The organism is Streptomyces sp. NPDC058289 (assembly GCF_042880975.1).
In the GTDB taxonomy this organism is placed as follows: Bacteria; Actinomycetota; Actinomycetes; order Streptomycetales; family Streptomycetaceae; genus Streptomyces; species Streptomyces stoeckheimensis.
In genome coordinates this window covers 17,254-60,437 of the sequence record NZ_JBHVYI010000010.1, presented here as the reverse complement: position 1 = coordinate 60,437, position 43,184 = coordinate 17,254, and the positions used below count along the sequence as shown (strand labels likewise).

45 protein-coding genes, 2 pseudogenes and 1 riboswitch are annotated in these 43,184 nt (G+C 72.1%); of the genes and pseudogenes, 18 read left to right on the top strand and 29 right to left on the bottom strand.

The annotated features are described in order from the left end of the window. Nucleotides 1-103: 103 nt before the first annotated feature. From ACFVX6_RS07295 to ACFVX6_RS07280, 4 genes are all read right to left on the bottom strand, one after another. Nucleotides 104-1,360, bottom strand: a complete 1,257-nt coding sequence (locus tag ACFVX6_RS07295; protein ID WP_389688886.1) for a sensor histidine kinase — start codon at nucleotides 1,358-1,360, stop codon at nucleotides 104-106. A 16-nt stretch (nucleotides 1,361-1,376) separates the two neighbouring features. Beyond that, nucleotides 1,377-2,096, bottom strand: a complete 720-nt coding sequence (locus ACFVX6_RS07290; protein ID WP_389688884.1) for a hypothetical protein — start codon at nucleotides 2,094-2,096, stop codon at nucleotides 1,377-1,379. 188 nt (nucleotides 2,097-2,284) lie between these two features. Beyond that, the gene (locus ACFVX6_RS07285; protein WP_389688882.1) at nucleotides 2,285-4,336 is read right to left on the bottom strand and encodes an FUSC family protein; all 2,052 of its coding nucleotides are present in this window, start codon (nucleotides 4,334-4,336) and stop codon (nucleotides 2,285-2,287) included. 93 nt (nucleotides 4,337-4,429) lie between these two features. Further along, nucleotides 4,430-5,257, bottom strand: coding sequence for a hypothetical protein (locus tag ACFVX6_RS07280; protein ID WP_389688880.1), 828 nt, complete (start codon nucleotides 5,255-5,257; stop codon nucleotides 4,430-4,432). Between the two features lie 121 nt (nucleotides 5,258-5,378). Here ACFVX6_RS07280 and ACFVX6_RS07275 point away from each other — a divergent pair, with 121 nt between their 5' ends. The 3 genes from ACFVX6_RS07275 to ACFVX6_RS07265 all read left to right on the top strand — a co-directional run bounded on the left by ACFVX6_RS07275 (nucleotide 5,379) and on the right by ACFVX6_RS07265 (nucleotide 6,806). Continuing rightward, nucleotides 5,379-5,852: an RrF2 family transcriptional regulator gene (locus tag ACFVX6_RS07275; RefSeq protein WP_389689005.1), complete on the top strand. Its 474-nt coding sequence runs from the start codon at nucleotides 5,379-5,381 to the stop codon at nucleotides 5,850-5,852. A gap of 62 nt (nucleotides 5,853-5,914) precedes the next feature. Beyond that, on the top strand, nucleotides 5,915-6,322 hold the full coding sequence (locus tag ACFVX6_RS07270; protein WP_389688878.1) for a RidA family protein: 408 nt from the start codon (nucleotides 5,915-5,917) through the stop codon (nucleotides 6,320-6,322). 70 nt (nucleotides 6,323-6,392) lie between these two features. Then, a complete protein-coding gene (locus ACFVX6_RS07265) occupies nucleotides 6,393-6,806 on the top strand; it encodes a hypothetical protein (protein WP_389688876.1) in 414 nt (137 codons plus the stop codon). 81 nt (nucleotides 6,807-6,887) lie between these two features. Here ACFVX6_RS07265 and ACFVX6_RS07260 read toward each other — a convergent pair whose 3' ends face one another. The 7 genes from ACFVX6_RS07260 to ACFVX6_RS07230 all read right to left on the bottom strand — a co-directional run bounded on the left by ACFVX6_RS07260 (nucleotide 6,888) and on the right by ACFVX6_RS07230 (nucleotide 14,104). Further along, nucleotides 6,888-9,644 carry a PKD domain-containing protein gene (locus ACFVX6_RS07260; RefSeq protein ID WP_389688874.1) on the bottom strand — a complete coding sequence of 919 codons (2,757 nt, stop codon included), beginning with the start codon at nucleotides 9,642-9,644 and terminating at the stop codon, nucleotides 6,888-6,890. A 274-nt stretch (nucleotides 9,645-9,918) separates the two neighbouring features. Beyond that, the gene (locus tag ACFVX6_RS07255) at nucleotides 9,919-10,077 is read right to left on the bottom strand and encodes a hypothetical protein (protein WP_389688872.1); all 159 of its coding nucleotides are present in this window, start codon (nucleotides 10,075-10,077) and stop codon (nucleotides 9,919-9,921) included. Between the two features lie 135 nt (nucleotides 10,078-10,212). Beyond that, nucleotides 10,213-10,548 carry a hypothetical protein gene (locus ACFVX6_RS07250; protein ID WP_389688870.1) on the bottom strand — a complete coding sequence of 112 codons (336 nt, stop codon included), beginning with the start codon at nucleotides 10,546-10,548 and terminating at the stop codon, nucleotides 10,213-10,215. Between the two features lie 187 nt (nucleotides 10,549-10,735). Continuing rightward, the gene (locus ACFVX6_RS07245; RefSeq protein ID WP_389688868.1) at nucleotides 10,736-11,413 is read right to left on the bottom strand and encodes a hypothetical protein; all 678 of its coding nucleotides are present in this window, start codon (nucleotides 11,411-11,413) and stop codon (nucleotides 10,736-10,738) included. Nucleotides 11,414-11,786: 373 nt separating this feature from the next. After that, on the bottom strand, nucleotides 11,787-11,960 hold the full coding sequence (locus ACFVX6_RS07240) for a hypothetical protein (RefSeq protein ID WP_389688866.1): 174 nt from the start codon (nucleotides 11,958-11,960) through the stop codon (nucleotides 11,787-11,789). Then, complete coding sequence (locus ACFVX6_RS07235) at nucleotides 11,957-12,844, bottom strand: hypothetical protein (RefSeq protein WP_389688864.1); 888 nt, start codon at nucleotides 12,842-12,844, stop codon at nucleotides 11,957-11,959. Before ACFVX6_RS07235 ends, ACFVX6_RS07240 begins: the two co-directional genes overlap by 4 nt. 36 nt (nucleotides 12,845-12,880) lie before the next feature. Beyond that, nucleotides 12,881-14,104: a 3-oxoacyl-[acyl-carrier-protein] synthase III C-terminal domain-containing protein gene (locus ACFVX6_RS07230; RefSeq protein ID WP_389688862.1), complete on the bottom strand. Its 1,224-nt coding sequence runs from the start codon at nucleotides 14,102-14,104 to the stop codon at nucleotides 12,881-12,883. A 133-nt stretch (nucleotides 14,105-14,237) separates the two neighbouring features. Between ACFVX6_RS07230 and ACFVX6_RS07225 the strand changes: the two genes are divergently transcribed. Further along, the gene (locus ACFVX6_RS07225; protein ID WP_389688860.1) at nucleotides 14,238-15,719 is read left to right on the top strand and encodes a hypothetical protein; all 1,482 of its coding nucleotides are present in this window, start codon (nucleotides 14,238-14,240) and stop codon (nucleotides 15,717-15,719) included. A gap of 204 nt (nucleotides 15,720-15,923) precedes the next feature. On the opposite strand, the gene ACFVX6_RS07220 is transcribed toward ACFVX6_RS07225, so the two are convergent. The 7 genes from ACFVX6_RS07220 to ACFVX6_RS07190 form a co-directional block, all read right to left on the bottom strand. Continuing rightward, nucleotides 15,924-16,478, bottom strand: a complete 555-nt coding sequence (locus tag ACFVX6_RS07220; protein WP_389688858.1) for a GNAT family N-acetyltransferase — start codon at nucleotides 16,476-16,478, stop codon at nucleotides 15,924-15,926. 43 nt (nucleotides 16,479-16,521) lie between these two features. After that, nucleotides 16,522-17,463, bottom strand: coding sequence for an SMP-30/gluconolactonase/LRE family protein (locus ACFVX6_RS07215; protein WP_389688856.1), 942 nt, complete (start codon nucleotides 17,461-17,463; stop codon nucleotides 16,522-16,524). A gap of 157 nt (nucleotides 17,464-17,620) precedes the next feature. Next, the gene (gene kdpC / locus ACFVX6_RS07210) at nucleotides 17,621-18,253 is read right to left on the bottom strand and encodes a potassium-transporting ATPase subunit KdpC (RefSeq protein WP_389688854.1); all 633 of its coding nucleotides are present in this window, start codon (nucleotides 18,251-18,253) and stop codon (nucleotides 17,621-17,623) included. Nucleotides 18,254-18,304: 51 nt separating this feature from the next. Then, entirely contained in the window at nucleotides 18,305-20,404 is a 2,100-nt protein-coding gene (kdpB, locus tag ACFVX6_RS07205; RefSeq protein ID WP_389688852.1) for a potassium-transporting ATPase subunit KdpB, read from the bottom strand. Continuing rightward, on the bottom strand, nucleotides 20,401-22,080 hold the full coding sequence (kdpA, locus tag ACFVX6_RS07200) for a potassium-transporting ATPase subunit KdpA (protein WP_389688850.1): 1,680 nt from the start codon (nucleotides 22,078-22,080) through the stop codon (nucleotides 20,401-20,403). Before kdpA ends, kdpB begins: the two co-directional genes overlap by 4 nt. 5 nt (nucleotides 22,081-22,085) lie before the next feature. Continuing rightward, nucleotides 22,086-22,175 carry a K(+)-transporting ATPase subunit F gene (gene kdpF, locus ACFVX6_RS07195; protein WP_215024204.1) on the bottom strand — a complete coding sequence of 30 codons (90 nt, stop codon included), beginning with the start codon at nucleotides 22,173-22,175 and terminating at the stop codon, nucleotides 22,086-22,088. Beyond that, nucleotides 22,172-22,351, bottom strand: coding sequence for a hypothetical protein (locus ACFVX6_RS07190; RefSeq protein ID WP_389688847.1), 180 nt, complete (start codon nucleotides 22,349-22,351; stop codon nucleotides 22,172-22,174). The genes kdpF and ACFVX6_RS07190 overlap by 4 nt, the downstream gene beginning before the upstream one ends. 143 nt (nucleotides 22,352-22,494) lie before the next feature. Here ACFVX6_RS07190 and ACFVX6_RS07185 point away from each other — a divergent pair, with 143 nt between their 5' ends. From ACFVX6_RS07185 to pucL, 3 genes are all read left to right on the top strand, one after another. Beyond that, nucleotides 22,495-23,259 (top strand): SDR family NAD(P)-dependent oxidoreductase, encoded by a 765-nt coding sequence (locus ACFVX6_RS07185; protein ID WP_389688845.1) that lies wholly within the window; start codon nucleotides 22,495-22,497, stop codon nucleotides 23,257-23,259. Nucleotides 23,260-23,323: 64 nt separating this feature from the next. Next, the gene (locus ACFVX6_RS07180; protein WP_389688843.1) at nucleotides 23,324-24,703 is read left to right on the top strand and encodes an aspartate aminotransferase family protein; all 1,380 of its coding nucleotides are present in this window, start codon (nucleotides 23,324-23,326) and stop codon (nucleotides 24,701-24,703) included. 255 nt (nucleotides 24,704-24,958) lie between these two features. Further along, the gene (gene pucL, locus ACFVX6_RS07175; protein ID WP_389688841.1) at nucleotides 24,959-25,876 is read left to right on the top strand and encodes a factor-independent urate hydroxylase; all 918 of its coding nucleotides are present in this window, start codon (nucleotides 24,959-24,961) and stop codon (nucleotides 25,874-25,876) included. A gap of 91 nt (nucleotides 25,877-25,967) precedes the next feature. On the opposite strand, the gene ACFVX6_RS07170 is transcribed toward pucL, so the two are convergent. Continuing rightward, a complete protein-coding gene (locus ACFVX6_RS07170) occupies nucleotides 25,968-26,426 on the bottom strand; it encodes a histidine phosphatase family protein (protein ID WP_389688839.1) in 459 nt (152 codons plus the stop codon). 121 nt (nucleotides 26,427-26,547) lie between these two features. Here ACFVX6_RS07170 and ACFVX6_RS07165 point away from each other — a divergent pair, with 121 nt between their 5' ends. From ACFVX6_RS07165 to ACFVX6_RS07145, 5 genes are all read left to right on the top strand, one after another. Continuing rightward, nucleotides 26,548-27,834, top strand: coding sequence for a phytase (locus ACFVX6_RS07165; protein WP_389688837.1), 1,287 nt, complete (start codon nucleotides 26,548-26,550; stop codon nucleotides 27,832-27,834). Between the two features lie 50 nt (nucleotides 27,835-27,884). Next, nucleotides 27,885-28,021: riboswitch (cobalamin riboswitch) on the top strand. Nucleotides 28,022-28,059: 38 nt separating this feature from the next. Next, nucleotides 28,060-28,278: a CbtB-domain containing protein gene (locus ACFVX6_RS07160; RefSeq protein WP_389688835.1), complete on the top strand. Its 219-nt coding sequence runs from the start codon at nucleotides 28,060-28,062 to the stop codon at nucleotides 28,276-28,278. A gap of 30 nt (nucleotides 28,279-28,308) precedes the next feature. After that, a complete protein-coding gene (locus tag ACFVX6_RS07155; RefSeq protein WP_389688833.1) occupies nucleotides 28,309-29,061 on the top strand; it encodes a CbtA family protein in 753 nt (250 codons plus the stop codon). A 115-nt stretch (nucleotides 29,062-29,176) separates the two neighbouring features. Further along, nucleotides 29,177-29,446 (top strand): hypothetical protein, encoded by a 270-nt coding sequence (locus ACFVX6_RS07150; RefSeq protein WP_389688831.1) that lies wholly within the window; start codon nucleotides 29,177-29,179, stop codon nucleotides 29,444-29,446. Nucleotides 29,447-29,533: 87 nt separating this feature from the next. Further along, nucleotides 29,534-31,057 carry an alpha/beta hydrolase gene (locus ACFVX6_RS07145; RefSeq protein ID WP_389688829.1) on the top strand — a complete coding sequence of 508 codons (1,524 nt, stop codon included), beginning with the start codon at nucleotides 29,534-29,536 and terminating at the stop codon, nucleotides 31,055-31,057. Here ACFVX6_RS07145 and ACFVX6_RS07140 read toward each other — a convergent pair. Next, entirely contained in the window at nucleotides 31,011-31,649 is a 639-nt protein-coding gene (locus tag ACFVX6_RS07140; protein ID WP_389688827.1) for a TetR/AcrR family transcriptional regulator, read from the bottom strand. The genes ACFVX6_RS07145 and ACFVX6_RS07140 overlap by 47 nt on opposite strands. Nucleotides 31,650-31,801: 152 nt before the next feature. On the opposite strand from ACFVX6_RS07140, the gene ACFVX6_RS07135 reads away from it, so the two are divergent. After that, the gene (locus tag ACFVX6_RS07135; RefSeq protein ID WP_389688825.1) at nucleotides 31,802-32,731 is read left to right on the top strand and encodes an alpha/beta fold hydrolase; all 930 of its coding nucleotides are present in this window, start codon (nucleotides 31,802-31,804) and stop codon (nucleotides 32,729-32,731) included. Between the two features lie 30 nt (nucleotides 32,732-32,761). On the opposite strand, the gene ACFVX6_RS07130 is transcribed toward ACFVX6_RS07135, so the two are convergent. Next, nucleotides 32,762-33,748 (bottom strand): GlxA family transcriptional regulator, encoded by a 987-nt coding sequence (locus ACFVX6_RS07130; protein ID WP_389689003.1) that lies wholly within the window; start codon nucleotides 33,746-33,748, stop codon nucleotides 32,762-32,764. 214 nt (nucleotides 33,749-33,962) lie between these two features. Here ACFVX6_RS07130 and ACFVX6_RS07125 point away from each other — a divergent pair, with 214 nt between their 5' ends. From ACFVX6_RS07125 to ACFVX6_RS07105, 5 genes and pseudogenes are all read left to right on the top strand, one after another. Continuing rightward, the gene (locus tag ACFVX6_RS07125) at nucleotides 33,963-34,610 is read left to right on the top strand and encodes a TetR/AcrR family transcriptional regulator (RefSeq protein WP_389688823.1); all 648 of its coding nucleotides are present in this window, start codon (nucleotides 33,963-33,965) and stop codon (nucleotides 34,608-34,610) included. Nucleotides 34,611-34,721: 111 nt separating this feature from the next. Continuing rightward, nucleotides 34,722-35,117 carry a hypothetical protein gene (locus tag ACFVX6_RS07120; protein ID WP_389688821.1) on the top strand — a complete coding sequence of 132 codons (396 nt, stop codon included), beginning with the start codon at nucleotides 34,722-34,724 and terminating at the stop codon, nucleotides 35,115-35,117. Between the two features lie 42 nt (nucleotides 35,118-35,159). After that, nucleotides 35,160-35,432, top strand: a pseudogene (locus ACFVX6_RS07115) (MBL fold metallo-hydrolase); the annotation flags it as partial. Nucleotides 35,433-35,588: 156 nt separating this feature from the next. Further along, nucleotides 35,589-36,818, top strand: a complete 1,230-nt coding sequence (locus ACFVX6_RS07110; RefSeq protein ID WP_389688819.1) for an NAD(P)/FAD-dependent oxidoreductase — start codon at nucleotides 35,589-35,591, stop codon at nucleotides 36,816-36,818. Between the two features lie 11 nt (nucleotides 36,819-36,829). Further along, nucleotides 36,830-37,786 (top strand): annotated as a pseudogene (locus ACFVX6_RS07105) (sigma-70 family RNA polymerase sigma factor); the annotation flags it as partial. 358 nt (nucleotides 37,787-38,144) lie between these two features. Here ACFVX6_RS07105 and ACFVX6_RS07100 read toward each other — a convergent pair. The 8 genes from ACFVX6_RS07100 to ACFVX6_RS07065 form a co-directional block, all read right to left on the bottom strand. Beyond that, entirely contained in the window at nucleotides 38,145-38,801 is a 657-nt protein-coding gene (locus ACFVX6_RS07100; protein ID WP_389688817.1) for a contact-dependent growth inhibition system immunity protein, read from the bottom strand. 13 nt (nucleotides 38,802-38,814) lie between these two features. Beyond that, nucleotides 38,815-39,114 carry an RNase A-like domain-containing protein gene (locus ACFVX6_RS07095; protein WP_389688815.1) on the bottom strand — a complete coding sequence of 100 codons (300 nt, stop codon included), beginning with the start codon at nucleotides 39,112-39,114 and terminating at the stop codon, nucleotides 38,815-38,817. 48 nt (nucleotides 39,115-39,162) lie between these two features. Further along, complete coding sequence (locus tag ACFVX6_RS07090; RefSeq protein ID WP_389688813.1) at nucleotides 39,163-39,726, bottom strand: hypothetical protein; 564 nt, start codon at nucleotides 39,724-39,726, stop codon at nucleotides 39,163-39,165. 27 nt (nucleotides 39,727-39,753) lie between these two features. Beyond that, nucleotides 39,754-41,532, bottom strand: coding sequence for an RNase A-like domain-containing protein (locus ACFVX6_RS07085; RefSeq protein WP_389688811.1), 1,779 nt, complete (start codon nucleotides 41,530-41,532; stop codon nucleotides 39,754-39,756). Continuing rightward, complete coding sequence (locus ACFVX6_RS07080; RefSeq protein WP_389688809.1) at nucleotides 41,532-41,837, bottom strand: WXG100 family type VII secretion target; 306 nt, start codon at nucleotides 41,835-41,837, stop codon at nucleotides 41,532-41,534. The genes ACFVX6_RS07085 and ACFVX6_RS07080 overlap by 1 nt, the downstream gene beginning before the upstream one ends. A gap of 19 nt (nucleotides 41,838-41,856) precedes the next feature. Further along, nucleotides 41,857-42,258, bottom strand: coding sequence for a WXG100 family type VII secretion target (locus ACFVX6_RS07075; protein ID WP_389688807.1), 402 nt, complete (start codon nucleotides 42,256-42,258; stop codon nucleotides 41,857-41,859). Nucleotides 42,259-42,453: 195 nt separating this feature from the next. Beyond that, entirely contained in the window at nucleotides 42,454-42,726 is a 273-nt protein-coding gene (locus tag ACFVX6_RS07070; protein WP_389688805.1) for a hypothetical protein, read from the bottom strand. 45 nt (nucleotides 42,727-42,771) lie between these two features. Next, nucleotides 42,772-43,038, bottom strand: coding sequence for a hypothetical protein (locus tag ACFVX6_RS07065; protein ID WP_389688803.1), 267 nt, complete (start codon nucleotides 43,036-43,038; stop codon nucleotides 42,772-42,774). Nucleotides 43,039-43,184: the final 146 nt, after the last annotated feature.

The window sequence follows — 43,184 nt, the reverse complement described above, 5'->3', positions numbered from 1 at the left end:
AAACCGTGGTGCCGCCTCCTGCGCTCCCTCGCCCCCCCGGTGGTGTGTTTCCGGGGGGGGGGGGGGGTGGTTTTCCACCCCCAAAACCCCCCCCCGCCCCCGCTCAACTGCCGTCCGGCAGGCGCCCGACCGGCAGCAGGAGCGTGGTCACCGCGCCCCCGTCGGGGGCGTTGGAGAAACGCAGTTCGATCTCCAGCACCTCCGCGTGCCCGGCCGCGATGGTCAGGCCGAGCCCGTGGCCCCGTCCGCGGCCCGGATCCCCGGTGCGGAAGCGCCGCGGCCCCTGCTCGATCAGCTCGGCCGGATAGCCGGGCCCGTGGTCGCGTACGGTCACCAGCGGGCCGGTGACGGTCACTTCGACCGGTGGCCGCCCGTGCTTGTGGGCGTTGACCAGCAGGTTGGCCAGGATCCGGTCCAGTCGGCGCCGGTCGGTGAGCACCACCGCGTCGCGCTCGATCCGTACCGCGACGGGCAGTCGGGTGCTCGCCGCCGCCCGCTCCACCGCGCGGCCGAGCTCCACCCGCGCCAGGTCGGCCCGTTCGACGCCCGAGTCCAGCCGGGAGATCTCCAGCAGGTCCTCGGTGAGCAGGTGCAGGGCCTTGAGCCGGTCGTTGATCATCTCTTTGGGCCGGCCCTCGGGCAGCAGCGCGGCCGCGGCCAGGGATCCCGTGAGCGGGGTGCGCAGCTCGTGCGCGACGTCCGCCGTGAACCGCTTCTCCGCCTCCAGCCGGGCCTGGAGCGAGGCCGCCATCGAGTCGAGGGCCTGGGCCACGTCCCGTACCTCGTCGCGGGAGCGCGGGCGCGGCCCCTCCCCGTCGGCCGGGAAGCCGACGCGTGCGTCGAGGTCCCCGGCGCTGATCCGGCGGGCCACGGCGGCCGTGGTGGCGAGCCGGCGGCTGATGCGGTTGGCGAGGAAGATGCCGGCGAGTGCGACCACCCCGGCGGCGAGGACGGCGGAGACCAGGATGGCGGTGTCGATCTCCCGGAGCCGGGTGCGGGTGCTGTCGTAGGGGACCCAGACGGCGAGGGGCTTGCCGTCGGCGGGTCCGGCCGCCCACATGACCGGTTTTCCGTCCTGTTCGCCGGTCATGCTGCCGGTCAGTCCGCGCGCGACCAGTGCGCGCAGCGGGGCCGGGAGTTCGGGCGGGTCGAGTGCGCTGTTCCCGTCGCCGCGCGCGGTGCCGTACTCGTACTGGCCCAGGGCGTAGTCCAGCTCCCGGTCCACGTCCTTGCGGACCTCGCCGACGAGCTGGCGGGCGACCACGTTGTGCACGAGGATCCCGAGCGCGGCCGCGACGGCGCAGCACACCGCCGTGGTGGTCATGGCGATCTTCCAGCGCAGGCTGCTCGTCCGACGCATCGGGGACCCGGCCTCCTCAGCCGCCGCCGGTGCCCGCGGCCGGGCAGGGGGAGGCGTCGCCCTGGTTCGGGCACTCGTCGAGGGTGAGCTGGTCGAGGTTCATGATCCCGGCCTCCGGGTCCCACACGTAGTCGGAGATGGAGACCTTCTTCGGGTTCGAGGTCGGCTCGCGCACGGCCAGGTGCTCGGCGGCCACCTCCACGCCCTCCAGGACACCGCGCCGGGACAGGACGCGGGCGATCGTCCCGTCGTCCTGGACGGTGTAGACGCGCAGTTCGCTGAGCCGGCCGTCGATGTCCAGGGCGGTGATCAGCTCCGCCCTGCCGTTGCCCGTCACGTCGGCGAGCACCGCGGGCCGCACGGGGCAGTCGGGGCCGCCGTCCACAGCCTGTGTACAGAGCGCGATGCGCTGGATCGCGCGGGGGTCGACGAGCCGGCCGGTGCCGGCGTCCGCGGCGTTGGCGGCGGTGATGTCGGCCCGTACGACGTCCACGGCGTTCACGCCCCGCATGGACAGCTCGGGGACCTTGGCGAGACCGGGGACGGCGGTGGCCGTACCGGACTGCTGGCCGGGGGCCGGGGGGTCGGGACGGATGTCCTTCCACAGGGTGCGGGGGGCGTGCGCCGTGCCGAGGTCGCCGTCGTCCTGGAGGCCATCCACGTCGGCGCAGCCCGTCGCTGCCGACAGGGCGGCCGCCAGGAGGAGGACCCGGCTGCGCCGGAGGAAGGGCCTCATGTGCTGATGCTCCCCCGGCGGGAGCGGGGCGGCCCGGGGGCGGGGCCATTGGGGGGACGGCGCGGCGCCGCTGCCAGGGCTCCGCCCCCGGACCCCCGCGCCTCGAACGCCGGCGGGGCTGGAGAGACCGAACCTCCGCGGGGTTGAAGGGACCAAACGTCCCCGAGGCCGAAGCGTCCGAACGCCCGCTAGTCGCGGGTGGGGTCCGCGATGGCTCGGGCTGCTGCGAGTTCCTGGCGGACCGGGGAGAGGACGGAGGTTTCGTCGACCTCGGGGGGTGGGGCGGGGCGGAGCTCGGTGGGGGTCCGGACCCGGCGGACGCCCAGGGCCAGGGCGCGGAGGTCTTCGGCGATCGCCTCGACCTCGTGGGCGCCCGGGGGCTGCGCGCCGTGGTTGACGCGGACCCGTGCGGCCGTCGTCGCGTCGACGATCCGCTCGACGGCGACCACCAGCGGCCACCACACGGCGGCCCGTTCCCCGGTCGGCGGCGGCTCGGTCAGCGCCCGCTGGAACTCGCTGCGCACGCCCGACAGCTCCCGGTAGATGCGGCGGCGGGCCTGGAGCCGGGCGGTGCGGGCCGCCCGTTGGCCCGCTTCGGTGTCGGGGGTGGAGCCGAAGGCGCGCTCCACGTACCGGGCGGCGTCGTCGACCGCGTCGGCGAGCCGGTCGCCGAGCCGGGTGTGCCAGCTCTCGGGCCAGAGCAGGTACCCGGCGATCAGGGTGATGGCGCAGCCGATCAGGCTGTCGAGCAGCCGGGGCCGGACCAGGTCGAAGCCCTGGTGGTTGAGCAGGTCGGACAGGAGCAGGATGACCGGGGTGATCGCCGCGGTCTGGAAGGCGTAGCCCTTGACCGAGAAGACGGGGATGAGGGCCGCCAGGACCACCATGACGGGCACGTCCCACCACCCCCGCGGCACCTCCGAGAGCACGGCGGCCGCGATGACGAGCCCGCCGGCGGTGCCGAGCGCGCGCAGCACGGCCCGGGAGAACACCGAACCGAAGTCGGGCTTGAGGACGAAGGTGACGGTCAGCGCGACCCAGTAGGAGCGCTCGATCTCCACCACCGATACGAGGGACTGCGCCAGCCCGATGCACAGCGCGAGCCGCAACCCGTAGCGCCAGGAGGCCTCGGAGAACATCATGTCGCGCACCGCCCGGCGGGCCCGGACCCGCAGCGCGGCGGGCCGGCCGAGCCGGTCGTCGACGTCTGGCATGTCCGGCTCGGCCAGCGGAACGATCGTCGCGGCGTGCCGCAGGGCCGCGTCGATGGCCCGCTCGGACTGGCCGTCGGGCGCGGGCAGGTCCAGTACGGGGGTGTGCGTGCGGCCCTCCTCGACGGCCGTCGCCAGTTCCCGTACGGCCGCCGGGATCGCGGGGGAGAGGGGCCTGCGGCGCAGGTGCGCGGCGGGCGCGGCCTCGACGAGCGGGATCACCACGTTCAGCTGGGCCAGCATCCGCACGAGCGAGGGACTGTGGCCGTGCACCCGGGCCCGGCGGCCCAGCACCAGGTCGTAGGCGTGGTTCAGGGCCTGGGTGAGCTGCTGGCGGCGCTCCTCGTACGCGGGTCCCGGTCCGCCCGCGGCCTCCAGGATGTCGGCCAGGGCCCGGTAGGCGGCGGCGACGGCGGCCCGCTCCGGCTGCCGGCCGCGCAGGGGCCAGCCCAGCAGGGTCAGCAGGAGGACGAACAGTCCGCCGGCGCTCAGCAGCAGCGGAGCCGTCCACCAGGGACTGGGCATGGGCAGGCCGGCGCCGACCACGGCGTTCAGCAGGAGCAGCAGCCCGGAGACGGAGGCGACCGTGCCGATGGAGGAGATCATCCCGGAGACCAGGGCGATCAGGGTGAGGACGCCGACCGCGACCCAGCCGTGCCCGAAGACCAGGGTGCCCAGTGCGACGCCCACGGCCCCGAAGAACTGGGGCACGGCGATGTTCAGGATCCGCATCCGGTAGGCGTCCGCGGTGTCGCCGATGACCCCGGACAGGGCGCCCATCGAGACGAGCGCGCCGTACTCGGGTTCGTCGAGGGCGAAGCCGACGGCCAGCGGCAGGGCCATGGCGACGGCCGCGCGCAGCGCTGCGGCCCAGGGGATCGGCGCGGAACTCGGCCGCAGCCCCTTCAGCAGCCAGGGGGGCGGGGCCAGCGGTCCGAACCGTCCGGCCGCCGTCGCCCCGGCCCGTCCGGTCGGCCCGCGCCGTCCGGCCCGCCCGGGCGGTATGTCTTCGGTGCGTTCGGTGCTCATTCCCGCTTCCGTGCTGCCGCTCGTGAATCGGTTCTTCTGTGCTGCTCTAAGGATTCTTCTACGGATTTGCGTGCCAATCCGCCCGTTCCGAGCTTATGGGGTGCGGCGCAGTCGGCCCGTCAGCCAGGCGGCCAGCGCGGCGGCCAGTCCGACGGCCAGCACCACCCACACGGTGGTGCGAAGGAACGCGGTGAGTGCGTCGTACACCGCTTCGGCGGCCGCCCGGTCGATGTCGGCCGGCAGGTCGTCCAGGGTGAGGCGGCGACACAGGACCACGGCCACCCACAGCAGGACGGCTCCGACGGCCAGCCCCAGCCCGGTGGCCAGGACGGCCCGGCGGCGCCGGACGGCGACGGCGATGGCGACCGCGGCGAGCACCACGGTGAGCACGGGGAGCCAGACCCCGGCGATCTGCAGCATGCGGAAGCCCTTCCGGAGCGCGCCGAGGTTGTCGTACTCCATGACCTTCACCGAGAGGTGGGTTTCGGGGATGCGGTCGGCGAACGGCACCCCGTTGTCGATGAGATCGCCCTTGACCCGGGCGATCACGGGAGCGAGATCGATGGTCACGGCGTTGCCGTCACCGGTGGTGAGTGCGTGGAAGAAGGCTCCGTGGGCGGCGCGGTTCGCCGCGTCCCAGGCGGTTCGGTAGGCCGGGGTGCCGACGAAGGAGCGCAGGGCCTCGCCGAGCAGGGCGTCGACCCCGCCTTGGAAGGGGCCGGCGTCGATCTGCCCGGAGAGGGCCCGGCCGGCCTGGGTGACGACGAGGTTCTGCACGGCGGGATCCGAGGCGAGCGGGGACATCGCCGCGGTGTAGCGGTCGGCGCTGCCGAGCTCGTGATCGGCCCAGTACGCGACGGCGCTCGCGGGCACCAGCAGGGCCACGAGCGCGATGAGTACCGCCGAGAGGAAGGTCCGCACGTCACCAGGGAAAGGGGGCCGGGCGCGCGGCGCGAGCCGGATTGCTGCGGGCGGGTGGTGCGGCCCGGGCGTGTTCCTCTTGCGAGCAGTAATCTGGACATCTAATATCCAGATTATGAAGATGAGTGAGGGCGTCGAATGGGCCCTGCACAGCTGCCTCAACCTGGCCTGGAGCGGTGACGGCCGGGCGGTCTCGGCGGCCCGGCTGGCGGCCTGGCACGAGCTGCCCGCCGCCTACCTCAACAAGCAGCTCCAGGCCCTGGCGCGGGCGGGCATCGTCAGCTCCACCCCCGGCCCGCGGGGCGGCTTCCGCCTCGCGCGCCCGCTCGATTCCATCTCGCTCATGGACGTGGTCGCCGCGGTCGAAGGGCCGGACGAGGCCTTCCGGTGCGCGGAGATCCGGCAGCAGGGCCCCGGCGCCGGCGAGGAGCCGCCCGCGGCCGACTGCGCCATCGCGCACGCGATGGGCCGGGCCGAGCTGGCCTGGCGCCGAGCGCTGGCCGCGCAGACCCTCGACGAGATCCGCCAGCAGGCCGAACGGCAGGCACCCGAGGCCCCCGAGCGGCTCCGCGCCTGGCTCGCCGAAGCCCGCTAGACCTGCGTGCCGCCCTCCTTTTTGGACATCGCACATCGGGACAACCGACCCTGGAGCTTGGAATGACGCGCAGCATCACCAACCCGGCAGAACTCCACGACCCCACCGGCTACGGCTACAGCCACGTCGTCTCCGCGCCCGGAGAGCAGGTCTTCATAGCCGGCCAGTACGGATCCGACCCGACCGGCCACGTGGTCTCCGACGCGTTCGACGCCCAGGTCGGGCAGGCCTTCGCGAACCTCCGCACGGCACTGGAGGCCGTGGGCCTGGGCCTCGGCGACGTGGTCCGCATCGGGACGTACGTCGTCGGGCACGACCAGCAGAAGCTGGAGGTGCTGCTGAAGCACCTGCACGCCGCCTGGGGCACCGAACTGCCCGCCCAGACGCTGATCGGCGTGGCCGCGCTCGCCCTGCCGGACATGCTCTTCGAGATCGACGCGGTGGCGGTACGGGCGGCCCCCGGCGCGTAGGCACGGACTGCTCCGGTTGCCGGTCCCGGGTTGCGGGTGTGCCCTGGAGGATGGGAGAGAGGAGCCCGTCATGGCACATGCGGCACCCACCGCCCCCCGGGGGCACCGGCAGCCGGCGTCCGGTACGGCGGCCCACACGAGCAGGTCGGCCCTCGCGCGACCGCTGCTCATGGGACTGGTCTACGGCGTCTACGCCGCCTTCATGAAACGTCAGATGGGGCCCGTCGACGCGGGCAACGTCTTCTACGGGATCCTGTGCGGCGCGATCTTCGCCGCCTGCCTGGTGGCCCTGGCCCGGATCGGCCCGCGGCTGGCGCAGGAGCCGCACGCGGCGGCGTACGGGATCTTCGCGGGCATCTCCTTCGGCTACCTGTACAGCCTGGCCGGCGAGTCCATCCTGAAGAGCTCGGGCCTGGGCCTGCTCGTCGGTGCGGCCGTCGGCGCGGCGGCCTTCTACCGCTACCACAGCCGTAGCGCGACCTAGGTAGACCGAAGAACGTACGCCGAAGCCCCGGCTCCCGCGCATCGCGGGGGCCGGGGCTTCGGTGTGCGTGCGGCGGGGGCGTCAGCCGGTCGTGAAGTAGCCGAGGAGGTCGGTGATCACGTGGTTGGGGCCGCCGTAGCTGTTGAAGATGTTCACCTTGCCGCCGGTCCCGACGGGGGTGGTGACGTGGTTCGGGACCGTGAGGCCCGGGAGGGTGTTCAGGCTGCTGGCTCCGGGGAGCTTGCCGCCGTAGCCGTACGCGGTCAGGAAGCCCGGGGCGGTGGTGTCGGTGGCGGTGATGTTGAGGACCGCGCCGAGGGCGTTGGCCGGGAGGCCGGAGACCGTGGTGGTGGCGCCCGGGGCGACCTTGCCGGTCGTACGGGTGTCGGCCAGGCGCTTGGGGATGACGGGGGTGAAGAGGGCCTTGCCGTCCTTGCCGTAGTAGCCCACCGCGTCCAGGATCAGGTGGGTCGAGCCGCTGTTCGTGAACAGGGTGATGGTGCCGTCGGGGCCGACCGGGACGATGGCCTGGTTGGACTTGTCCTTGCCCGGCTGCACGTTCAGGTTGGAGGTCGCCGGACGCTTCGCCGGGTCCGGGTAGGCGATGACGTGGGCCGGCTGCGTCGCACCCGTGCCCGTCAGGTTCAGCGCGACCGCTTTGGCGTCGGCCGGGATGCCGTTGACGCCCGCGACCTTCACCGTGCGGGTCTTGGCGCCGGGCAGCGCGCCGCCGGTCGTACGGGTATCCAGGACGCGGGTCGGGGCCAGCGGGGAGAAGCGGTCGCCGGCGTTGGGCTGGTAGTAGCCGACGAAGTCCACGATCAGGGAGGCACTGCCGGAGTTCAGCTGTGCCTGGATCTTGCCGTCCGCGCCCACCGGCACGGTGACCGTGTTGGACGAGGTGCCGCCGGTGCGGACGTTCACGTTCGAGGTCTCCGGCCGGGCCTGGCCCGAGGGCCAGATCGAGAGGTGGGTGTCCTGGGTGGCACCGGTGACGGTCACGTTCAGGACGACGGCAGCCATGCCCCCGGCCGGGAACTGCCTCGGCACGGTGGCGCCCCTCAGCAGCTCCACGGAACGGGGCGCCCCGTGTAGGACGGGGTTGCCGGAGTAACGGGTGTCCAGCAGCCGGAACGGCGTGGTGGCCACGTACCCGGACGCGGCATAGCCGACCTGTGCGGTCCGGGAGGCCGTGGACTGCGCGCCCTTGACGTCGTACACGGTGACCTTCACCTCGTACGTGCCGGGCTGCTTGTAGCTGTACGTGGCGGTCTGAAGGCCCGGACGGGACAGATGGGTGCCGTCACCGAAGTCCACGTCCACTCGCGAGACCCCCCACGGGGCGACGGTCGTGGTGGTGTCGACCCGGAGGGTCAGCGGTCGGACGACCCGGTTCGGGTCGTGGTCCGGAGCCGGCAGGACCGGCGTGGCGGTGAAGGCGGTGGCCAGTTCGCCGGGGGCGGTCGCCCGGACCGTCTCTTCCTTGGAGATCTTCTTGCCGATGCCGTTGGTCGCCGTCGTCTTGACCACACACGCGCACGGTGAGCCGTAGACGTGCGTGACGTCGGCCGCGTCGCCCGGCCGGACGACGGCGGGTGCCGTCCCGTCACCGAAGTCCACCGTGTAGGTCATCGTGGTGGGCCATGTGCTGTCCGAACCGGGATTGAACGTCACCTTGGTGCCGGCAGGCGCCCAGGGATGGTCGATCTTCAGCCGGACGTAGTGGAATCCGTCGTTGGTCTCGGTGGCGCCGCGGTCCAGGTAGGCGCCGTCCTTGCCGGTGTTGGGCACGCGCGGGTCGTCCGTGGTGGGATGCCCGTTCTTGTCGACGGGCAGGACGCCCGGCGCCGTCGCGTCGGCGGAGTCGATGAGCGGCGAGTCGGCCTCGGCGAGGCCTGCGACCGTGGGGAGCAGGACGTCGCGCGCGCCTTGCCCACTGGCGGCCAGGAATGCCGCCGCGGTCGGATATGTGGTGCCGGCCCACTGATAGGCGACCGTGGGGTAATCCTTCGCGCCCACGATCACGTTGTAGTCGGCGCGGGTCCCGGACGTTGCGCTCTGCGCCACGGAGAGCTGGGGGGTCGTGCAGGTGGTGTTGCCGGCGGCCATGAGCAGGTTGTTGAACACCGAGGATCCGCTCGAGGCGCCACGGACCTCGACGGTCTTGTCGCAGCTCTCCACGCCCTCGTCCGCGTCGGTGAAATTGTTGATGTCGTTGTTGGTGATGACGGTGCCGGGCGCGTCCACCACGGAGAGCGGCCCCGTACCCGCCAGGGCGTTGCGGCTGAGGACGGTGCGCTGGGCGCCTGCGATCACGGCCCTGTCGAGCGAGCTGCGGCTGACGCGCACGTCCGTGCTTCCCTCGCCGACGCCGAGCGAAGCGCCGCCCACTACCTCCGTACTGCGGACCTCCACCTCCTCCAGCACGACGTCGTGGGAGCTGCTGATGCTCACACCCGTGCGCGCCCTCAGCCCCTGGACCACCACGTGAGAGGCTCCGCTGATGGCCAGCGTCTGGATGCCGGGATCGTGGAACTCGTTCTCGGGGGTGAAGGCGAAGGTGATCGGCTTGCCCGGCGCGCCCGAACGGTCGACCGTGAGGGCCGGCTGCTCCAGGAAGCGCGCGTTGACGTGCACGGTCTGCCCGGGCTTCGCCGCCTTGGCCGCCGCGGCGAACGTGCAGAACGGGGAGGTCGGCGTGCCGCTCCCGCTGTCCGTGCAGGCGAGGCCGTTTTCGACGTACAGGTCGGTCGGGAGCTCGGCGGCGGTGGCGGCCGGCATGCCGATGAAGGTGACCAGGCCTGCGGTGAGCAGGACCATCGCACGGCTAGGACGCAATGGGGTGACTTCCTTCAACGAGATGCGTACATCGGTCACTGCTGGGACCGCTCATGCCGTCGCAAGGTTGTACGAAGTCCGGGTGCTCTCGAGGATCGGTACTTTCGGTCGGAAATATCAGGACAAAAGGTCGAGGTGGTGGGGTGGGCCGGTGGCTGAGACTGAATGAGGCGCCGGTTCCCGTGCTCCGTGGTCGAACCTCACGTGACCACTCTCCGTTGCCGAGAGCGCGGGAACCGGTGCCTCCTCATGTCCTGATGCCCCTACGCGAGTCCTACGCGGCCGTGTCGTCTCCGGCCGGGGCCTCGGCGGTGGTCTGGGCGGTCTTGGGGGACTCGGGTTCCGGCTGGCGTGCGGGCGGGGCCGGCGGGGAGAAGCGGGAAGCCTCGGCGCGGAGCATGGCGTTCAGGGCGAGGTACGGGTCGAAGGGCATGGCGGAACCTCACGGTGTTTCGGGGGTGTGGGGGGACGCGCGCCCAGGGCACTCGGGGGCCAGGGGGCAGCGTGAGCTGCCGGGTGTACCCGTTGTGTCGGGTGCGCGGTGCTGCTGCTCGGACGCTCGGCCCGGTCAGCAGCGCAGGACCACACTCCGTACCGCCCGCAGGGATGCCGCCGGTGCGGCGGCCCCCGCCGGGTGCGCGAGCGCCTTCGGGGGACCGGACCGGGGAGGTTTCACGTGAAACACCGGCCGTTGCAGGCCCCGTACGCCGGGGACACCGCGCGCGGGCACCCGTACGGCCACCCGTACTTCGGGATCGCCGGCCGGATCGGCCGGTGCCTCGGTGGGCTCGGCCGGGGCGGTGGGGGCGGAGCGGGAGCCTTCGGCCGTCGCGGTGGACGGGCCGGCTCCGCCGACGCCGAACAGGCACAGCAGCAGGGCGCAGAGCACCGTCAGGGCCGTCATCAGGGCCCTGTTCGGTGCCGTCGGCGCATGCCGAGCATGCGGCGTACTGCTCATGCGGAGGGTGTGCCCCGACATGCGGGCCGACTCTCCGCCGGGGCCGCAGCATCCCTCGACCGGGGGACGAAGACACCCCCCACGGCTGTCAGGTGGCCGCAGGGGGTGTCCGTCTTCCGGGGGCCGCGGCCGGTCAGCGCAGGGTGCGGCGGTGGCCGGTGAGGCGGGCCAGGACGGCCGTTTCGCCGCTGATCAGCCGGAGTTGGGCCCGGCCGGACGGTCCGCCCCGCCCGGAGATCCCGGGGGAGACCCGGGTCACGGTGAACACGGCCGTACGCCGGTCGGCGCGCGCCACCTCGATCGTCTGCCCGCGCCGCAGTTCGCCGAGCCGCGGCAGGTCTCCGGAGACCACGGCGGTGCCGGCCGCGCCCGGGGCCGGGCCCGCGGAGTCCCACACCGCGCTGTCCTGGACGGGGGGCTTGGCGTCGGCGGCGCCGACTTCGAGGTCCGCGGCGTAAGGCCCGCGCAGCTCGCCCGGCCCCGCGTCCGTCCCGCCGGGCGGGGTGCCGACCGTCAGCGGTACGTCCGTTCCGAGCGCCGGGATCACCAGGCGCAGCGGCAGCGAGGCCGGAAGGGCCGTGGCCCCCGACCGCCCGGGCCTACGGGCGCCCTTGCCGGTGGTGTGACCGCCGGAGTGCTCCAGCTGCCGGGCCAGCCGGCGCGGTCCGGACAGGCCCAGGACCCGCGAGGGCAGGGCGTCGCCCGCGGTCGGGGCGGCCGGACGGCCGCCTTCGGTGGTGCGCAACACCCCTAGGCCGGTGCACAGCAGAGTCACCGTCAGTACGCCGACCACCCACTTGGCGCGGGGCATGGGAATCCCTCCTGGTCCGGCTCGGGCGGCCGGTCCCGAGAGCAGTGGACCCTTCCCTGCCCTCCGGCGGCGCGCGAAACACGGAGAACTGACGTCACGTCATCGCTGTGACGGGCTCTCGCCGACACGTCTTCGCAGATGGAGGCCGGTGGGCCGGGGCCGGACCGGGTGTGGGGGGCGTGCGCCCGAACGGGTGAGAACGTCAAGGGCGAACCTTGGGCGTGTCGGATCGAGGGCACGTTCTGCCACATGCGAAAACCTGTCAAACAGGACGATATGACGGGCCGTCGGCCGGAGTTGCGGGGTGAGGTCGGGCGGCTTGTCCTTGGATCATGAATGATCCATACGCATATGCCCTGGCCATGGGGCCCCATTACTTTCCGACCTTCCCGACCCGGCCCGCCCCGGATTCCCCCGCGGGTGTGGAGGCCGCCTTCATCGGCGTCCGGCCGTTGCCCAGGAAGCGCTCCGAGGCGGCCTCCCGCAGCGCGTCCGCCAGACCGTCCACCACGCGCCGCTCCCGCCAGGGGCGCTCCGCCGCGCTCACACCCGCTCCGGGGTCCGGGCGGGGCGCCGGACGGGAGGCAGGACGGGCGCTGCAGCCCGGGTGAGGTACCCGGCGCCGAGCGGCGGGCCGTCCAGCTCGGTCGTGGCGACCGCGGGCTGGAGCCCCGACAGGCGCCGCAGCAGTCCGGGGGCCAGCTCCGGGCCGACCGCCCGGGCCAGTACCGAGGCCTCGGTGGGGTGCGCATGCACCCAGCCGATGCGGCGCAGCCCCGACCAGCCCGGTTCCTCGGCGGCCTCCGCCAGGGCGCGGGCGGCGGGGGCCAGGGGTAGCAGCCTGACCGTCGCGGGGGCCCCGGGCTCCGGGGCGCCCGCCGGATCCGGCCGGACGGACTCGGCGACCGCGAGCCGGGTGAAGGCCGGCCGGGGCAGCTCCGCGTGGTCGGCCAGGTCGCTGACGGTCGGGGCCAGGCAGTGCACCCCGGCCGGGAACCCGTCCCGCAGGGCCGCGGCGGCGACCGCACGCCCGGCCGGACCCGCGTCGCCGACGGTGACCAGGTGGAACGCCGTACGCCTCCCCCCTCCGGAGGCGAGGGGCAGCAGCGCGGCCGCGGTGGCGGCGGGCTGCTCCACGCACCAGACGGCGTCGAAGCGGCCGGCGGGCGGGGCGGGCGGGGTGGCAGAAGCCGGCGGGACGGGTGCGGCGCCGGCCAGGACCTCGGCGCCCCGGCGCGCGTCGAGCCGGGCCGCGAGGAGGTCCACGTACTCGGGATACAGCCCGATCAGCGCGAGCTGACGGGCCAGCAGGAGCCTGCTCTGCCGTACGTCGCCGGCGGTGAGCAGGGTCAGGTGGTGGCCGCGGCCGAGCAGCTCGGCGGCGATCCGGATGCCGGTGGGGCTGGCCGCCCCGGCGAGGGCGATGTGCACGGCGGACTCGTTTCGAAGGAGGTGGGGCGCGTGCGTCTACGCGGTGGCGGTGCTTCCGGGGGCTCCGGGTGCCAGGGCGGCCTCGGCGGCGGCCGGGACGGGCGGCAGTGGCGTGGTGACGGTGACCTCGCCGGGGATGCCCACCCGTACGAGGAAGGCGCCGCGCTCCGGACCGGCGCCGATGACGGAGAAGCAGACGGAGTCGCCCGTCCCGATCAGGCCGTTCACCACGTCGGTGTAGAAGAGCACCGGGGTCGCCGAGGTGACGAGGTTGCCGAGCTCGCGGGCGTGCGCGGGAGCCTTGCGGGTGTCCAGGCCGGCGAGCTGGTGGTAGTTCTCGACCAGGGCCGGGCCGGCCTGGTGCGTGTAGATCCGCCGGACCTCGTCCACGAAACCGGGGCGGTGGGCGTCCATGGTCTCCTGGTTCAGCATCATGCCGCGCGAGTAATAGCGGGCCAGCTCCGGTCCGTTGAGTCCGAATGCGGACAGCTCGGCGGAGCCGGGAAAGCCCGGCGGGTGGGCGGCGCCGCCTCCGGGGTAATGGATGAGCGGATCGCTGAATCCGGGCTCGCCCCCGAAATCGAGGGAATCGCGCGAATAGAAACCGAGGCCGGCCTCGAAGCTTTCGTCCCGCTCGAATACCAGGGCGGTCGCGGCATCGGAGAACAGCGCCCCGGAGCACCACAGGGTGTGCGCGAAGGGATGCTCCCCGTCCGCACCGCTGTACTGGGAAATGACGCCGTTCTCGTCGATTCCGATGGGGCTCGCCGCGTTGTACGAGATCACCAGCACGCGGCGGGCCCCCGTCCGCGCCAGGTGCGCGGCGACGCGGGAGAGCCCGCCGCAGCCGGCGCCGAGCTGGAAGGGGGGCACGCTGTCCGGGATGCGCAGGCGTCGCAGCAGGTTGAAGGCGTCCTGGTCGAGCATGATCTCGTACGGGGTGCACGTGGCGACGAAGACGGCGTCGATGTCCCCGGGCTCGGCGTGGGCGGACCGCAGCGCGGCGCGGGCGACGTCGACGACGGTGTCGAGCGAGGCGAAGCGCTCCCGGTCCCAGCTCTTGGAGGTGACCCCGAGTATGCGCTCGATATCGGCGCCGCTGATTTCCTTGCCGGCCCGCTTGCGGTGCGGAATGTGCGCGAGCCGGGCCCATTCCTCGACGGAGATGACCTCGCCGATGTGGGCGCCGACACCGGAAATCCGATAGGGGAACGGGTACGCGTACGCGGCGGGGGGATTGGCCGTTTCCGAGGCAGACATGCTTCTCCGGTCCGTGGAATCCGATGGGGACGGCTCCAGCGAACACCAGCAGGTGGACGGGGAGAAGGGAATGCGGGGGTGCAGTGGTGAAAGCGTTGAATACGGGATCCGGGTCCCTCCCGGGGCGGGCGTCGTGAGCGGGCGGCGGGTGGCCAACGCCTGGCTCGGGGACCTGCTGGCCGAGGCCGGCTGGAGCGGGGCGGAACTGGCACGGGCCGTCAACGGCCTCGGGACCCTGCACGGGCTGGCCCTGCGCTACGACCGGACCGCCGTCGCGCACTGGCTGTCGGGCACCCGGCCGCGCCGGCCCGTGCCCGAGCTGATAGCCGCGGCGCTGACGGAGCGGTGCGGGCGGCTGGTCACCGTCGCGGAGGCGGGCCTCGGTGCGAGCTCGACGGGACCCGGCGTACGGACCGGCCCGGGCGCGGCGGCGGCCGAAGGCGGCGGCGAGGGGCTGCTGCGGCTCGCGCTGCAGGCCCGGGCGGACATGGACCCGCACAGCAGGCCGCCGCTGCTGCGCAGCCCGTACCAGCCGGTGCCGGTGCCCGCCGCGGTGTGGGATCCGGATCCGTATCCGGCGCAGGGCGGCCCCGGCGGCGCGGGCCCGACGGGTGCGGGCGGTGTCGTGCGTCCGGGCACCGGCCTCCCCGAGCTCGCCGCCCGGCGGCATCTCGCGGCGCACGCCGAGCAGTTGAGGGCCCTCGCGGCGAGCTTCTCGGGCCTCTACCTCACCCATGGCGGCGTCCACACCCGCGCGGCCCTGGCGGCCTGGCTGGCCCAGGACGCGGGTGCCTTCGCCGCCCGCCACACGGACGGCCGGGGGCCTGCCGCGCACGGCCGGGGGGCGGCCGGACAGGGGTGCGGGGTGCCGGACGTGTGGCGTGGTTACGCCCAACTCGCGCACCTGCTAGCGGAGATGACGGCGGACGCCGGGTTCCACGGGCTTGCGCAGGAGTACCACGGCATCGCCCTCGGACTGGCCCGGCAGGCCGGGGACCGGCGGATGTACGCAATCACCCTGCGCGCGATGAGCGCGCACGCCGGCCGGCTCGGGCAGTCCGCGCACGCGGTACGGCTCGCCCGGGCGGCGGTGGAGACCGCGCCCGCCGACGGGGAGCCCGGCACGCTGGCGTTCCTCCTGGTCCAGCGCGCGGCCGCGCACGCCCATGCCGGACAACGGGCCGCCGCCGCAGCGGATTTGGTCACGGCCGGCCGGTTGCACGGGCGGCACGCGCTGAACCCGCCCGACGGCCCTTTCGACTCGTACGCCCGGGCCGACCTCGACTTCGCCCGGGCCCGCACCCACCTCGCCCTCGGCGAGTTCCCGGCCGCGGCCGACGCACTGGAACGGTCCCTGCGCGGGCGCGCGGCCGGCCAGCACCGGGCCACCGCGCTCACGCACGCCGCGCTCGCCGAGACCCTGCTGCGCCTCGGGCACCTCACCCGGGCGTGCGAGCACTGGCGGGCGTTCCTCACGGCGGCCCCGGCGGTGCAGTCGCGTGCGGTGCGCGAGGCGCTCGGCCGACTGCTGCGCGACCTGACCCCGTACCGGCGGACGCGGGAGGCGGTCCCGACCGTCGCGATGGCCCGGGCGCTGGCGGAACGGCTGCCGTGAGCGCGGCGGGGGCCGTCGCGGAGCCAAGGGGCGCAAGGCGAAGGGCCCGGCGGGCCGGGTCACGACGGATCGGGCCGCGACGGGCCGGGTCGCGACGGGCCCGGTCACGATGGATCGCGCCGGACCGGATCGCGCCGGATCGGGTCGCGCCGGAGCGGATCGCGCCGGACCTGGTCGCGGCGGCCCGGATCATGGCGGCCCCGCTCAGCGCGCGGCAGCGGCCGCCCGCCGGTAGCGGAGCTCGGGGACCGGGGAGCCGTCCGCGTACTCGACGAGGACACCGCCGTCGGGGCGGAAGCCCGCGCGCTCGTAGAACCGGCGTGCCCGGGCGTTGCCTTCGATCACCCAGAGCCGTACCGCGGGGTAGGGCGCCCGGCGCAGCACCTCGGTCATCAGGGCGCGGCCGACGCCGGTGCCCATGGCGTCGGGCCGCGCGTACAGGGCGTACAGCTCGCCCTCGTCCGGGGCGGTGCCCTCGGGGCCCGTGGTCGTGGCGGGGCCGAAGGCGGCCCATCCGAGCACCGCACCGTCGGGGCCGTCGGCCACGAGGTTGGTCACGGCGCCGGCCGGATCGGCGAAGGCCGCGCGCCGCTGCTCGGCGTACGCGGCGACGCTGAGCCCGTCCAGGTAGGACTGCGGCATCAGCCCGGCGTAGGCGTGGCGCCACGCGCCCACGCGCACGGCGGCGACGGCGTCGATGTCGGACTCGGTCATCTCGCGTACGAAGGGGCGGGCTTGCCCCGCGGCAGTGGCGTCCATGCGGGGAGTGTGCCAGCGCCGTACGGGGCCCGGCACCGGGATTTCAGGGCCGGCCGGAGCCGTCCAGCCAGGGCCTGCGCCCCGGTCCGGTCGGGTGGGTGCCGGTGACGCCCATGACCACCGAGTAGAGGCTGGTCTCCGCGGTGATGAAGAGCCGGTTGCGCTTGGCCCCGCCCCAGGCGATGTTGGACACCGTCTCGGGGACGTCGAGCCGTCCGATCAGGGTGCCGTCGGGGTCGTAGCAGTGCACGCCGTCGCTCATGGCGGCCGCCCAGAGCCGGCCGCCGGTGTCGAAGCGGAGGTTGTCGAAGCGCGCTCCCGGACGGGCCGCCGCGTCGGCGAAGACCTTGCCGTCCGAGAGGGTGCCGTCCTCGCGCACGTCGAAGACCCGGATGCAGCCGCCACGGGTGTCGGAGACGAAGAGCTGCTGCTCGTCGGGGGAGAAGGCGAGACCGTTCGGGGCCTCGAAGCAGTCGGCGACCAGGCGGACTTCACCGGTGCCGGGGTCGATGCGGTAGACGTTGTTGGCGCCGATCTCGCTCTCGGCGACGTAGCCCTCGTAGTCGCTGGTGATGCCGAAGTCCGGGTCGGAGAACCAGATCGAGCCGTCGGAGCGGACCGCGGCGTCGTTCGGGCTGTTCAGGCGCTTGCCCTGCCAGCGGTCGGCCAGCACCGTGACCGTGCCGTCGTGCTCGGTCCGCGTCACCCGGCGGTTGCCCTGCTCGCAGGTGACCAGCCGGCCCTGCCCGTCGAGGGTGTTGCCGTTGGTGTGCCCGGCGTCGCGCCGGAAGACGGAGACGGCCCCGGTCTCCTCGTCCCAGCGCAACATCCGGTCGTTGGGGATGTCGCTCCAGATCACCTGCCGCCATGCGGGTACGTAGACGGGTCCCTCGGCCCAGCGGCAGCCGGTGTGGAGGACCTCGAGCGCGTCGTCCCCGTTCATGCACCGTCCGGTCCGGAACCGGTCGTCGAACATCTCGTACATGAGATTCCCCCTCATCCTGCACGAACCACGCAACCGAATCTGCTTCGGCTCAATGACAACTCTGCAAGACGACATCTGGTTTCTGCAACATCATTCCGAAGGGAGAGGTGTGGATCACAAGGGTCGCTCCTTTCGGGGCGAGGCCAGCCGGTCACCCTCACCGCTTGAGGTCCCGCAGGGCCGTGTTCAGTTCCAGGACGTTGACGCGCGGCTCGCCCATGAAGCCGAGGGTGCGGCCCTCGGTGTGGGCCTTCACCAGCTTCGCCACCTCCTCGACCGACAGGCCGTTGCGCTGTGCGACACGGGCCGTCTGGAGCTCCGCGTAGGCCGGGGAGATGTCCGGGTCCAGGCCGGAGCCGGAGGAGGTCACCGCGTCCGCCGGGATCTGGGCGAGCCGCGGTGCGTAGCCCGGGACGGTGTTGTCGAGCAGGACCTTGGCCTTGGCCTCCTGCACCGACTTCAGCAGCTCCGGGCTGTCCGCCGCCTTGTTGGTGGCGCCGGAGACCAGCAGCTCGTACTGGGTGTTGACGGTGTTCTTGGCGAGTCCTGCCGCCGGGCGGCCCTGGAACCAGCGCAGGTCGTCCCCGTACGACTGGCCGATCAGGGAGGAGCCGACGACCTTGCCGCTCGCGTCCTCGACCTCGGAGCCGTTGGCCTTGCGGCCGAAGGCGGCCTGGGCGATGCCGGTGATCGCGAGCGGGTAGAGGACCCCGCACAGCACGGTGAGGACGAGGAGGGCACGCAGCCCGGCGCCGAGCAGGCGGGTGGTGTTGCCTACGGAGTTGTTCATGGGGATCAGCACGCTCCTAAGTGAGCACAGTCCTAATGCAGCGCAGCCGGTTCAGCGCAGGCCGGGGATGAGGGAGACGACCATGTCGATGAGCTTGATGCCGATGAACGGGGCGACCAGGCCGCCGAGTCCGTAGAGGGTGAGGTTGCGCCGGAGCATCTTGTCGGCGCTGGTGGGCCGGTACTGGACGCCCTTCAGGGCGAGCGGGACCAGGGCGATGATGACCAGGGCGTTGAAGATGACCGCGGAGAGGATCGCGGAGTCGGGGGAGTGCAGGCCCATGATGTTGAGCTTGTCCAGGCCCGGGTAGACCGCCGCGAACATGGCCGGGATGATCGCGAAGTACTTGGCGACGTCGTTGGCGATGGAGAAGGTGGTCAGCGCGCCCCGGGTGATCAGCAACTGCTTGCCGATCTCCACGATCTCGATGAGCTTGGTGGGGTTGGAGTCCAGGTCCACCATGTTCCCGGCCTCCTTGGCGGCCGAGGTGCCCGTGTTCATCGCGACGCCGACGTCGGCCTGAGCCAGAGCCGGGGCGTCGTTCGTACCGTCGCCCGTCATGGCGACGAGCTTGCCGCCGGCCTGCTCCCGCTTGATGAGGGCCATCTTGTCCTCGGGCGTCGCTTCCGCCAGGAAGTCGTCCACGCCCGCCTCTTCGGCGATGGCCTTGGCCGTCAGCGGGTTGTCGCCGGTGATCATGATGGTCTTGATGCCCATGCGCCGCAGCTCGTCGAAGCGTTCGCGCATGCCCTCCTTGACCACGTCCTTGAGGTGGATGACGCCGAGGATCCGCGCGCCCTTCTCGTCCTCCAGCGCGACGAGCAGCGGGGTGCCGCCGGCGCCGGAGATCTCGTCCACCTTGGCCCGGGCGTCCGGGGCGACCGTACCGCCCTGCTCGCCGACCCAGGCGATGATCGAACCGGCCGCGCCCTTGCGGACCTTGCGGCCGTCCACGTCGACGCCCGACATGCGGGTCTGCGCGGTGAAGGGGATCCATTCGGCCCCCACCAGTTCGCCCTGGTGGCGTTCGCGCAGGCCGTACTTCTCCTTCGCGAGGACCACGATCGAGCGGCCCTCGGGGGTCTCGTCGGCCAGCGAGGAGAGCTGGGCGGCATCGGCCAGCTCGGCGGCGAAAGCGCCGGTGACGGGGACGAACTCGGAGGCCTGGCGGTTGCCGAGGGTGATGGTGCCGGTCTTGTCGAGGAGCAGGGTCGAGACGTCGCCGGCGGCTTCCACCGCGCGCCCCGACATGGCCAGGACGTTGCGCTGGACCAGGCGGTCCATTCCCGCGATGCCGATGGCGGAGAGCAGGGCGCCGATGGTGGTCGGGATGAGGCAGACCAGCAGCGCGGTCAGCACGATCATCGACTGCTTGGCGTGCGCGTACATCGCGAACGGCTGGAGGGTGACGACGGCGAGCAGGAAGACGATGGTCAGCGAGGCGAGCAGGATGTTGAGCGCGATCTCGTTGGGAGTCTTCTGCCGGGCCGCGCCCTCGACCAGGTTGATCATGCGGTCGATGAAGGTCTCGCCGGGCTTCGTCGTGATCTTGATGACGATCCGGTCGGAGAGCACCTTGGTGCCGCCCGTCACGGCGGAGCGGTCGCCGCCCGACTCGCGGATGACCGGGGCCGATTCGCCGGTGATGGCGGATTCGTCGACCGAGGCGACGCCTTCGACGACGTCACCGTCACCGGGGATGATGTCGCCGGCCTCGCACACGACCAGGTCGCCGATACGGAGGTCCGTGCCGGGGACCTGTTCCTCGACGGCGCCGTTCAGGCGGCGGGCGACCGTGTCGGTCTTGGCCTTGCGCAGGGTGTCGGCCTGGGCCTTGCCGCGGCCCTCCGCCACCGCTTCGGCGAGGTTGGCGAAGACGGTGGTCAGCCACAGCCAGACGGTGATCGCCCAGCCGAAGAGGTTGCCCGGGTCGGAGATGGCCAGCGCGGTGGTCAGTACGGAGCCGATCAGCACCACGAACATGACCGGCGACTTGACCATCACCCGGGGGTCGAGCTTGCGCACCGCGTCCGGGAAGGACTTCAGCAGCTGCTTCGGGTCGAAGATGCCGCCGCCGATCTTGGCCTTCTCGGGCTTGTGACCGCTGGGCAGGTCCCCGTGCGGGGCTCGGGTGGGGGTGACGGTGCTCATGAGGCGAGCCCTTCGGCGAGCGGGCCCAGCGCCAGGGCCGGGAAGTAGGTGAGGCCCGTGACGATGACGATCGTGCCGACGAGCAGGAAGGTGAACAGCGGCTTCTCGGTGCGCAGGGTGCCCGCGGTGGCCGGGACCGGCTGCTGTTCGGCGAGCGAGCCGGCCAGGGCCAGGACGAAGACCATCGGCAGGAAGCGGCCGAGCAGCATGGCCAGACCGGTGGTCGTGTTGAACCACTGGGTGTTGGCGTTCAGGCCGGCGAAGGCGGAGCCGTTGTTGTTGCCGGCCGAGGTGTAGGCGTAGAGGACCTCGGAGAAGCCGTGCGCGCCGCCGTTGGACATCGAGTGTCCGGGGGTGGGCAGGGCCATCGCGAGGGCGGTGAAGCCGAGCACCACGGCCGGGGTGATGAGGATGTAGCAGGCCGCGAACTTGATCTGGCGGGTGCCGATCTTCTTGCCCAGGTACTCGGGGGTGCGACCGACCATCAGGCCGGCGATGAACACCGCGATGATCGCCATGATCAGCATGCCGTAGAGGCCGGAGCCGACGCCGCCGGGTGCGATCTCGCCGAGCTGCATGCCCAGCAACTGGATCCCGCCGCCCAGTCCCGTGTAGGAGGAGTGGAAGGAGTTGACCGCGCCGGTCGAGGTCAGCGTGGTGGCGACCGAGAAGATCGCGGAGGCGCCGATCCCGAAGCGGGCCTCCTTGCCCTCCATCGCACCGCCCGCGGCCTGGAGCGCCGGGCCGTGGTGGCCGAATTCGGTCCACATCATCAGGGCGGTGAAGCCGAGCCAGATGGTGACCATCGTGGCGAGGATCGCGTAGCCCTGGCGGACCGAGCCGATCATCCGGCCGAAGGTGCGGGTCAGCGCGAAGGGGATGAGCAGGATCAGGAAGATCTCGAAGAGGTTCGAGAAGGGGGTCGGGTTCTCGAAGGGGTGGGCGGAGTTGGCGTTGAAGTAGCCGCCGCCGTTGGTGCCCAGCTCCTTGATGGCCTCCTGCGAGGCGACGGCCCCGCCGTTCCACTGCTGCTTGGTCCCCAAGCTGTGCCCGTTCACAAACTGCCCGACTTCGTGGATGCCGGAGAAGTTCTGGATGACCCCGCAGGCCACCAGCACGACGGCGGCGATCACCGCCAGCGGGAGCAGGATGCGGACGGTGCCGCGCACCAGGTCCGACCAGAAGTTGCCGAGCTCGCCGGTGCGGGAGCGCGCGAAGCCCCGTACGAGGGCCACCGCGACGGCCATGCCCACGGCGGCGGAGAGGAAGTTCTGCACGGCCAGGCCGCCGGTCTGCACGAGCGGGCCCATGGCCTGCTCGCCGGAGTACGACTGCCAGTTCGTGTTCGACACGAAGGAGGCGGCCGTGTTGAAGGCCTGGTCCGGCTTGATGGAGACGAAGCCGAGCGAGCCGGGCAGGTGGCCCTGCAGGCGCTGGAGCAGGTAGAGGAAGAGGACGCTCACCGCCGAGAAGGCGAGGACCGAGCGCAGGTACGCCGGCCAGCGCATCTCGGCGTTCGGATTGGCGCCGACCGCCTTGTAGATCCACTTCTCGGGGGCGTAGTGCTTCTTCGAGGAGTAGACGCGGGCCATGTGATCGCCCAGGGGGCGATAGGCGAGGGCCAGGGCCGCGACGAGCGCGAGCAGCTGGAGCACCCCGGCGAGGACGGGACTCATCGGCGCTAGAACCTCTCCGGGAAGACGAGGGCGACGACGAGGTAACCCAACAGGGCGACGGCGACCAGCAGGCCGACAACGTTTTCGGCGTTCACAGCTTGGCCACCCCCTTGGCGACGAGGACCACCAGCGCGAAGACCGCGATCGTGGTGACGACGAAGGCCAGATCGGCCATCGTGAGCTCCCGGAGGGTTCGAGGGCGGGCGTTTTTCGGACACCTCTGAGTGGAACGCCTTTTCGGGTCCTCACAGGCTTCCTTGACGGGGCCCATACGCCCGTTGGCAGCGCCTTGACGGGTCCCTAACGCCGGTAGGTCAGATTCCGTATCCTGGAAATTCTTTTCCGGGATGTGGTATTCGCGTTATGCTCCCGGCGTCCGTACGCGGAAAGCCAGCCCCTGCCAGGAGGAATGCCATGTCCGAGAGTCGTGTCGAGAGCCGTGTCGCCCTGATCACCGGGTCCTCCTCCGGCATCGGCGCCGGCATCGCCCGCAGGCTGGCCGCGGCCGGCATCCGCGTGGTCCTGAACTCGGCGCGCAGCGAGGACGCGGGCAAGGCGCTCGCCGCCGAACTGCCCGACGCGGTCTACGTACGCGGCGACGTCGCGGACGCCGACGACGCGCGGCGGATCGTCCGGACGGCGATCGACACGTACGGACGGCTCGACATCCTGGTCAACAACGCGGGCATCACCCGGTTCATCCCCCTGGACGACCTGGAAGCGGCCGACGCCGAGGCCTGGCGCGAGATCTTCGAGGTCAACGTCGTCGGCACCTGGCAGATGATCACCGCTGCCACTCCCCACCTGCGGGAATCCGGCGCGAGCGGCTCCCCGGGCTCGATCATCAACATCTCCTCGGTCTCCGCGACGCGCGCGCTGGGCAGCTCGATCCCCTACGCCGTCAGCAAGTCCGCGGTCAACCACATGACCCGGCTGCTGGCCTCCCAGCTCGGACCCGCCGTCCGGGTGAACGCGATCGCACCCGGCCTGATCGACACCCCCTGGTACGAGGGCGAGGACCAGGTCTGGGAGAGCTCGCGGGAGTGGATCACGGAGAACACCCCGCTGCGCCGCGTGGGCACCCCCGAGGACGTGGCCGAGGCCGCGCTCTACCTGGTCGACGCCGCCTACACGACCGGCGACGTGCTCACCGTGGACGGCGGCCGGCACGTCGTCTGACGCGCCCCGCCCGCTCCCGGCCATCCCCACCGGATTCCACATCGTGGACAACTACCCTCGGAATATGAACGCAGAAGCCGACGCACGCGACGCCGCCGCACTGGCCGCCTCCACCAAGGCCACGGTGAAGGACAACGACCGCAGTCACGTCTTCCACTCCTGGTCGGCCCAAGAGCTCATCGACCCGCTCGCCGTGGCAGGCGCCGAGGGTTCCTACTTCTGGGACTACGACGGCAACCGCTTCCTCGACTTCTCCAGCGCCCTCGTCTACACGAACATCGGCTACCAGCACCCGAAGGTGGCCGCGGCCATCGCCGAGCAGGCCGGCAAGCTCTGCACCGTCGCCCCCGGCTTCGCCGTCGACGTGCGCTCCGAGGCAGCCCGGCTGATCGCCGAGCGCACCCCGGGCGACCTCGACAAGATCTTCTTCACCAACGCGGGCGCCGAGGCCGTGGAGAACGCCGTCCGCATGGCCCGGGTGCACACCGGCCGCCCCAAGGTGCTCTCCGCGTACCGCTCGTACCACGGCGCCACCTCCACCGCGATCAACCTCACCGGGGACGCGCGCCGCTTCGGCAACGACGCCGCCACCGCGGGCGTCGTGCACTTCTGGGGCCCCTTCGCCTACCGCTCGCCCTTCTACTCGGCCACCCCCGCCGAGGAGTGCGAGCGCGCGCTGCGCCACCTGGAAGACACCATCGTCTTCGAGGGCCCGCAGTCCATCGCCGCGATCATCCTGGAGACCGTCGGCGGCGCCCCCGGCGTGCTCGTGCACCCCGACGGCTACCTGGCCGGGGTCCGCGCGCTCTGCGACCGCTTCGGCATCGTCTTCATCCTCGACGAGATCATGGTCGGCTTCGGCCGCACGGGGAAGTGGTTCGCTTCCGAGCACTGGGACGTCACCCCCGACCTCATCTGCTTCGCCAAGGGTGTGACCAGCGGATACGTCCCCCTCGGCGGGGTCGCCATCTCGGCCGCCATTGCGGAGACCTTCGCCCGCCGCCCCTACCCGGGCGGGCTGACGTACTCCGGGCACGTGCTGGCCTGCGCCGCCGCCGTCGCGACGATCAACGTCATGGAGGAGGAGGGAACCGTCGAGCAGTCCGCCCGCACCGGCGCGGAGCTGCTCGGGCCGGGCCTCGCCGCCATCGCCGAACGCCACCCGTCCGTCGGGGAGGTCCGCGGGCTGGGCACGTTCTGGGCCCTGGAGCTCGTACGGAACAAGGAGACGCGCGAGCCGCTGGTCCCGTACAACGCCGCCGGCGCCGACAACGCGCCGATGGCCGAGTTCGGGGCGGCCCTGAAGAAGGCCGGTCTGTGGCCGCTGCTCGCCGGGAACCGCATCCACGTCGCGCCGCCCTGCAACGTGGAGGCCGAGGACGTGGAGAAGGGGCTGCGGATCATCGACGAGGCCCTGACGGTGGCCGACGCGCACACGGTCTGACCTGCACAGATCGTACGGTTGCCCAAGCCGTGGGTGCCTGTTCTCGGAGGATCCGCTCCCTTACGAACGGCATGTGGACGTGCTGGAATCAACAGGCACCTACGGACCGGGATGCACGTCAGTCCCGGGGCGGTCCACGCGGGGAATCGGCGTGACCGAACGGCGGGGGGCGGGCTGCGCGTCCGCCGGACGCCGGGCGTACGGGATCCAGACGACCGGACTCCGTGTTCCCGAGTACCCGAAGGAAGACAGCGCATGAGCAAGCACATCCTCGCCCAGAACCAGTACGGCAAGGCCGAGAACCGCATCGTCAAGGTCACCCGCAAGGGCGGCGACGGTTCCTGGCACGAGATCCGCGACCTCAACGTCTCCGTCGCGCTCCGCGGTGAGTTCCGCGACGTCCACCTCACCGGTGACAACGCCAACTGCCTGCCCACCGACACCACCAAGAACACGGTGTACGCCTTCTCCAAGGAGCACGGCGTCGCCTCCCCCGAGGCCTTCGGCATCCTGCTCGCCAAGCACTTCGTCTCCTCCCAGGCCCCGATCCGCGAGGCGCAGGTCCGCGTCGAGGAGTACGCCTGGGAGCGGATCCCGGTCCCGACGCGCAAGGAGCAGCACTCCTTCGCCCTCAAGGGCACCGAGGTGCGCACCGCGCAGATCACGTACAGCGAGACCACCGGTCTCCAGGTGATCTCGGGTCTGAAGGACCTGACCGTGATGAACTCGACCAACTCCGAGTTCCACGGCTTCATCAAGGACAAGTACACGACGCTGCAGGAGGCGTACGACCGCATCCTGGCGACCAAGGTCACCGCGCGCTGGGCGCACTCGGCGCTCGCCGCCGACGACGCCGAGTACGACTGGGACCAGTCGTACAAGAAGGTCCGCAAGAACATGCTGGAAGCCTTCGCGGAGACCTACTCGTACTCCCTGCAGCAGACCCTGAACCAGATGGCCGAGCGCGTGCTCGACAACTGCCCCAAGGTCAACGAGGTGCGCCTCAACCTCCCCAACAAGCACCACTTCCTCGTCGACCTGGAGCCCTTCGGCCTCAAGAACGACAACGAGGTCTACTTCGCGGCCGACCGCATGTACGGCCTCATCGAGGGCACCGTGCACCGCGACGGCGTGCAGCCGGTGATCGCGACGAGCGACTGGATCGTGGCCTGACGCCCGCTCCGCACCCAGGGTAGTTCGGCCCGGACCGCGTCGCGGGGTCCGGGCCGTTCCGCGTTCTCACCCGGAAGCCCCCGCCGCGTTCTCATTCGGGTGGCTCCGCCTGCCCCACGAGCAGGTTCCAGCGCCCGGAGCGCCCCGTCAGCGTCGTCACCGACCCCGGCCGTACGTCGAGCCGCCAGAAGGCAGCCGCGGGCAGCTCCAGGGCCCACACCACGGCCGCCCGCACGACGCCCTGCCCGGCCACCGCCCGGTGCGTCCCCGGCGCCAGCGCGCCCAGGTGCGCACCGACCCGCGCGATCAGCGCCTCCACCGACTCCCCGCCGCCCGGGGGCGCGTACGAGGTGTCGGTCATCCACCGCCGCAGCCCCTCGGGGTCCTCCGCGGCCACATCGTCCATGCTCCGCCCGGCCCAGGCGCCGTGATCCTGCCCGCGCAGCCCTTCGTGCCCGGGGCACGGATCCCCGTACGGGAAGCGGTGGGAGCGCGCCGCTTCGTCCAACGGGGGCGTCAGGAGCCGGACTCGTACGACGGTGGGGTGCACCGTGTGATTGTCCCGGGGTTTCGCATCGCGTTCAACCGTCGGCCACCTGCCGGGCGCGGACATGACCAGCAACCCGGGGAGCGTCTTCCCCTCAGGGCAAAACCCTTGTAAAGGAAGAACATTGACCATACGTTCGGCCGCCCGCGCCTCCGTACTCGTGCTCTGCACGACACTCGCGGCCTCCGTTGCGCTCCCGGCGCAAGCCTCCTCGATCGGCAGTGTCCGGCCCAAGGCCGAGACCGCGCCGCTGTACGACGACGAGGCCGACGGCGACGCCAACGCCGATGACCCGTCGATCTGGCGCAACGCCGCCGACCCGGGCCGCAGCCTGGTGATCGCGACCGCCAAGCAGGGCGGTCTGCGGGTCTACGACCTGGAGGCCCGGCAGGTGCAGTCGCTGTCCGCCCCGGCCGGACCCGGCGCCGACGACGCACCCGGCCGCTTCAACAACGTCGACCTGGTCAACGGCCTGCGCCTGGGCGGCGGGCGCGCCGATCTCGCGGTCGTCAGCGACCGGGGCAACGACCGGCTGCGGATCTACCGCATCGACCGGAACCGGCCCGGCGGCCCGCTCACCGACGTCACCGACCCGGGAGCCCGCCCGGTCTTCTCCGCCGACCAGGCCGAGATCAACGAGCAGAAGACCGCGTACGGCCTGGCCACCTGGACGGACCGCAAGACCGGCCGGTCCTACGCGCTGGTCAGCCAGCGCAACCGCACCCGGATCGCCCTGCTGGAGCTGCTGGCCACCCCCGCCGGCACGGTCGACTACCGCCAGGTGCGCACGCTCGACCTGCCGTCGTCCTTCCGCCTGCCGAACGGCGCTTCCTGGACGCCCTGCGCCGAGCCGGGCGAGCTGCCGCAGATCGAGGGCATGGTCGTCGATCCCGCGGACGGCACCCTGTACGCGGGGCAGGAGGACGTCGGGATCTGGCGCATCGATGCGGGCCTCACCGGCACGCCGAGGCTGATCGACAAGGTGCGCGAGTACGGAGTGCCCGGCACCTACGACGAGCAGACCGAGGAGTGCACGCCCGGCGCCGACCCCGGCTACGGCGGCAAGCGCCTGAAGGCCGACGTCGAGGGCCTGACCCTGGTCACCGAGGCTGACGGCGACGGCTACCTGCTCGCCTCCAGCCAGGGCGACGACACCTTCGTCGCCTACGACCGCGAGCGCGAGGACCACAACGAGTTCGAGGGCGCCTTCCGCATCACCGCGGCCTCCGCCACCCTCGACGGCTCCGAGGTCTGCGACGGCGCCGCAGCCCTCAACGCCCCCCTCGGCACGCGCTACCCCCGCGGCCTGCTCGTCGTCCAGGACGGCCGGGAAACCCCCGGCGACGGCGACCGCGAGGCGACCGGCTTCAAGTTCGTCGACCTGGGCGAGGTCGTCGACGCCATCGACTGACGGGACGAGCGATGAGACGGAGCCCTCCTGCAAGGACGCTGTAAGGCCGCCATAAAGAGCGGTACGGTGGCGGACGACAAGACGACGGTATGACGGAAGTCCGGTTGAGAATCCGGCACGGTCGCGCCACTGTGAATCCTCCCGGAGGGGGAGGAAAGTCAGACCCGCCACCGTCGTCGAAAGCACCACTGACCGGGACGCGTGTTCCCTCTGGAGGCTCCTGCCATGGCCAACTCCGCCGTGCCCACGACTGCCGCTCCCCTGGCCGTCGCACCCATCTCCCTCACCGCTCTGGCCCCTTGGGCGCTGTTCGTCGGTGTCCTGATGCTGGTCCTGCTCTACCTCGTCGGCGCCGAGCAGGGCGCCACCGCGATCTTCGAAGGCGACACCGTGCACGAGTGGATGCACGACGGCCGCCACCTCCTCGGCTTCCCCTGCCACTGATCCACCGATCCGCAAGGGACCGAAAACTTCATGAATCCCATTTCCCCCCGCGTGCTCCTCATCAGGGGCATGCTCGCCGGCCTGCTCGCCGGAGTCGCCGCGTTCCTCGTCGCGTACTTCCTCGGTGAATCCCAGGTCGACGCGGCGATCGCCATCGAGGAAGCCGGAGCCCACGACCACCACGGCGGCGAGGTCGCCCCGGTCAGCCGGGCCCTCCAGGCCACGGCCGGGCTGGGCACCGGAACCCTGCTCTACGGGATCGCGCTCGGCGGCATCGCCGCGCTCGTCTACTGCTACGCCCTGGGCCGGATCGGCCGCTTCGGCCCCCGGGCCACGGCGCTGCTTGTCTCCGGCGGTCTGTTCGTCACCGTCACCCTGGTGCCGTTCTTCAAGTACCCCGCCAACCCGCCGGCCGTCGGAGACCCCGAGACCACGGTGCAGCGGACCACCCTCTACGTCCTGATGCTCGCGCTCGGCCTGCTGCTCGCGGCGGCCGCGCTGATCCTGGGCCGGCGCCTGGCGCCGAGCCTGGGCAACTGGAACGCATCGATCGCCGCCTCGGTCGCCTTCGTGGTGGCCGTCGGCATCGCCTACGCGTTCCTGCCCGGCGTCAACGAGGTGCCGGCGGACTTCCCGGCGGCGCTCGTCTGGCAGTTCCGACTCGCCTCGCTCGCCATTCAGGCAGCGATGTGGGGCACTTTCGGCCTGGCTTTCGGATTTCTTGCCGAACGGGCCCTTGTCCCGGCCGGAACTCCCAAGGAGGCTGTACAGCCTGCGAGTTGACGTCTTGCGTGCAAGTGACTGAAAGGCTGGTGACGGCGCGGTGACGACGGCGATCCGAGAGCTCGGGGACCACCGAAGACCCAAAGACCGCCGGGAGGGGCCGAGCCGCCCGTACGTGCCGCAGCTGCCGACCCGGCAGCAGTGGCGGGACGTGCGGGAGTGGCGGGGCTGGACGGGCGCCGCCCCGTTCTGGCTCAACGCGGTGATCCTGCTGCTGACCCCCTTCACCGCCGTCACCCTGCTCGCGCAGATCGGCATCATCGCGGGCCTGACCGCCATGGGCGGCCTGGCCCGCCACCTCTGGTCGGGTGACTACGGCCATGCGGCCATCCACTCCGCCGCCGTGCTGATGGGCGCGGCGGCGGTGACGGTCGTGGTGGTCTGACGGGGGGCCGGCCGGGGGGCTAGCCCCCCGAACGGCCTTCCCGCCTACCGGATGTGGCGGCCGAGGATGCTCAACCATCCTCGTTCCATGGCCACTTACCGCAGCAAGACCGCACTCATCGCCCTCTGCGTCACGGCCGTGGCGGCCACGCTGACCAGTACTGCCGATGCCACAGCCACCGATGCCACAGCCGCCGCCGCCACCCGGGGCGCTGCGCCCACCCTGGCCTGGACGGCGTGCACCCACACGGGCCACCTCGACGGCCAGCAGTGCGCGAAGCTGTCCGTCCCCCTCGACTACGCCGACCCGGCCGGCCCGCACGTCGACCTCGCCGTGTCCCGGCTGCCCAGCACCCGCCCCGCCGCCCGGCGCGGGACGCTGGTCGCGGTCCCCGGCGGGCCGGGAGGCTCGGGCGTGCAGCGACTCTCACAGAAGGGGGCCGCGCTGGCGGGGCAGTTGGCCGGCGCGTACGACATCGTCGCGCTCGACCCGCGCGGTGTCGGCGGCAGCGTCACCGCCGAGTGCGGCCTGGACGCGGCCGACCGACGGCTGACGACCCTGCGGTCCTGGCCCGGCGCCGACGGAGGGATCGCGGAGAACGTCGACCGCTCCCGCCGGGTGGCCGAGGCCTGCGCCGCGAACGGCGGCGCGGAGCTGCGCAGTTTCACCACCGCCAACCAGGCGCGCGACACGGACCGCTTCCGGGAGGCCCTCGGCGAGCGCAAGCTCTCGGTCTGGGCCGTCTCCTACGGGACCTACGTGACCGCGGTGTACGCGCAGAAGTTCCCGCAGCGCACCGACCGCCTGGTGCTGGACAGCAGCGGGGACCCCGACCCGACGCGGGTCGCGCGCGGCTGGCTCGCGAACATGGCGCAGGGCGCCGACGACCGCTTCCCCGACTTCGCGGCCTGGGCGGCGGACCCGGCGCGGGCGGGGGAGGGGCTGCGGCTCGCCGAACACCCGGACGACGTACGCCCCTTGTTCCTGTCCCTCGCTGCGCAATTGGACCGTTCCCCGAAGCCCTCGAACGTACCCGGCCTGCCGCTGACCGGCACGATGCTGCGCCAGGCCCTGCAGACCGCCCTCTACGGCGACGCCCAGTTCCCCGCCTTCGCCCGCCTCGTGCGCGAGGCCCTGGACCCCGAGGCGGTCCCGGAGCTGCCCAAGGAGCTCGCCGCGGTGCTCCCCGACTCGGACGCGTCGCTGATGGTGGGGGTCATCTGCAACGACGTGGCCTGGCCGAAGAACGTCTCCGGGTACGAGCGGGCGGTGGCCGCGGACCGGGCGGCGCACCCGCTGACGGCCGGGATGCCGGCGAACATCACCCCGTGCGCCTTCTGGAAGGACGCCCCCGCCGAACGCCCCACCCGCATCACCGACCGGGGGCCCTCGAACATCCTGATGGTCCAGAACCTCCGTGACCCGGCGACCCCGTACGCCGCCTCCCTGAAGATGCGCGAAGCCCTCGGCTCGCGCGCCCGGCTGCTCACCGTCGACCACGGCGGCCACGGGGTCTACCTCGGCAACGGCAACGCCTGCTCCGACCGCACGGTCACCGCGTACCTCACGACGGGGGAGCGTCCCCCGCGGGACTCCGTGTGCCCGTCCTGAAGATCCGGTCCAGATGGTGGCGCAGCACCGCGACGGCCGACTCGGGGCCCCGCTGGCCGACCAGGATGCTGGTGCCCATGGTCGCCGCCATGGCGAGCAGGCTGATCGCCTCCGTGCGCGCGTCGACGTCCGGGTCGGCCAGGCCGGTTTCCTGGGCCCGGCCGATCAGCCCGGCCACCGCGTCCTCGGCGGCGTCGGGGTTGGCGATGAAGGGCTGGGCGGCGAGGGCCTCGTCGGTCACGGACAGGATCGAGTAGGAGCTGTAGAGGAGGTGGAAGGTGCGGCCCTCCTCGTCGGTCGGCAGGGAGGCCAGCAGCAGCGCCTCGATCGTCGCGCGCGGGCCGGGGTCGGGGCCGGCGGCGGCGAGGCGGGCGCCCACCCGCGCGGTGAAGCGGTCGGTCAGGTGCTGGAGCCCGTAGAAGAGCAGCTTCTCCTTGGTCTGGAAGTAGTACTGGACCAGGCGCAGGGAGACCCCCGCCTCGGCCGCCACGTCGCGCATGCCGACCGCGTGCAGCCCGCGCCGTCCGGCGACGCGGATGAGCGCCTCGGCGATCTGTGTGCGCCGTTCCTCGTGGTCCACGCGTTTCGGCATGTGCTGGTGTCTCCGCCCGTCGGTGCCCGTGGGTGACGATCCCGCGGCTCGTTTTCATGGTACCGCCGTATCAACATCATGGTACGGTCGTATCACGAAGAACGGATCCTCCAGGAGGTGCCCCCGTGCCCGAGACCCCTACGCCTGAGAGCGTGCCCCGCGTTCGCCGCGATGTCGGCCGCTACGTCAACGACACCTTGCGCGACCGCTACTTCGCCGCCGCCGACGTGCTCTTCGCGATGGGGGCGCCCCTCCGCTCCGAGACGGACGTCGAGACCAGCTTCGGCACCACGCACGTCTACCGGTACGGGCCCTCGGACCCCGCAGCCGAATTCCGTACGCCGATCGTCCTGATCCACGGCGCCGGCTACAGCTCCGCCATGTGGTACCCCAACACCCCCGGGCTCAGCCTCGACCGCCCCGTCTACGCCCTCGACACCCCCGGCGACGCCAACCGCAGCGTGCACCGCGAGCCCATGTGGCAGCCCGAGCGCGCCGCGCAGTGGATGGACGAAGCCCTCGACGCGCTCGGCCTCGACAAGGTCCATCTCGTCGGCTCCTCCTACGGCGGCTGGCTCGTCCTCAACCAGGCCCACCGTCGGCCCGATCGACTCGCCTCCGTCACCGCCCTCGACCCCGGCGGCCTGGAGAAGGTCGGCCTGCGCTTCTTCGCCTGGGTCTTCATCAGCCTGTTCGCCACCTTCGCCCCCAAGGCCCTGCGCCCCCGGCTCGCCAAGTGGCTGGATCAGCCGGTCATCGCCGTCCCCGAGATGCGCAAGTGGATCCAGCTCGGCGCCCGCGCGTACCGGATCCGCCGCCCCGCACCCCTGCCGCTGGCCGAGGACGCGCTGCGGTCCATCCGGACCCCGCTCTACGTGATCATGGGCAAGCACAGCCTGCTCGTGCACCCCAACCGGCAGCTGGAGCGCGTACCGAGGTTGGTGCCGGGCGCCCGCGCCGAGATCGTCTCCGCGACCGGGCACGGCCCGCAGATCGATCACCCGGACGTGGTCAACGCCCGGATGCTCAGCTTCATGGAGGACGTCGACTCCCTCGACCCGGCCGGGCGCAGGGCCGCGTAGCAGGGGCCGCGTAGCTGGGGCCGCCGCCGCTCAGGCGGCCCGGAAGCGGAGCCGGTACTCCGTCGGCGTGGTGCCGAGCGTGCGGCGGAATGCCCGTACGAGGGTGTCGGCGGTGCCGAACCCGCAGGTGGAGGCGATCCGTTCGAGCGTGGCATCGGTGGCTTCGAGCCGGCCCCGCGCCAGCTCCACGCGGGCCGACTCGACGTAGGCGGCCGGGGTCATGCCCAGCTCGGACTTGAAGATCCGGGCCAACTGCCGCTCGCTGACGTGCGCGTACGCGGCGATGTCGGCCAGGCTGAGCCGGTCGCCGAGGTGCCGCCCGATGAAGAGCCGCAGGTCCTCGCCGCGCCGCGTCGCGGAGACGGGCTCCAGCGGGATGCTGAACTGGCTCTGCCCGCTAGGCCGCTTCATGTACATCACGAGCTGCCGGGCCACGCGCAGGGCGACGCCCTCGCCGAAGTCCTCGGCCACCAGGGCGAGCGAGAGGTCCAGGCAGGCGCTGATCCCGGCGCCGGTCCACACCTCGCCCTGCCGGATGAAGATCGGGTCGGCGTCCACCTCGACCGCCGGGTGGTCGGTGGCGAGCTGCTCCGCGGTGGACCAGTGGGTGGTGGCCCGCTTGCCGTCGAGCAGTCCGGCCGCGGCCAGGAGGTGGGCCCCCACGCAGACGGACGCGACACGGCGCGCGTGCGCGGCGAGCGTCCGCACCCAGTCGACGACCTCCGGGTCGGTGAGGGCGCGGACGCGGCGCTCGGCGTCCAGCTCGACCGCGCCGGGCACCAGGAGCGTGTCGATGCTCCGCTTGGCGGCCTCGAGGAAGGTCAGGTCCGGCAGGATGCGCACCCCGGCCGAGGTGGTGACGGGGTCGAGCGTGCGCGCGGCCAGGACGACCCGGTAGCCGGCGGCGTCCTCCGTCTCCCGCGGGACCAGGGAGAACACCTCCGGAGGTCCGGTGACGTCCAGCAGGTCGACGCCCTCGAAGAGCACGATCACGATCAGCCGTGCGACGGGCCCCAGGGGCGCGCGATCCGCGGAATCGAGGTCCAGCCGGTGTCCATAGGTCTCCATGACGTCTCCGTGGGTGCTTCTCAGCCGGCGCTCACAAGCAGATGTCCGCAACGCTAACACGCATCGTTAGCGATGATTACGAAATGCTGTAATGCCCTGCACCTGACGGGCTCAGCCCCTGTCTCCCCAGGCCGCTCCTGTTAGCGCTGATACCATCGACGCCATGTCAACGGCCCGAGAGCGCATTCTGGAAGCCACCGCGGAGCTGCTCGCCACCAAGGACGCAGCGGCGATCTCCACCCGGGCCATCTGCGACCGGGCCAAGGTCGGCATGCCCGAGATCTACCGCCAGTTCGGTGACAAGGAGGGGCTGCTCACCGCGGTGGCCGACCTCGGCTTCGAGCGGTTCCTCGCCAACAAGCGCCGCAATCCGCAGACCGACGACCCGGTGGCGGACCTGCGCGCGGCCTGGGACAGCCACGTGGCGTTCGCGCTCGGCAACCCGCACCTCTACCGGCTGATGTTCACCCCGGCCGGAGCGGCCAAGCCGCAGGCGATCGGGGAGGCGCAGGCGCTGCTCCTGACGGCCGTCGGGCGGTGCCGCGACGCCGGCCGGCTGCGGACCACCCCGGCGCTGGCCGGCCAGTCGATCCTCTCGGCGAACGTGGGCGTCTGCCTGATGGCGCTGTCCTTCCCCGAGCTGTACGGGGGCCTGGACATCTCGCAGTCGGTACGTGACGCGGTGATCGGCAAGGTCACCGGCGACGAGCGGGAGGACACGAGGATCGGCGCCGCGACCGTCCTCGCCCAGGCCCTGGTCGACACCCTCACCGGAGCGGCGCCGGTGGACGAGGAACCGTCACCCGCCTGACCGGCGTCCTCCGACCCGGGCCCCGGCTCGACCCCGGACCCAAAAGAGCCTTGCAGCCCTGTCGGCGGTCGGCGATGATCTGGGCTTTCCATCGGTCGGGGGGCGTTGTCGGTGAGCGGTTGGATCTTCTTGGTCGCGTTGGTCGCGCTGGTGGTGTTCTGCGTCGCGCTCGGGATCTACTTCCACGCGAGCCCGCTGCTGAAGCGGGGCGTCCGGCACTCGGCCGTCTGCGTCAACGTGGGCCAGGTCGCGGGGGGCTCGATGATCCTGCTCGAGTACACCCCGGTGGGCGCCCCCGCACGCCAGTACACCGTGGGCCCGTTCGTCTTCCCGCCGGTCCGGATCGGGGGCCGGATGGACGTGATCTACGACCCCAAGCGCCCGCAGGAGGTGACCCTGCCGGACCGCCTGCCCCGCAGCACCCGCGGGCTGGTCATCACCAGCGCCGTGTCCGGCGCCGTGCTCGCGGCCTGCGTGCTGCGGATCGTGCTGGCCGTACAGGGCTGAGCGGCGCTACGCCGCCACCCGTCTGGTGGAGTGCCGCAAACCCTGTGGCGGCAGGCGCAGCTCGCCTCCAAACAGGGCCTCTACGAGGTCGCCGACGGCGTCTACCAGGTCCGGGGCCTGGACCTCTCGAACATGACCCTCGTCGAGGGCGACCGCGGGGTCATCGTCTTCGGCCCGCTCATATCCTCCGAGACGGCCGCCGCCGCGCTGGGTCTGTACCGCGAGCACCGGGGCGACCGCCCGGTCATCGGCCTGATCTACACCCACTCGCACGGCGACCACTTCGGCGGAGCCCGCCGCGTGCTCCCGCGCGGCGCCTGGGCATGACCACGTCCACCGGCACCATCACCCCACGGGGTGGTCGGGCGAGGTCGGCGGCCCGTGACCCACGTCACGTGGCGTTCCTGTCAGGAATCGCTTCGCTGCTCCGCTCAAGTCACCGAGAGCCCAGCGAACCGACAGGAGCACCCCATGAAGCACCGCATCCTCGTCCTCGGTGCCGGCTACGCCGGGGCCTACGTGGCCGGGAACCTGGCCCGCCGGCTGTCCCCGGCGGACACCGAGGTCACCGTGGTCAACGCCGAGCCGGACTTCGTCGAGCGGCTGCGGCTGCACCAGCTGGCGGCGGGCCAGGAGATCGAGACCCGGAAGCTCGCCGACGTCTTCGCGGGCACGGGCGTCCGGCTGCACCTGGCCCGCGTCACGGCCGTCGACCCCGAGCGCCGGGTCGTCACCGTGACCGCCCCGGACGGCGGCTCCGACGGCGGCTCCGATGGCGGCCCTGACGTCGGCGCCGACGAGCTCGGCTACGACACCCTGCTCTACGCGCTCGGCAGCCACGGTGACGACCGCGGTGTCCCCGGCGTGGCCGATCACGCCTTCGACGTCTCCGTCCGGCCCTCGGCGCTGCGCCTGCGCGAGCGCCTGGACGGCCTGCGGGAAGGCGGCACCGTCCTGGTCGTCGGCGACGGGCTGACCGGCATCGAGACCGCCACCGAGATCGCCGAATCCCGGCCCGGCCTGTCGGTGACCCTGGTCGCCCGCGGAGAGCTGGGTGACCGGCTGTCCGCCGGAGCCCGCAGCCACCTGCGCCGGGCCTGCGAGCGGCTGGGCATCACCGTCGTGGAACACACCGGCGTCGAAGCCGTCGAAGCGACCCGGGTCCTGTGCGCCGACGGCACCGCCCTGCCGTCCGATGCGACGGTGTGGACGGCCGGGTTCGCGGTCGCCCCCATCGCCGCCGCCGCCGGGCTGGAGGTCACCGCGAACGGCCGGATCGTCGTCGACCGCACCATGCGCTCGCTCTCGCACCCGAACGTCTACGCCGCCGGCGACAGCGTCCACACCCTCGGCGAAAACGGCCTGCCGCTGCCGATGTCCTGCGCTTCGGCCGGCTTCACCGCGATGCAGGCCATGAAGGCCATCATGGGGTCCCTGACCGGCGGCGGGACCGGACACGTCAAGCTGGTCTATCCGGGCAACCACATCAGCCTCGGCCGGCAGGACGGGATCCTGCAGCTGGTCGACCGCGCGGCGCAGGCGAAGCCGACGTACGCGGGCGGCCGGAAAGCCGCCCGGATCAAGGCGGGCATCCTCGCGATGTCGCTGTGGACCACCTCTCACCCGACCTTCTGCCTGCCCACGCGCCGGCGCCACCTCGCCTCAGTGCCGGATCGCTCCCTCCAGAAGGCGGCCGCGTAGCCGTCGGTAGGGTGACCCGCGTGGACAGCGCCGCCGCCGATCGTTTCTCGGCCGATCGTTTCGACACCGACCGGTTCGAGGCCTCCCGGAACCGGCTGGCCTCGCTGGCCTACCGCCTGCTGGGCTCCGCCGCCGACGCCCAAGACGCCGTGCAGGACGCCTTCTTGCACTGGCAGGCCGCCGACCGGCAGCAGATCAGGGTGCCGGAAGCGTGGCTGACCAAGGTCGTCACCAACCTGTGCCTCGACCGGCTCCGCTCGGCGCAGGCCCGCCGCGAACGCACCGCCGGTGCCTGGTTCCCCGAACTGCTCCTCGAGGGCGACCCGATGCTCGGCCCGGCCGACACCGTCGAGCAGCGCGAATCGGTCTCGCTGGCCGTGCTGACCGTCATGGAGCGCCTGTCACCCGTCGAGCGGGCCGTCTACATCCTGCGCGAAGCGTTCTCCTACGGTCACGCCGAGATCGCCGAGATCCTCGCCATCACCGAGTCCGCGAGCCAGCAGCACCTGCACCGCGCCCGGACCCGCATCGGCGCCACGCGCCGCCGCGGCGGCCACGAGGTCGACCCCGCCGCGGCGCGCAGGATCGTAGAGGAGTTCCTGACCGCCGCCACGTCCGGCCGCACCGAACGGCTCGTGGCCCTGCTCACCGACGACGTGATCGCGCTCTCCGACGGCGCGGGCCTTGCCGAGAAGCTGCTGCGGTACGACACTCCGCGGCGCGTCGCCGCCGTCCTGCGGGGCGGTTTCAAGTCCACCCCCGCGAAGCAGCGGCTCGCCGGCGGTGCGCTCGCCCTCCACTACGCGGTCGTCAACGGCGCCCCCGCCGTCCTCTTCGTCCTCGGCGACCAGGTCCTGGGCGCCGTGGCGTTCGAGGTCACGGAGGACAAGATCGCAGCCGTACGCGGCATCGCCGCCCCGGCCCGCCTCATTCGGCTCGCCGGAGCCTGGCGCCAGCACGAACCGGACGCGGGGGGCGGGACAGCCTTGGGAAGAGGGCCCGGGGGACTTCCCCGGGGGGGGCGACGGGGGGGGGGTGGACGAGGGGGGGTGGCCGGGGCCGACGCCCACTTGCGGGACCGCGCCACGCGGGCCGAGCCTCTCGGCGAGCGGTCGCGCCTCCCCCTCGGTTCCGCCCCGGGCCCGGGGGCTCTCCCGTCGGGGCTCTCCCGTCGGGGCTCTGCCGTCGGGGCTCTGCCGTCGGGGTTCAGCGCCGGCGAACCGCCACCCAGCGCGGACGGCAGGACACCCGCGGCGGCGGAGATCCGGACGACTTCGCCGAGCGCGGCCGGCCGGTACGAGCCGCCTTCGCGGCGCCCGATCCGGATCAGACTCCGCCCAGTGTGCTCACGAGCGACCGGAACCAGGCGCCGTGCGAGAACGGCTCGGGCGGGCCCACCTCCATGCCGAGTTCGGCAGCGGCCAAGGCGTAGTCCCCCTCGTCGAGGGGGAGGGCGAGCAACTCACCCAGTTCGCCCACGAGGCGCGCGACCAGTTGGGGGTGGGTGGTGGCGGCGTAGTCGGCGACGGCGGCGTCGTGATCGGAGAACTCGTCGACGATGTCCTGCGAGAACCAGCCCCCGAGCAGCTGCGCGGTCTCCGGGAAGCGCGCGTGCCACTCCCAGTGCGTCTGCGGGGACGACGGTTCCGGTACGCCGCCCTCCTCGATGCTCTGCTTCAGGTGGTCGGCCAGCACCATCAGCCAGTCGCCGATCTCCGACTGGGGCATCCCGGTGTCCGGGATCGCGTAGAACTCGCCCAGACCCTGGCGGATCCGTCCCGGAGGGTTGCGGCTGTACTCGCGCAGCTGGCGCTCCGCCTCAGCGATGGCCGAGGGGCGGGTGTGCCAGGTGTGGCGGAGGTACGCCTCCAGCGCGCGGCTGCGCCGCTCCGGTGTGTCGTCGGCGGGCTGCCCCAGGTACGCACGCATGACCTGGTCCAACTCGCCGTACCGGCGGTCGTGTTCGAGGGGCTTCATGGACATGTGCGGGCAGCCCCTACAGGTAGAACGGGACGGTCGTGTGGACGACGAAGCCGTGCGGGCTCGACGGCTCGCGGCGCAGCACGACGCGCGCCGCCCGGACGTCGACGGGCCCGTGCCCGGCCAGCAGGTCGGCTTCCAGCTGCACCCTGCCGACGGGCTCCTCACGGGAGGGCCAGGCGGCCTCGACGGTGAGCCGGGCCCGGGTGCTCTGGGCGAGCCAGCGGTGGACGGCCTGCTCGTTGGCGGTCACCACCTGCTGGGTGGCCCACTGGGCGGTCTCGCGGTCGGGATAGGAGGCGGAACGGGTCAGCACGGGGGCATCCTCTCAAATCACCTGGTCAGGTGCTGCGCGCGTAGGGGATCAGTAGTCGGCGAAGGTCCAGAACAGGCCGAGTTCGGCGTCCGAGACGATGACGAGTCCGCAGTCCTCCGTGTAAACGCTCAGCGGGTTGTATCCCAGCCTGTCCAGCGTGAAGTCGAGGGTGCCGGGAGCGCTGCCCTGCTTGCTGACGTTGGTGTGATACGTCGCCCCGTCCCCGTAGCGGGCGAGGATCGTGCGCGCCATCGCCCGCAGTTCGTCGGGGGATTCGTCGAAGTACCGGAGGTTGGACAGGGTGCAGCCCTCCTCGGTGAGGGCCAGCAGCAGGTTCTCGGCGCTGTCCCGGTCGATCTCCTGGAGACGCGGCGCGACGTACTCCGGGGGGTGGACGGCGAAGGGGTGTACGGGGCGTCCCGAGGACTCCGGCTCCGGTGCCCCGTCGTCGATGCGGGCCCAGCCCCGGGGGTCCGGGACCCGGGCCATCACCGCGAGGACGTCGAGCGTCCAGTCCTCGTGGCGGCGCGGGCCGGTGGCGACGTACGCGTACGCGTCCCTGTACAGGTGGCGTACCGCGGCGTCCCAGGACGTCTGGTCGGCGGACGGCATGTGGTGCGGGCCTTTCTCGGCGGGGTGCTAGGGCTTGTAGGGCATCGACGTCATCACGGTGAAGGGAGGGGTGCGGCTGCTGTCGTACCTGATGCGGGTCTCGATGCCGTTCACCTCGTATCCCGTGGCGTTGATCCCTGCCTCCTTGTACCCGGACTGCGGGTCGTTCGGGTTCACCGGCTGCTTGAACACGCTGCGGCCGCTGGTTTCGCCGTCCGGCGCGGTCGAACGGAACTTCTCGACAGCTCCGTCGGCCGGCTGTGGCGGTCCCTTGATCCACGCCTCGATGCGGGCCTTGTTCTCGTTGAGGTTGTACTCGGTCAGTACCTCGGCCCGCTGGTAGTCCGGGAAGGAGGAGGAGCTGCCGATCCCCGGTCTGCCGTGCGGCCAGGTCGGTGGTGTGCGGGCGGTCGGGTCCTGCTGGTCGCGCAGGCGCTGCGCCAGCTGCTCGTCCGTCTTGCCGACGTGCTTGTCCAGCGAGTGGCCGTCCGCCGAGTACTCGTTGGCGCCGAGGTTCAGGTCGTAGTTCCCGTTCGAGTCGATCTTCAGCCAGATCTGCGAGTCCTTGAACTCTTCCAGGGACCGCATGCCGAAGCCGTGCGCCTGGGCCACGCCCGCTTCGAACTTGGGGGCGCTCAGGTACGCCTCGTCCAGCGGCGCCTTCAGCGCCTCCATGCGGGTGGTCAGGCCGGCCAGGATGCCGGTGTACGTGTCGACGATCCGGTTCAGCTTGGCCGTGTCGATGTTCAGGACGGTCTTGACGTCGAAGGAGAGGATCAGGCCCACCCCCTTGCCGAGGGCGGAGGTGACGGTGCCGAGGACGTCCTTGGGGTTCTTGGGCTTGGAGAGGTCTTCGGCGATCTCCTTGGCGGCCTTCAGCATGGCGCGCTCGAGCTCGTCATTGACGTCGCGGTTCAGGTCGACGGCGGCTTCCGCGTACTCGCGCAGGATGGTGGCCATGTTGTCGGCCGTGTCCTTCAGCACGGACAGCACGGGCTGGCTGTTGGTGGGGAAGCGGGGCGTGCCACGGCCGGAGTCGGTGGTGTGCGCCCACTGGTAGCCGTGCCGCTGCCGTCCCCATGACGTGCCGCCCCACAGGGCGCTGCAGAAGGTCCGCATGGCGGCTTCCCAATCGGCCTGCTGGTGGTTGGTGATGGTGCCGACGGACTGGGTGAGCTGGTCCGCCACCACTGTCGCCGTGACGGAGACGTCCATCCAGCTGTGGCACAGCGAGTTGAGGTAGTGCTGCTGCGGGAAGGGGTGGACGTCCGCCACCCTGCCGACCCGGAACACGTGCTTGCACAGCGGCTGGAGGAGGTCCCGGATGATCTCGGGGATGGCTTCCATCAGGCCGCGCAGCAGGTCGTCCCCGCCGTCGTCGTCACCCCACTTGATGTCGGGCAGCGGGTCGAAGTTCGGGGCCTTGTCGATGACCGTGGGTCGCGGGCGCTGCTCGGCCGTATTCCCCGGCTTGGGATGGGCCGCGGCGTCCGCCTTGGTGTAGGCGTTGGCCGTCTCGGTGAACCCGACGGCTACGCCGCCGACGCTGAGCACGGAACGGCCCCAGACCTCCAGCCAGCGGTCGCCGATCTTCTTGTACGCCTGGGCGAACCTCTGGGCCTCGGTGCCGGCGCCTCCGGCGTCGGGGTACTTGGCCAGCTCGTCCAGCAGCTTGTTGGCACCGCGCACCAGGAGGTCCTGCTGCGAGGCGACCCGTCCGGAGACCGACCAGAGGTCGCTCGGCTTGACGTCGATGGCGCCGCTACCGCCCGGCGAAGGCGTGGGTGAGGGCGAGGGGCCGGCCATCAGGCGCCGCCTCCCCAGCCCTCGAGCACGGACCTGTTGGCCGCGGCGTAGTTGAGGTGCCCCTTGACCACGACCTCGTGGAGCCAGGCCTGGGCGGCCTTGAGGTCGTCGGCGGAGCGGCTCCACTTGTCCAGCTCGTCGATGAAGGTCTCCCGCGCCTCGCCGTCCCAACCCACGACGGCTTTGGTCGCCCGCCCGTACAGCGTGTCGAGCTTCTCGTTGAGGACCCGGAGCATCTCCTCCAGGTCCCCCGAAAGGCGTTGCAGGGTCGCGAAGTCGACGGTGATCCGGTCTTCGTCGGGCATGGTGCTGATCCCCCGTGGTTCAGATGTCCAGAAGCCGGCTCGCCGGCCGGCCGGAGTCCGGCGAGGGCGCTTGGTCCGGCACGGTGAGCGCGCGGGCCGCGGCGGACACGTCCTCGCCCTCCTGCGACCGCCGGAACGAGGCCAGGACCTCGAGTTCCTGCTCGGTGAAGCCGTCGCGCGAGGCGCGCGTCGCCGCTTCCAGGAGGACCACCACCTTGCGGATGCGCACGGCATCCTCGGCGACCCCGCGGTGCAGCGCGCGGTACGCGGTGGCAGTGGGCCCCTGCCAGCCCGCGGCGATCCTGTCGACGACCCCGTCCATGCTGCGGATCTGCTGATCCAGATAGCGCTGCATCTCGTCGAGGTCGTCGGCCAGCCGGGTGAGCCCGTCCTCCGAGACGCCCAGATCGGCGTTCTGCATCCTGAGCCCCCGCCCGTCGCACCGTTCGTACGTCTGTACGCACGCACGAGCGTCCACTGTAGCGGCGGGTCTCATGTGACGAAGCCCGAGGTCGTTGACCTGGGGCTTCGGCTTCGTGGAGGGGCGGATGGCGGGCATCGAACGACACCGAGGCGCCGGCCCTCGTCACGTGCGCGAGGGGATTCAGCCGTCGATTCAGCCGTGCTCTTCCTCCTCGGTCTCCATGCGGCGGATTCCTTCGTGGGTGAGGGTGACCATCGCCGGGGTGTTGCCCGGCTCCCAGTCGACGGTGATCAGGCCTTCGCCCGCCAGGTAGGTACAGGCGGCGGCCAAGTCCTGCTCCGGTACGTGGAGTTCGTGCCGCAGCTGCGTCCCTGTGATGCCGAGGAGACGGTTGCCTTCGACGGCTTCGTACAGGACCCGGAGCACCTGGTCGCGGTAGGTCTTGCGTTCGCGCAGTGTGGCCATGACCGCGTCCTCTCGTGTGTGGGGTGGGCTTCGGGGCCGGGGCTCTCAGGTCTCGTCGGAGTGGGCGCCGCTGCCGACCAGGGTTCTGCTGGTGGCCATCCACGTGCGGGCGGGGACGGCGGGGGCTGCCGTGTCCACGGTGAGGTGGAGGCGGGTGGCGCCGTCGAGACCGGGGTAACTGCGCTGTTCGGCACCGGCGAAGCAGCCGCGGAGGGCTTCTGCGACCGCGCGGGCGGCTTCGGGCGTGTGCGCGATGATCCGGACCTCGGCGCTTGCGAGCGAGGGCAGTGTCTGGGTCTCGATGTACTTCACGTGGGTGTGTTCCTTCGTAGTGGGCGGAGGATTCGGCGGGCGGGCGCGGGGCGCCCCCCCCACCGCCCCCGGCATTTGGAATGTGTGTTACACACCCGTCGGCAAACCTGGGGGGGGCTCCACCACAGGTGGCCTACCGGTGACCC

What these genes read in the sequence shown, in the direction of transcription:
- ACFVX6_RS07295 (WP_389688886.1), bottom strand. Translation starts at nt 1,360, where the DNA reads ATGCGTCGGACGAGCAGCCTGCGCTGGAAGATCGCCATGACCACCACG.
- ACFVX6_RS07290 (WP_389688884.1), bottom strand. Translation starts at nt 2,096, where the DNA reads ATGAGGCCCTTCCTCCGGCGCAGCCGGGTCCTCCTCCTGGCGGCCGCC.
- ACFVX6_RS07285 (WP_389688882.1), bottom strand. Translation starts at nt 4,336, where the DNA reads ATGAGCACCGAACGCACCGAAGACATACCGCCCGGGCGGGCCGGACGG.
- ACFVX6_RS07275 (WP_389689005.1), top strand. Translation starts at nt 5,379, where the DNA reads ATGAGTGAGGGCGTCGAATGGGCCCTGCACAGCTGCCTCAACCTGGCC.
- ACFVX6_RS07270 (WP_389688878.1), top strand. Translation starts at nt 5,915, where the DNA reads ATGACGCGCAGCATCACCAACCCGGCAGAACTCCACGACCCCACCGGC.
- ACFVX6_RS07265 (WP_389688876.1), top strand. Translation starts at nt 6,393, where the DNA reads ATGGCACATGCGGCACCCACCGCCCCCCGGGGGCACCGGCAGCCGGCG.
- ACFVX6_RS07255 (WP_389688872.1), bottom strand. Translation starts at nt 10,077, where the DNA reads ATGCCCTTCGACCCGTACCTCGCCCTGAACGCCATGCTCCGCGCCGAG.
- ACFVX6_RS07250 (WP_389688870.1), bottom strand. Translation starts at nt 10,548, where the DNA reads ATGACGGCCCTGACGGTGCTCTGCGCCCTGCTGCTGTGCCTGTTCGGC.
- ACFVX6_RS07245 (WP_389688868.1), bottom strand. Translation starts at nt 11,413, where the DNA reads ATGCCCCGCGCCAAGTGGGTGGTCGGCGTACTGACGGTGACTCTGCTG.
- ACFVX6_RS07230 (WP_389688862.1), bottom strand. Translation starts at nt 14,104, where the DNA reads ATGTCTGCCTCGGAAACGGCCAATCCCCCCGCCGCGTACGCGTACCCG.
- ACFVX6_RS07220 (WP_389688858.1), bottom strand. Translation starts at nt 16,478, where the DNA reads ATGGACGCCACTGCCGCGGGGCAAGCCCGCCCCTTCGTACGCGAGATG.
- ACFVX6_RS07215 (WP_389688856.1), bottom strand. Translation starts at nt 17,463, where the DNA reads ATGTACGAGATGTTCGACGACCGGTTCCGGACCGGACGGTGCATGAAC.
- kdpC (WP_389688854.1), bottom strand. Translation starts at nt 18,253, where the DNA reads ATGAACAACTCCGTAGGCAACACCACCCGCCTGCTCGGCGCCGGGCTG.
- kdpB (WP_389688852.1), bottom strand. Translation starts at nt 20,404, where the DNA reads ATGAGCACCGTCACCCCCACCCGAGCCCCGCACGGGGACCTGCCCAGC.
- kdpA (WP_389688850.1), bottom strand. Translation starts at nt 22,080, where the DNA reads ATGAGTCCCGTCCTCGCCGGGGTGCTCCAGCTGCTCGCGCTCGTCGCG.
- ACFVX6_RS07190 (WP_389688847.1), bottom strand. Translation starts at nt 22,351, where the DNA reads ATGGGCCCCGTCAAGGAAGCCTGTGAGGACCCGAAAAGGCGTTCCACT.
- ACFVX6_RS07185 (WP_389688845.1), top strand. Translation starts at nt 22,495, where the DNA reads ATGTCCGAGAGTCGTGTCGAGAGCCGTGTCGCCCTGATCACCGGGTCC.
- ACFVX6_RS07180 (WP_389688843.1), top strand. Translation starts at nt 23,324, where the DNA reads ATGAACGCAGAAGCCGACGCACGCGACGCCGCCGCACTGGCCGCCTCC.
- pucL (WP_389688841.1), top strand. Translation starts at nt 24,959, where the DNA reads ATGAGCAAGCACATCCTCGCCCAGAACCAGTACGGCAAGGCCGAGAAC.
- ACFVX6_RS07160 (WP_389688835.1), top strand. Translation starts at nt 28,060, where the DNA reads ATGGCCAACTCCGCCGTGCCCACGACTGCCGCTCCCCTGGCCGTCGCA.
- ACFVX6_RS07155 (WP_389688833.1), top strand. Translation starts at nt 28,309, where the DNA reads ATGAATCCCATTTCCCCCCGCGTGCTCCTCATCAGGGGCATGCTCGCC.
- ACFVX6_RS07145 (WP_389688829.1), top strand. Translation starts at nt 29,534, where the DNA reads ATGGCCACTTACCGCAGCAAGACCGCACTCATCGCCCTCTGCGTCACG.
- ACFVX6_RS07140 (WP_389688827.1), bottom strand. Translation starts at nt 31,649, where the DNA reads ATGCCGAAACGCGTGGACCACGAGGAACGGCGCACACAGATCGCCGAG.
- ACFVX6_RS07125 (WP_389688823.1), top strand. Translation starts at nt 33,963, where the DNA reads ATGTCAACGGCCCGAGAGCGCATTCTGGAAGCCACCGCGGAGCTGCTC.
- ACFVX6_RS07110 (WP_389688819.1), top strand. Translation starts at nt 35,589, where the DNA reads ATGAAGCACCGCATCCTCGTCCTCGGTGCCGGCTACGCCGGGGCCTAC.
- ACFVX6_RS07100 (WP_389688817.1), bottom strand. Translation starts at nt 38,801, where the DNA reads ATGTCCATGAAGCCCCTCGAACACGACCGCCGGTACGGCGAGTTGGAC.
- ACFVX6_RS07090 (WP_389688813.1), bottom strand. Translation starts at nt 39,726, where the DNA reads ATGCCGTCCGCCGACCAGACGTCCTGGGACGCCGCGGTACGCCACCTG.
- ACFVX6_RS07085 (WP_389688811.1), bottom strand. Translation starts at nt 41,532, where the DNA reads ATGGCCGGCCCCTCGCCCTCACCCACGCCTTCGCCGGGCGGTAGCGGC.
- ACFVX6_RS07080 (WP_389688809.1), bottom strand. Translation starts at nt 41,837, where the DNA reads ATGCCCGACGAAGACCGGATCACCGTCGACTTCGCGACCCTGCAACGC.
- ACFVX6_RS07075 (WP_389688807.1), bottom strand. Translation starts at nt 42,258, where the DNA reads ATGCAGAACGCCGATCTGGGCGTCTCGGAGGACGGGCTCACCCGGCTG.
- ACFVX6_RS07070 (WP_389688805.1), bottom strand. Translation starts at nt 42,726, where the DNA reads ATGGCCACACTGCGCGAACGCAAGACCTACCGCGACCAGGTGCTCCGG.